This window comes from Alphaproteobacteria bacterium, from assembly GCA_039980135.1.
GTDB lineage: Bacteria > Pseudomonadota > Alphaproteobacteria > UBA6615 > UBA6615 > UBA8079.
Window position 1 is genome coordinate 1 of record JBDXCV010000014.1, and the last position, 57671, is coordinate 57671.

Annotated in this window: 52 protein-coding genes and 1 riboswitch (1 of these 53 running past the window's edge); of the genes, 22 read left to right on the top strand and 30 right to left on the bottom strand. The window is 60.5% G+C overall.

Features of this window, described 5'->3' with window-relative positions; all coding sequences use genetic code 11:
- Nucleotides 1-4336 (bottom strand): Ig-like domain-containing protein (locus ABJ363_17595; protein ID MEP4380802.1); only part of this gene is annotated, 4336 nt, incomplete at its 3' end.
- Nucleotides 4337-4847: 511 nt separating this feature from the next.
- On the opposite strand from ABJ363_17595, the gene ABJ363_17600 reads away from it, so the two are divergent.
- Together ABJ363_17600 and ABJ363_17605 are read left to right on the top strand one after the other, a co-directional pair.
- Nucleotides 4848-5765 carry a DMT family transporter gene (locus tag ABJ363_17600; protein ID MEP4380803.1) on the top strand — a complete coding sequence of 306 codons (918 nt, stop codon included), beginning with the start codon at nucleotides 4848-4850 and terminating at the stop codon, nucleotides 5763-5765.
- Between the two features lie 123 nt (nucleotides 5766-5888).
- Entirely contained in the window at nucleotides 5889-6203 is a 315-nt protein-coding gene (locus tag ABJ363_17605) for a hypothetical protein (protein MEP4380804.1), read from the top strand.
- 14 nt (nucleotides 6204-6217) lie between these two features.
- Here ABJ363_17605 and ABJ363_17610 read toward each other — a convergent pair whose 3' ends face one another.
- Nucleotides 6218-6703: a DUF192 domain-containing protein gene (locus tag ABJ363_17610; protein ID MEP4380805.1), complete on the bottom strand. Its 486-nt coding sequence runs from the start codon at nucleotides 6701-6703 to the stop codon at nucleotides 6218-6220.
- 4 nt (nucleotides 6704-6707) lie between these two features.
- Nucleotides 6708-7886 (bottom strand): acetoin utilization protein AcuC, encoded by a 1179-nt coding sequence (locus ABJ363_17615; protein MEP4380806.1) that lies wholly within the window; start codon nucleotides 7884-7886, stop codon nucleotides 6708-6710.
- A 77-nt stretch (nucleotides 7887-7963) separates the two neighbouring features.
- Nucleotides 7964-8071, top strand: a riboswitch (TPP riboswitch).
- On the opposite strand from ABJ363_17615, the gene ABJ363_17620 reads away from it, so the two are divergent.
- The 3 genes from ABJ363_17620 to ABJ363_17630 all read left to right on the top strand — a co-directional run bounded on the left by ABJ363_17620 (nucleotide 8062) and on the right by ABJ363_17630 (nucleotide 10564).
- The gene (locus ABJ363_17620) at nucleotides 8062-8847 is read left to right on the top strand and encodes an ABC transporter ATP-binding protein (protein ID MEP4380807.1); all 786 of its coding nucleotides are present in this window, start codon (nucleotides 8062-8064) and stop codon (nucleotides 8845-8847) included. (Overlaps the previous riboswitch by 10 nt.)
- Nucleotides 8844-9608, top strand: coding sequence for an ABC transporter permease (locus ABJ363_17625; GenBank protein ID MEP4380808.1), 765 nt, complete (start codon nucleotides 8844-8846; stop codon nucleotides 9606-9608). The genes ABJ363_17620 and ABJ363_17625 overlap by 4 nt, the downstream gene beginning before the upstream one ends.
- A gap of 17 nt (nucleotides 9609-9625) precedes the next feature.
- Nucleotides 9626-10564, top strand: coding sequence for an ABC transporter substrate-binding protein (locus ABJ363_17630; GenBank protein MEP4380809.1), 939 nt, complete (start codon nucleotides 9626-9628; stop codon nucleotides 10562-10564).
- Here ABJ363_17630 and ABJ363_17635 read toward each other — a convergent pair.
- From ABJ363_17635 to dctP, 12 genes are all read right to left on the bottom strand, one after another.
- Complete coding sequence (locus ABJ363_17635) at nucleotides 10561-12447, bottom strand: ABC transporter ATP-binding protein/permease (protein MEP4380810.1); 1887 nt, start codon at nucleotides 12445-12447, stop codon at nucleotides 10561-10563. The two genes, ABJ363_17630 and ABJ363_17635, sit on opposite strands and share 4 nt — an antisense overlap.
- 56 nt (nucleotides 12448-12503) lie before the next feature.
- Complete coding sequence (locus ABJ363_17640; GenBank protein ID MEP4380811.1) at nucleotides 12504-14201, bottom strand: Na(+)/H(+) antiporter subunit D; 1698 nt, start codon at nucleotides 14199-14201, stop codon at nucleotides 12504-12506.
- Nucleotides 14194-14481 carry a hypothetical protein gene (locus ABJ363_17645; protein ID MEP4380812.1) on the bottom strand — a complete coding sequence of 96 codons (288 nt, stop codon included), beginning with the start codon at nucleotides 14479-14481 and terminating at the stop codon, nucleotides 14194-14196. Before ABJ363_17645 ends, ABJ363_17640 begins: the two co-directional genes overlap by 8 nt.
- Complete coding sequence (locus tag ABJ363_17650) at nucleotides 14478-15986, bottom strand: monovalent cation/H+ antiporter subunit D family protein (GenBank protein MEP4380813.1); 1509 nt, start codon at nucleotides 15984-15986, stop codon at nucleotides 14478-14480. The genes ABJ363_17645 and ABJ363_17650 overlap by 4 nt, the downstream gene beginning before the upstream one ends.
- A gap of 10 nt (nucleotides 15987-15996) precedes the next feature.
- A complete protein-coding gene (locus tag ABJ363_17655) occupies nucleotides 15997-17478 on the bottom strand; it encodes a monovalent cation/H+ antiporter subunit D family protein (GenBank protein ID MEP4380814.1) in 1482 nt (493 codons plus the stop codon).
- On the bottom strand, nucleotides 17478-17831 hold the full coding sequence (locus ABJ363_17660) for a cation:proton antiporter subunit C (GenBank protein ID MEP4380815.1): 354 nt from the start codon (nucleotides 17829-17831) through the stop codon (nucleotides 17478-17480). The genes ABJ363_17655 and ABJ363_17660 overlap by 1 nt, the downstream gene beginning before the upstream one ends.
- Nucleotides 17828-18274 carry a Na(+)/H(+) antiporter subunit B gene (locus tag ABJ363_17665; protein MEP4380816.1) on the bottom strand — a complete coding sequence of 149 codons (447 nt, stop codon included), beginning with the start codon at nucleotides 18272-18274 and terminating at the stop codon, nucleotides 17828-17830. The genes ABJ363_17660 and ABJ363_17665 overlap by 4 nt, the downstream gene beginning before the upstream one ends.
- Entirely contained in the window at nucleotides 18264-18797 is a 534-nt protein-coding gene (locus tag ABJ363_17670) for a DUF4040 domain-containing protein (GenBank protein ID MEP4380817.1), read from the bottom strand. Before ABJ363_17670 ends, ABJ363_17665 begins: the two co-directional genes overlap by 11 nt.
- A 23-nt stretch (nucleotides 18798-18820) precedes the next feature.
- A complete protein-coding gene (gene mnhG, locus ABJ363_17675; protein MEP4380818.1) occupies nucleotides 18821-19174 on the bottom strand; it encodes a monovalent cation/H(+) antiporter subunit G in 354 nt (117 codons plus the stop codon).
- Nucleotides 19175-19177: 3 nt separating this feature from the next.
- Entirely contained in the window at nucleotides 19178-19456 is a 279-nt protein-coding gene (locus ABJ363_17680; GenBank protein MEP4380819.1) for a monovalent cation/H+ antiporter complex subunit F, read from the bottom strand.
- Complete coding sequence (locus tag ABJ363_17685; protein ID MEP4380820.1) at nucleotides 19453-19938, bottom strand: Na+/H+ antiporter subunit E; 486 nt, start codon at nucleotides 19936-19938, stop codon at nucleotides 19453-19455. The genes ABJ363_17680 and ABJ363_17685 overlap by 4 nt, the downstream gene beginning before the upstream one ends.
- Before the next feature lie 254 nt (nucleotides 19939-20192).
- Nucleotides 20193-21278 carry a TRAP transporter substrate-binding protein DctP gene (dctP, locus tag ABJ363_17690; protein ID MEP4380821.1) on the bottom strand — a complete coding sequence of 362 codons (1086 nt, stop codon included), beginning with the start codon at nucleotides 21276-21278 and terminating at the stop codon, nucleotides 20193-20195.
- A 193-nt stretch (nucleotides 21279-21471) separates the two neighbouring features.
- On the opposite strand from dctP, the gene ABJ363_17695 reads away from it, so the two are divergent.
- On the top strand, nucleotides 21472-22377 hold the full coding sequence (locus ABJ363_17695) for a LysR family transcriptional regulator (protein MEP4380822.1): 906 nt from the start codon (nucleotides 21472-21474) through the stop codon (nucleotides 22375-22377).
- 15 nt (nucleotides 22378-22392) lie between these two features.
- On the opposite strand, the gene acdA is transcribed toward ABJ363_17695, so the two are convergent.
- Both acdA and ABJ363_17705 read right to left on the bottom strand, forming a co-directional pair.
- Nucleotides 22393-23595: a 3-sulfinopropanoyl-CoA desulfinase gene (gene acdA / locus ABJ363_17700; GenBank protein MEP4380823.1), complete on the bottom strand. Its 1203-nt coding sequence runs from the start codon at nucleotides 23593-23595 to the stop codon at nucleotides 22393-22395.
- A gap of 9 nt (nucleotides 23596-23604) precedes the next feature.
- Nucleotides 23605-24831, bottom strand: a complete 1227-nt coding sequence (locus ABJ363_17705) for a CaiB/BaiF CoA-transferase family protein (GenBank protein ID MEP4380824.1) — start codon at nucleotides 24829-24831, stop codon at nucleotides 23605-23607.
- Between the two features lie 428 nt (nucleotides 24832-25259).
- Between ABJ363_17705 and ABJ363_17710 the strand changes: the two genes are divergently transcribed.
- The 12 genes from ABJ363_17710 to ABJ363_17765 all read left to right on the top strand — a co-directional run bounded on the left by ABJ363_17710 (nucleotide 25260) and on the right by ABJ363_17765 (nucleotide 38306).
- Nucleotides 25260-26864 (top strand): thiamine pyrophosphate-binding protein, encoded by a 1605-nt coding sequence (locus ABJ363_17710; GenBank protein ID MEP4380825.1) that lies wholly within the window; start codon nucleotides 25260-25262, stop codon nucleotides 26862-26864.
- Between the two features lie 46 nt (nucleotides 26865-26910).
- Nucleotides 26911-28176: an acyl-CoA dehydrogenase family protein gene (locus ABJ363_17715; GenBank protein ID MEP4380826.1), complete on the top strand. Its 1266-nt coding sequence runs from the start codon at nucleotides 26911-26913 to the stop codon at nucleotides 28174-28176.
- A 208-nt stretch (nucleotides 28177-28384) separates the two neighbouring features.
- On the top strand, nucleotides 28385-28990 hold the full coding sequence (locus ABJ363_17720; protein ID MEP4380827.1) for a carbon monoxide dehydrogenase subunit G: 606 nt from the start codon (nucleotides 28385-28387) through the stop codon (nucleotides 28988-28990).
- A 161-nt stretch (nucleotides 28991-29151) separates the two neighbouring features.
- On the top strand, nucleotides 29152-29619 hold the full coding sequence (locus ABJ363_17725) for a (2Fe-2S)-binding protein (GenBank protein MEP4380828.1): 468 nt from the start codon (nucleotides 29152-29154) through the stop codon (nucleotides 29617-29619).
- A 4-nt stretch (nucleotides 29620-29623) separates the two neighbouring features.
- Complete coding sequence (locus ABJ363_17730) at nucleotides 29624-32002, top strand: xanthine dehydrogenase family protein molybdopterin-binding subunit (GenBank protein MEP4380829.1); 2379 nt, start codon at nucleotides 29624-29626, stop codon at nucleotides 32000-32002.
- A 22-nt stretch (nucleotides 32003-32024) separates the two neighbouring features.
- The gene (locus ABJ363_17735; protein ID MEP4380830.1) at nucleotides 32025-32822 is read left to right on the top strand and encodes a xanthine dehydrogenase family protein subunit M; all 798 of its coding nucleotides are present in this window, start codon (nucleotides 32025-32027) and stop codon (nucleotides 32820-32822) included.
- Between the two features lie 134 nt (nucleotides 32823-32956).
- A complete protein-coding gene (locus ABJ363_17740; protein ID MEP4380831.1) occupies nucleotides 32957-33910 on the top strand; it encodes a MoxR family ATPase in 954 nt (317 codons plus the stop codon).
- Nucleotides 33911-33968: 58 nt separating this feature from the next.
- Nucleotides 33969-35225: a VWA domain-containing protein gene (locus tag ABJ363_17745; protein ID MEP4380832.1), complete on the top strand. Its 1257-nt coding sequence runs from the start codon at nucleotides 33969-33971 to the stop codon at nucleotides 35223-35225.
- Entirely contained in the window at nucleotides 35222-35569 is a 348-nt protein-coding gene (locus ABJ363_17750) for an XdhC family protein (GenBank protein ID MEP4380833.1), read from the top strand. Before ABJ363_17745 ends, ABJ363_17750 begins: the two co-directional genes overlap by 4 nt.
- A gap of 6 nt (nucleotides 35570-35575) precedes the next feature.
- Nucleotides 35576-36268, top strand: a complete 693-nt coding sequence (locus tag ABJ363_17755) for an XdhC family protein (GenBank protein MEP4380834.1) — start codon at nucleotides 35576-35578, stop codon at nucleotides 36266-36268.
- The gene (locus tag ABJ363_17760; protein MEP4380835.1) at nucleotides 36265-37914 is read left to right on the top strand and encodes a molybdopterin-binding/glycosyltransferase family 2 protein; all 1650 of its coding nucleotides are present in this window, start codon (nucleotides 36265-36267) and stop codon (nucleotides 37912-37914) included. The genes ABJ363_17755 and ABJ363_17760 overlap by 4 nt, the downstream gene beginning before the upstream one ends.
- Complete coding sequence (locus tag ABJ363_17765) at nucleotides 37911-38306, top strand: tetratricopeptide repeat protein (protein MEP4380836.1); 396 nt, start codon at nucleotides 37911-37913, stop codon at nucleotides 38304-38306. Before ABJ363_17760 ends, ABJ363_17765 begins: the two co-directional genes overlap by 4 nt.
- 24 nt (nucleotides 38307-38330) lie before the next feature.
- Here ABJ363_17765 and ABJ363_17770 read toward each other — a convergent pair whose 3' ends face one another.
- Nucleotides 38331-38714, bottom strand: coding sequence for a flagellar basal body rod C-terminal domain-containing protein (locus tag ABJ363_17770; protein MEP4380837.1), 384 nt, complete (start codon nucleotides 38712-38714; stop codon nucleotides 38331-38333).
- Between the two features lie 66 nt (nucleotides 38715-38780).
- Here ABJ363_17770 and ABJ363_17775 point away from each other — a divergent pair, with 66 nt between their 5' ends.
- Nucleotides 38781-39353 (top strand): tetratricopeptide repeat protein, encoded by a 573-nt coding sequence (locus ABJ363_17775; GenBank protein MEP4380838.1) that lies wholly within the window; start codon nucleotides 38781-38783, stop codon nucleotides 39351-39353.
- Nucleotides 39354-39490: 137 nt separating this feature from the next.
- On the opposite strand, the gene ABJ363_17780 is transcribed toward ABJ363_17775, so the two are convergent.
- Nucleotides 39491-40072: a tetratricopeptide repeat protein gene (locus tag ABJ363_17780; protein MEP4380839.1), complete on the bottom strand. Its 582-nt coding sequence runs from the start codon at nucleotides 40070-40072 to the stop codon at nucleotides 39491-39493.
- Nucleotides 40073-40129: 57 nt separating this feature from the next.
- Between ABJ363_17780 and ABJ363_17785 the strand changes: the two genes are divergently transcribed.
- A complete protein-coding gene (locus ABJ363_17785; protein MEP4380840.1) occupies nucleotides 40130-41905 on the top strand; it encodes an adenylate/guanylate cyclase domain-containing protein in 1776 nt (591 codons plus the stop codon).
- On the opposite strand, the gene ABJ363_17790 is transcribed toward ABJ363_17785, so the two are convergent.
- From ABJ363_17790 to ABJ363_17820, 7 genes are all read right to left on the bottom strand, one after another.
- On the bottom strand, nucleotides 41902-42723 hold the full coding sequence (locus ABJ363_17790; GenBank protein MEP4380841.1) for a SapC family protein: 822 nt from the start codon (nucleotides 42721-42723) through the stop codon (nucleotides 41902-41904). The two genes, ABJ363_17785 and ABJ363_17790, sit on opposite strands and share 4 nt — an antisense overlap.
- Nucleotides 42724-42890: 167 nt before the next feature.
- Nucleotides 42891-43949, bottom strand: a complete 1059-nt coding sequence (locus ABJ363_17795; GenBank protein ID MEP4380842.1) for a DUF4340 domain-containing protein — start codon at nucleotides 43947-43949, stop codon at nucleotides 42891-42893.
- A gap of 10 nt (nucleotides 43950-43959) precedes the next feature.
- A complete protein-coding gene (locus ABJ363_17800; protein ID MEP4380843.1) occupies nucleotides 43960-45894 on the bottom strand; it encodes a Gldg family protein in 1935 nt (644 codons plus the stop codon).
- Between the two features lie 4 nt (nucleotides 45895-45898).
- Nucleotides 45899-46633 carry an ABC transporter permease gene (locus ABJ363_17805; protein MEP4380844.1) on the bottom strand — a complete coding sequence of 245 codons (735 nt, stop codon included), beginning with the start codon at nucleotides 46631-46633 and terminating at the stop codon, nucleotides 45899-45901.
- On the bottom strand, nucleotides 46626-47609 hold the full coding sequence (locus tag ABJ363_17810; GenBank protein ID MEP4380845.1) for an ABC transporter ATP-binding protein: 984 nt from the start codon (nucleotides 47607-47609) through the stop codon (nucleotides 46626-46628). The genes ABJ363_17805 and ABJ363_17810 overlap by 8 nt, the downstream gene beginning before the upstream one ends.
- A 344-nt stretch (nucleotides 47610-47953) precedes the next feature.
- Nucleotides 47954-48688, bottom strand: coding sequence for a hypothetical protein (locus tag ABJ363_17815; GenBank protein MEP4380846.1), 735 nt, complete (start codon nucleotides 48686-48688; stop codon nucleotides 47954-47956).
- Nucleotides 48689-48705: 17 nt separating this feature from the next.
- Nucleotides 48706-49629, bottom strand: a complete 924-nt coding sequence (locus tag ABJ363_17820) for a sulfite exporter TauE/SafE family protein (GenBank protein ID MEP4380847.1) — start codon at nucleotides 49627-49629, stop codon at nucleotides 48706-48708.
- A 220-nt stretch (nucleotides 49630-49849) separates the two neighbouring features.
- Here ABJ363_17820 and ABJ363_17825 point away from each other — a divergent pair, with 220 nt between their 5' ends.
- Nucleotides 49850-50758 (top strand): SDR family NAD(P)-dependent oxidoreductase, encoded by a 909-nt coding sequence (locus tag ABJ363_17825; GenBank protein ID MEP4380848.1) that lies wholly within the window; start codon nucleotides 49850-49852, stop codon nucleotides 50756-50758.
- Here the strand turns inward: ABJ363_17825 and ABJ363_17830 are convergent.
- The 3 genes from ABJ363_17830 to ABJ363_17840 are packed head-to-tail and all read right to left on the bottom strand — an operon-like array spanning nucleotide 50755 to nucleotide 54059.
- A complete protein-coding gene (locus ABJ363_17830; GenBank protein ID MEP4380849.1) occupies nucleotides 50755-51708 on the bottom strand; it encodes an alpha/beta hydrolase in 954 nt (317 codons plus the stop codon). The genes ABJ363_17825 and ABJ363_17830 overlap by 4 nt on opposite strands.
- Before the next feature lie 10 nt (nucleotides 51709-51718).
- Nucleotides 51719-52519: an SDR family oxidoreductase gene (locus ABJ363_17835; GenBank protein MEP4380850.1), complete on the bottom strand. Its 801-nt coding sequence runs from the start codon at nucleotides 52517-52519 to the stop codon at nucleotides 51719-51721.
- Entirely contained in the window at nucleotides 52512-54059 is a 1548-nt protein-coding gene (locus ABJ363_17840) for an AMP-binding protein (GenBank protein ID MEP4380851.1), read from the bottom strand. The genes ABJ363_17835 and ABJ363_17840 overlap by 8 nt, the downstream gene beginning before the upstream one ends.
- A 75-nt stretch (nucleotides 54060-54134) precedes the next feature.
- Between ABJ363_17840 and ABJ363_17845 the strand changes: the two genes are divergently transcribed.
- Nucleotides 54135-54842 (top strand): glutathione S-transferase family protein, encoded by a 708-nt coding sequence (locus ABJ363_17845; protein MEP4380852.1) that lies wholly within the window; start codon nucleotides 54135-54137, stop codon nucleotides 54840-54842.
- A 19-nt stretch (nucleotides 54843-54861) separates the two neighbouring features.
- Here the strand turns inward: ABJ363_17845 and ABJ363_17850 are convergent, their stop codons facing one another.
- Nucleotides 54862-57671, bottom strand: the 3' portion of a protein-coding gene (locus ABJ363_17850) for an Ig-like domain-containing protein (GenBank protein MEP4380853.1). 14056 nt of this gene lie beyond the right edge of the window; only the last 2810 of its 16866 coding nucleotides appear in the window; its start codon lies off the right edge, out of view — the gene reads right to left on this strand; it ends in the stop codon at nucleotides 54862-54864.

Consider the following 57671-nt stretch of genomic DNA (forward strand, 5'->3'; position numbering starts at 1 on the left):
CAACGAGGCTATCGTTGACGGTAAAGGTCCAGTCGATCGAACCCGTGCCGTCACCCGTCGCCGGATCGCTGATGACCGTGGCAAACGAACCGATGTAGCCCGCACCGTTGTCAACGCTCGACACCGTGTGCGTATCGCTCAGATCGCTGTCGGAGAAGGCGACCGAACCCGTGTCGGTCAGATCATCGACATTCTCACCGGCCGCGCCATCCGAAATCTCGGTCACGGCGCCCGCGTTGTCGGCGATGCCGATAACCGGCGCGTCATTCGTACCCGTGATGGTGATCGTGACCGTCGCCTGGTCCGTGTCGCCGTCCGTATCTTCGAGCTCGTACACGAAGGTGACGGTGGTGGTCTCGCCTTCGGCAAGATACTCGAAGTCACCGTTCGGATCGAAGGTGATGGTGTTGTCAGGATTGACCGTGGCCGTGCCGGACGGCGGGCCGGTAACAATCGTGACCGAACCCACGCCATCGGGCGCGTCGTCATTGTCGAGAACACCGATGATCACGCCCGGGCCGTCTTCACCAACCGAGCCGGAATCGTCAATAGCATCAACGAGTTCGTCGTCGTTGATGATCTTGCCATCAACAAAGATTTCCAACGTTTCCCAATCTTCGACATTGAGGTCGAGAGCGGTAAACGTCGCATCGGCGCCGCTATTGGTCGACGCATCGGAATTGGCATCGATGAACGCCTGGAGCGCCTGGAGTTCGGCCTGGATCGTTGCATCGGCGAACTGCTCGGATGTCACATAGACCTGGAGCGTGTCCGTACCCTTGCCGCCGTCATAGATGTCGAGTCCGCCATACTCACCCACGACGAACTTGCCGGTGTCATTGCCGACATTGCCGTAGACGAAGTCGGCACCGAGGTTACCATCGAGAATATCGTCGCCGGCACCACCGTCGAGGTAATCGTTGAACGAGATATCGACGCTACCGGCGCCTGTTCCCGTGCCCGAACCATGATGTGATCCGTGATGGGAGCCACTGGCCGAACCCGAACCGCGATGGGAACCACGACCCGAACCGCTGGCCGAACCGTGGCCGTGGCTGCCCGAACCCGAGCCGCTGCCGCGACCATTCCGGCCCGATGCCGAGCCGCTGCCCGAACCGCGATGCCCGGAACCCGAACCGCTGCCATGTCCATGATGGCCCGACGCAGACCCGCTGCCGGAACCGTGGCCGTGATGCCCGGAACCCGAGCCGGAACCATGACCGTGATGGCCCGAACCGGAACCGTGACCCGATGCAGAGCCCGCGCCGCTGCCCGACGCGTCGGCGCCGTCGTATTCGATACCGCTGCGGAAGAAGTTACCCTGAACGGTAACGTTCAGATTAACGTCGTTATGGTCGCCGTCACCGCCATTGACGATGTCTTCCCAGTTCTGGTTGCCCTCGACGGCAACATCTTCTTCATGGTCGAAGCCACCCGGATTCAGGTTCTCGTTCGAGAAGAAGACACCCGCGCCCTGGCCTGCCAGCGGCGATCCGTCGGAAATGACCGTCCAGTCGCCACCGCTCTCGGCAAAGGTGACATCATCGCCGTCGGCGAGACCCGGATTGAGGTTCTCGCCATTCGGGATAATGAAGAAGCCGAGTTTCGTAGCACCGTCAAGCGCGTCGCTGTCCAGCGAGATCGTAACTTCGTCGCCCACACCGGGGCCGGAGTTCTTGACGTCCGCGAAGATGATTTCGCCCGAGACCGGGTTGCCGTCCGCGCCGGCCAGGTAGTAGCCGAAGCTGTTGTCGTAACCCGCCAGCGAACTCAGAAAATCCGCGGTGATCGTGATGTCACACGCACCGGAGATGTCGAAACAGCCGTCGTTATTCGCAATATCCTCAAGCACGAACGAAGCCGGCGCATCGCCGTCGATGATGTCGTTGCCCGACTGGCCATACAGCTCATCGTCGCCAACACCGCCGACGATCGTATCGTCGCCGCCCTGGCCGTACGCGACATCGTCACCCTCGCCGCCGTCAATGACGTCATCGCCACCTTCCACATCGGGTGCCGCCTTGACCTGCTCGGTCTGCTGATAGGAGACATCAAGCCAGCCATGGCCTTCCGTCGAGTACTCGGTGAGGAAGCCTTCGCTGTCATAGGCAGTTTCGATATCGGAGTTCGGATGCAGCCACATGCCGAGCTGCTCACCGAATTCGAGTCCGGTCCAGCCGCCCGCTTCCGGATACATCGGGTCATGACCGTTGATCGCCGACGCATCGATCGTGAAGTGGAACGTGTGCACATCACCCGATGCGTCCGTCTCGTAGGAAATATCCTGGACCCAGCTCGGATCGGCCAACGAAGACGCGATCGGATCGGGCGCCTGGGTGCCGGACGCCGAAGAGCCGTCAAAGTAGCTCGTCTGCGCATTCACACCGTTATAAGCATACGCCGTGAGGACAGGCTCCGAACCGCTCGCGTCGAAGTACAGCAGAGCGAGCTCACCGCCGAGGCCCTTGGGGTTCGCGCCGTCATTAAGAGCGAGCGAGAAGCCATTGGATTCATTGCCATTTGTGTCGCTGACAACCATCGTGAAGGAGACGGTTTGCGAAGCGGTATCGATGCTCGTATCAACCGATTCGATCTTGCCGCCGGCGGACGAGCTGTTCGTGTCGCCATGTTCCCAGTGCCAGTCGTGCCCGACACAGTCGAGATCTCCATTGTCGCCAATGATCAGATCATCGCCGGCACCGCCGTCGATATTGTCGTCGCCATATTCGCCGCCATCAACGGTCGTGTATTCGATCGATTTGACGTAATAGTCGCTGCTGTCGCCCGCGCCCGGAGGTGTGCCGTCGGCATACTCACGGCCGGAGAAACGAATCTCGCTGAACTCTCCGATACCGGAGATGGTGAAGCTGCCGACATTGCCGCCGCCCGTGATCTCGGGCCCGAATTCGCCGGACCCCACCAGATTGCCGCCGGCGTCATATGCCTGCCACGCGCCCTGCTCGCCGCCATTCTCGGTTGCGTACATCCGCGAAACCGTGACCGTCGCTTCGGTCGCCGGGCTATCGAAGGTGGCGACCAGCGCTTCGGACGTTCCATCGGACGAATGATTGATCTGGTTGCCGACCGGGCTGCCGCCGGCGACGCCGACGCCGTCACCATCATAGGTAACCGTGGCTTCGTCGCCGTCAAAATCATATGCCGTCAAGGTGACGCCCGCATCATCCCAGTCCTGCGCCCCACCGGTCGCAAAGAATGTCTCCGAAGTGCCCCCGTCGGCATTGTCACCGATCAGCAGATCTTCGCCGTCATTGCCCGAAATCGTGTCGTCATCGGCGCCGCCGGCGATCTTGTCGTCGAGGCCGCGGCCCGTGATGGTATCATCGCCCGCGCCAGCATTGAACATGACATCGGTATCGTAGCCGGCCTGGTTCGCCTCACCCTGGCTGGATGCCATGGTGACCGTATCGTCGCTGCCAAGCGCGTCATACTGGGTGCCGTCTTCATAGGTGCCCGCCTGGACATCATCAAAATCAACCGTGTCGGACTGCTCGGTGAACAGCGGATCGAGCTCGAGGCTGACTTCGTCGCCATCGACGAGAACCGTCAGGTCTTCCCAGTCCTGCACACGAATGCCTAGATTGCTGAACGTCTGTTTGGCGCCGCTGTCCGTCGAAATGTCGGCATTGGCCGCGATGAACGCGTCCAGCGCCTGGAGATCCGCGAAGATATCCGGATCGGCGAACTGGGCCGATGTCAACGAGATGACCAGCGTGTCCGAACCGGTGCCGCCGTCATACCAGTCGACGCGACCACCATTCTCGCCGCCGACAAACAGCCCGACATCGTCGCCGCTATCGCCATCGACATGGTCGCGACCGACGCCGCCGTCGAGGAAATCGTTGCCCGAACCGCCCTTGAGCGTGTCATCACCCAGCTGGCCGAGGACGGTATCGTTGCCCGAACCGCCATTCAGGTAATCGTTGAACGAAACATGTCCGCTGCCGCTGCCGCCATGGCCCGAGCCATGATGGGAGCCGTGACCGGAGCCGCTGCCCGAACCGCTGCCATTGCGCCGGCCCGAGCCCGAACCGCCCGCATATACATTCGGCCCGTCGCCCATCAGGACGTCGTCGCCGCTGCCACCATACAGCTGATCAGCGCCCGCGCCGCCGATCAGCGTGTCGTTGCCGGCACCGCCCTTGAGCTTGTCGTTCCCTGCACCGCCGTCGATCCAGTCGTTGCCGGCGCCTCCATCGACGTAGTCATTGCCGTCGCCGGCATTGACAGTATCGTCGCCCTTCTTCGCCCGGATATCGTCATTCCGGCGCGTTCCGTTGATGGAGTCGTTTCCGTTGGAGCCGTTAATGCGTGCCATGTCCCATCGCCTTTTCGCGTGGTCGTTGCGGGGTTACTGAGCTGGATTGTCCCCGGGGAACGCCCCCAAAAACACCGGCCTGTATGCGCGTATAGACGCAAAAACCGTACCAGTTCACTTGCTACCTGTTGAACAGCCGGGCAAACGCACACGCCCAACCATCCATTTGAGCCATCGGTCCGGTAGCCTCCCCCGCCCCCGGGCACTAAGCTGCTCAAAAAAGCATGCATATTCTAATCATACACTGGGATGATTCAAACTATTTTCCCAAATTAATTATATAAAATTATCAATAACCTAGCAGAATTTGGACAACATTCCTGACGCACATAACCACCTCCATGCGTAGACAGCGGAGCAGACACGACTACCGTGCAGACTGTCTTCTTTGGCACCGGGGCGAATGAATGTTAGTTAATGGAAAGGTGCTCAAAAAACGCCGCTCTATCCCGCGACTGTTTCGCAAATTGTTAGTCGCATATTGAGAATATTTACCTTGAATCCGAACAAAATGCGCATTCCATCCGTCGTCACGGGCGTGCTCTTCGCGAGCCTTTCGACGATGATCGGCGGTGTAACCGTCGTGCTCACCCGGCTGATCATTTCCCAGTCGGATTCACTCACATTCGCGTCCGTCCGCTACGGGTTGGCCGCCATCTTCCTATTTGCGGTCCTGCTGATAACGGCCCGCATTCCGCATATTTCCAGGCGGGACTTCCTCGGGCTCGCCCTGTTCGGCATCATCATGTTCTCGGGCTTCCCGTTTTTCATGACCCGGGCGCTCGAGGACACCACCGCAGCCCGCGGTGCGCTTATGTTTGCCATACTTCCGCTCGTTACGATTCTGATCGGCACCCTCTTCCGGATCGAACGGCTGACATTGCGCAAACTCGTCGGGATCGCGATCGCCATAACCGGCACTTCGATCGTCCTGGGAGAAAGTGCAGCCGACGCGGCGCCGCAGGCCATCCGAGGCGATGCCTTCATGTTCCTGGCCATACTGTGTGCAGCTGTTTTCAATGTGTTTTCAACGCGATACTTCGCACGCTACGGCAGCCTCGCCGTTGTCTCGATCGCTATGGTCATCGGCAGCGCGGTCCTGTTTGCATTGGCCGTTGCGTTCGGACATCCCTTCTCGGGATCCCTCGATTTCGATCTCCGGGGCTGGTTCATCATGTTTCTGCTGGCCATACCCGGCGCCGCGTTCATGAACTTCCTGTGGGGGCGCTCCCTACAACTGATCACCCCAACCCAGGCCACCATCACGGTTGGCCTCAATCCTGTTACCGCCCTGCTTCTGGGTGCCTGGATTCTCTCCGAACCGATCACCTTTCGCATCGTCATCGGCGTGGCCCTTTTGATCACCGCGATTGTCGTGACCACTACCGAACCGCGCAACTCACCGGCCGTGCCGACATCATCCGGATAAAACCGGGGATCATTCTCCCTAACCGTTAATACATTGTAAATTCAGTAAGTTTTAATCACATCTCTCTAGCGTCAGAGGTGCGATGTCGGATTATCCGGCATTCCTGACCGTAAGGAGACTGACATGTTTGGGACAAAGAGCCTGTTCGCTGGGCTGGTCCTGTCGGTCGTTGCAGGAAGCAACATTGCAGAAGCAGCCCAGCCAAATCGTTCGTGCACCGATCGCGCGAGCGCCCTCACCCATTTAGCCAAGAAGTATAGCGAGGCGCCGGTCGCCATCGGGCTCGCGAACAACGGCGGTGTGGTGGAAGTGCTTACCGATTCCGCAGGAACAACCTGGTCGATCATCATCACCATGCCGGACGGCCTGGCTTGTATCGTCGCCGCGGGGGAACATTGGGAACCGCTGCAGCCGATCAAGGCTGGATCGCGAATTTAACGGATTCCCGGCCCCTACTGGCCCGGCAGTCCGTCATGGACAACTCTGTCGCCGACGTTGATGCCGAGGCGTCGGGCGGTCCCGGCGTTGAGCTCCAGCACCGCGCGCGCACGCTTGCGCGACGAGATCGTCGTTCGCGACAGTGGAATGGTGTTTTCGGCGATCCGAACGATACGGCCATCAGAAGCGATGAAAAGCATATCCAGCGGAAGGTAGGTATTCGCCATCCACATGGACAGAACACGGTCGCGGCGATAGATAAACAGCATCCCAGCATCCGGCGCCATTTCGTTGCGAAACATCAGCCCCCGGGCCCGCTGTTCATCATTTGTTGCGATCTCAATTTCGAAATTGTGCACGGCTTCGACCGTCTCGATTTTGAGGGTCGAACGGTCGAACGCCACATCGTCCTGCGCGAGTGCGGGAGCGTACAAAAAGAGAACGAATAGTAGCGGTATTACCGTATTACCTGCCCGGTATATATTATTTATTTTCAACATCGTATTACCCGTTCGTCGACTTTCTCAATTGCATGTTGTAGGCCCTCTCCACAAGCGCGCGAACCGGCGCCCGAACGGCGCCCTGTCCGGGCAAATCGGCAATACTTTCGAACCAGTGCGCCGGCGGATTTCGTCCCCCCGCGCGATTCCATTCAAGCCCGGCCAAAACCAAACGCGATGCCCCATCGAGCACGTCGGGAATCTCAAATCCGTTCAATACCGCCCACACACCGGACCAACACCGCGCGACACTCCAGGGATTGTACCCCCCGCCCCCGGTTACGAGCATCCGCGGCGCGAGGCTTGCCACCCTTGAGACGGCCCGCCAGATCGCCCGGTTGCTCAATTCCATCCGGCTTAGCGGGTCGTCCGCCAACGCATCGGCGCCGCATTGCAGGACCACGACCTCGGCGCCGTAACGTTGTCCGATCGGCATGACAATCTCCTCGATGATCAAATCGAACTCGGAATCGCGTAAGCCGCGCGGCACCGGAATATTGCAGGCGGTGCCGCCCGCATCGTCATCCAGGCCGCCGGTGAAAGGCCAGCGGCGTTCCTCATGGATCGAAAGCGTAAACACGCCCGGGTCACCGGCAAACGCGTCCTGTACGCCGTCTCCATGGTGGGCGTCGAAATCGAGGTACAGAATTCGCGTGAATCCGAGATCCTTCAAACGCAGCAACCCCAGGGCCAGGTCGTTGAAATAGCAGAAACCGCTCGCCCGATCCGGGCGGCCGTGATGGGTTCCGCCTGCCGGACTGTATACGATCCCGGAATCGACCGAGCCGAGCAACTCCGCCCCCGCCAGCACCGCGCCTGCCGACGTCGCGGGACGGCTGTACATGGTGTCGTGGATCGGATTCTCGAGGCGACCCAGATTGTAGCGTTCGCGGTCCGCAGCCGACAATTCGAGCAAACGCTCACCCCGGCGCAACGCATGCAGGTAATCCGGGTCGTGGAATCGCACAATTTCGGCGGGGCTCGCCGCAGCACTCTCGATATAGGCGTTGTCGGGCAACCAGCCCATGGCCCGGCACAGGTCGATGGTCGCGGGCACCCGGGCTACGGAAAGCGGGTGTTTCGGGCCGAAATTGGACCGCCTGTAGATATCGTTGCCGATGAACAGCGGTCGGGCGAGCCTGCGAATTGGGGCTGGTGTGCGGGCGCGCGCAGTTTGGTTCATGGAATTTTCCTACCGTGGCGAGACGTTCTTGGCAATCGGGAGCGTTGACCTTTCGCACCCGCACACTTCATATTGAACATCACCACACGGGGAGCCATTGCGGCTGAGAGGTCTCGCATTGTGCGGGACGACCCTTGGAACCTGATCCGGTTAGCACCGGCGGAGGGACGTGGACGTGACTCCAACCGACCTGAACGATCCAGCGACCGCGGAAATGCTGGGGCTCAATGTTCGCAACGCCCGGCTCTCCTGGGGCGACACCGTTTTTCTGGACGGGTTTTCATTCTCCGCACCGGCGGGTTCGTGGACATGCCTGCTGGGCGAAAGCGGCGTCGGCAAATCCACCCTGCTCCGCGTCATCGCCGGGCTCATCGAGCCTGCCGCCCCGACCGAGATCCGGGCGCATGACGGCTCGCGGCTTGAAAACCGGGTTGCGTACATGGCACAGCAGGATTTGCTGCTGCCCTGGCTGAGTGCGGCCGAAAACGTGGCACTGGGCGCGCGCCTTCGCGGCGAACGCGCTAATCGCGCGCGCACTCTCGATATTCTGGACCGTGCGGGTGTCGCGGGGCGGGCGAATGCGCTGCCTTCGGAATTGTCCGGCGGCGAGCGCCAGCGTGTCGCCCTGGCACGGACCCTGATGGAGGAACGGCCGATCGTGCTCATGGACGAGCCGTTCTCTGCGCTGGATGCCATCACGCGCACGCGTCTGCAGGACCTCGCCGTGGAGCTGCTCGTCAACCGCACGGTGTTGATGGTGACCCATGACCCGTTCGAGGCCCTGCGACTGGCCGACGGCATTTTCGTCCTGACCGGCGGCATGCAACCCGCCGACGCGTCCATCGTCCCCCCCGGATTGGCGCCACGTGACCCGACGGACCCCGCATTGCGGGATTCACACCACCGGATCATGCAACGCCTGACCGGCAACACGGCCCAGACCACCGGAGACGTGGCTTGAACTATCTTCGCCCGGCCATCGTTTTCATCGGGATACTGGCGATATGGCAGGCCGCCGTCAGCGGCTTTGCGATTGCACCGTTCATCCTTCCCGGGCCACTCGCCGTGATAGACGTGGCCGTGGAACGCGCCGATACGATCGCCGGCCATGCGCTTGTGACCCTGAGCGAAATACTCCTGGGTCTCCTGTTCGGCACGCTTCTGGGAACGACCAGCGCGCTCGTCATGGCCTATTTCCGCCGTGCGCGCGCCTGGGTATTGCCCATACTTGTGGTGTCCCAGGCCGTCCCGGTATTCGCGCTCGCGCCGGTGCTGGTCTTGTGGTTCGGCTACGGGATCACCCCCAAGGTCGCGATGGCGACCCTCATCATCTATTTCCCGGTCACCGCTGCCTTCTATGACGGGTTGCGGCGGACCGAGCCTGGCTGGGTCGATCTGGCCCGGACGATGGGTGCATCCAAGGCCGCCATCCTGCGGCAAATCCGAATCCCCGCAGCGCTACCCGCCTTCGCATCGGGCCTGCGTGTTGCCGCTGCCGTGGCCCCTATCGGTGCGGTGGTCGGCGAATGGGTCGGCTCGTCGGCCGGGCTCGGCTATTACATGCTGCTGATGAACGGGCGGGTCCAGACGGACGCCATGTTCGCCGCCCTTCTCGTCCTCGCATTGCTTGCGGTCACGATCTACTTCCTCATCGATGCGGCACTTCGCCGACTGATCTCCTGGCAAGCCGACGTTGACCCCACGACTTCGAATCAACATTAGAAACAGGGCTTATGCATATGAAAAATCTCATATTATCATTCTTCCTCATCCTATTTCTCAACATGGGTCAGGCGGCGGCGGCCGACAAGATCACGGTGATGCTCGACTGGTTCGTCAATCCGGACCACGGGCCGCTATTTGTTGCGCTCGAGCGCGGCGAGTTCGAGAAACGGGGTATCGAGGTTGAACTGATCGCGCCCGCCGATCCGAACGACCCGCCCAAGCTCGTCGCGGCGGGCCGTGCCGACCTTGCGATCTCCTACCAGCCCCAGCTCCACCTGCAGGTCGCTCAGGGTCTGCCGCTGGCGCGGATCGGCACCCTCGTCGCAACGCCGCTCGCCTCGCTGGTCGTGCTGGCGGATGGGCCAATCACCTCGATCGCGGACCTGAAAGGCCGCAAGGTCGGATTCTCCGTGGGCGGTTTCGAAGACGCGCTGCTCGGCGCAATGCTGGCCAAACACGGGCTCAACCTCGACGATGTGGAACTCGTGAATGTCAATTTCTCGCTTTCGCCGTCCCTGATGAGCGGTCAGGTCGACGCCGTCATCGGCGCCTACCGGAACTTCGAGCTCAACCAGATGGATATCAACGGCCGGCCGGGCCGCGCGTTTTTCCTCGAGGAAGAAGGCGTCCCCGCCTATGACGAGCTGATTATCGTCGCCAAGAACGACCGCCTGTCGGAGCCGGCTTTCGCGGCGTTCCTGGATGCCATCGAGGCAGCCACCCAGTTCATGATCAACCGGCCTGACGAGGCCTGGGAGCTGTTCATCAAGGACCGCAAGGATCTGGACGACGAGCTGAACCGCCGGGCCTGGCGCGATACGCTGCCCCGCTTCGCGCTACGCCCGGCCGCCCTGGACCGGGGCCGCTATGATCGTTTCGCCGAATTCCTGAAGGGTCGCGGCCTCATCGAGACCATCCCGCCGGTAGAAACCTACGCCGTAGAGCTGCGCTAGGTCTGTTCGGCCGGTGCGGGAATGAAGACGCCGTCGGCCATATCCGACGCGGTTTCTTCTTCCCGCAGGGCCGCGGCCTGCTGGCGACGCCAGAGTTCGGCGTAGGCGCCATCCTGGGCCAGCAATTCATCGTGACGACCGCGTTCGATGATGGTGCCGTCGTCGAGTACGATGATCTCGTCCGCGTTCACCACGGTTGAAAGCCTGTGGGCGATGACGAGTGCGGTCCGATCAGCCGAAACTTGTTCCAAAGCGGCCTGGATTCCCCGTTCGGTATGGGTATCGAGCGCTGACGTAGCCTCGTCGAACAGCAGTATTTTCGGGCTTTTAAGGATCGTGCGGGCGATGGCGACGCGCTGTTTCTCGCCGCCCGAGAGCTTGAGTCCGCGTTCGCCGACCCGCGTGTTGTAGCCGTCGGGCAGGCTCATGACGAAATCATGGACCTGGGCGAGCCGCGCGGCCTCCTCCACTTCGGCCGGGCTGGCCGTCGGGCGGCCATACTGGATGTTGTAGAAGACGGAATCGTTGAACAGCACCGTGTCCTGAGGGACGATCCCGATCGCCGCACGCAGACTCTGCTGGGTCACGGTCCGGATATCCTGCCCGTCGATGCTGATTGACCCCGCTTCCACATCGTAGAAGCGGAACAACAGGCGCGAGATGGTCGATTTTCCCGCGCCCGACGCGCCCACAATGGCGACAGTGCTGCCCGCCGGCACATCAAAACTCACATCCTTCAGGACCGCGCGTCGCGGGTCATAACGGAACGAGACATGATCGAAACGGACTACCCCGTCGCCGACGGCAAGCGGCTGCGCATCGGCCGAGTCCTCGACCTCGCGATTCTCTTCGAGTAGCCCGAACATCTGTTCCATGTCGACCAGGGATTGTTTGATTTCCCGGTAGACAAACCCAAGAAAATTAAGGGGTTGGAACAATTGCATCATGTAAAGGTTAACGGCCGTGAAAGCGCCGATCGTCATCGTGCCGTCGGCCACCTGAAAGCCCGACAGGACGAGGAGGATCGTCATGCCAAGCGCCATGATGAGGCCCTGCCCGACATTGAGCAGGGACAATGTGGTCAGGCTTTTGACCGCTGCCTTCTCGTAACGCTGCATCGAGACGTCGTAGCGCTGCGCCTCATGCGCCTCGTTGCCGAAATATTTGACCGTTTCGAAGTTCAGCAGACTGTCGATCGCCTTGGTATTGGCCTCGCTGTCGCTGTCGTTCATGGCGCGACGGTATTTCAGGCGCCACTCGGTGAAGGACAGCGTAAAGATGATGTAGATCACCACCGTCACGAAGGTGATCAGGCTGAATATGAAGCCGAACAGCGACCACAGAATGCCGCACACCAATCCGATTTCGACCAGGGTCGGCAGGATGTTGAACAGCATGAAGCGGAGCAGGAAATCGATGCCCTTGATCCCGCGCTCGATGGCGCGGCTGAGGCCGCCGGTCTGGCGGTCCATATGAAATCGCAGCGCGAGCGCGTGCAGATGCTTGAAGACCCGCAGCGCGATAGACCGAATGGCCCGTTGACCGACTTTGGCGAACACGAAGTCACGCAGTTCCGCGAATGCCTGTTGGCCGACCCTGAGCAGGCCGTACCCGATCAGGAGCGACACCGGGACTGCAATGGCCGCACCCGTCGCATCGGCCTCCAGCGCGTCCACAGCCTTGCCGAAGACCGCCGGCACGGCAACGGTGGCCACCTTGGCCGCCACGAGAAGCACCATGGCGATGGCCACGCGGACCCGCATCTCGACCTGGCCTTTCGGCCACATATAGGGCGCCAACGCACGGATCGCGCGCAATTCCGCGCCCGAACGCCGTGCGGGGGTCTCGATTACCGGTTCGGAAGTACGTCTGTGGGCTGCCATGAGGCGATGATTTAGGCCTAGATCACCGCGAAAACCAGATCGGCGGCGCTTTTGACCTAGAAAATATCGACGAAGTACAGGAACAGATAGGCAAACAGCAGTAACGCGACCCACAGAACCATGCTGCCCGTAGGCCAGGTCCGCGCCAAAACACCCTGTGGGCCGTGGTGGCGGTAAAGCTGCTCCAGGAATCGCTGGGCACGACGGTTTACAGCCCCATAGAAGCGGGCCTGGATCAACCCGCCAGCCTGCGTGAGCCGGCGCAGGATGTCGCGCGCCAGACGCCGGTAGAGCCAATCCGTATCCAGGTTGGTACAGCGCAGCTCAGGCGGATATAGCCCCGTACGCATCAACACCGTGAAGGCCAGCGCCGAGAAGAACAGCAACTGCACCTGTGAGAGCACGTGGGAATCCGTGTAGGGAATGAAATCCACCTCAAACGGCAAAATTGCATACAGCGCGGAAGGCCACACACCGATGCCGATGCAGAGAATTGATGCAAACCCCATGGCGATCAGCATGTTGAGCGGTGCTTCCTTCGGCCGCTTGCCGGAATCATGGGCAAAAAACGCGAAGAACGGGATCTTGATTCCCGAATGATGAAACACGCCGGCGGACGCAAACAAAAGGACCAGCCAGGTGAAGTAATATCCTTCGTGGGCGGCGGCGGACAAAATCATCGATTTGCTGACAAAACCGCTGAACAACGGAAACGCCGAAATCGACGCGCCACCGATAATGCAGAACACCGTGGTGAAGGGCATCGTCTTGTAGAGCCCACCCAGTTCTGTGGCCAGCGTGGTCCCGACGCGATGCAGCACCGCGCCCATCGACATGAACAGGAGCGATTTGTAGATAATGTGCGTGAAGGCGTGTGCGGCCGCACCGTTCAGCGCCAGCTCGGTGCCGATCCCCACCCCGACCACCATGAAACCCAGCTGGTTGTTCAGGCTGTAGGCCAGCACCTTGCGCAGGTCGTTCTCGATCACCGCAAAGAAGATCGGGAACGCGGTCATGGTGACACCGATCCAGATCAGCTCTTCAGTGCCGGCGTATCCGCGCGCCAACGCATAGATTGCAAGCTTGGTGGTAAAGGCCGACAGCAGCACCGTGCCGGTCGGTGTTGCCTGGGGATAGGCGTCCTGCAGCCAGTTGTGGAGCAGCGGGAACGCCGCCTTGATCCCGAAGGCCAGCAGGATCAGCACGCCGCCGGCTTCGTCGATGCCGATATGTCCGAACTCGATCGAGCCGGTCTCGTGCCAGCGCACGATCAACCCGGCAAGCAGGAGAACACCCGAGCCGACCTGAATGATCAGGTAGCGCATGCTCGCCGCGAGCGCCTCGGGAGTGCGCCGCGCCAGGATCAGGAAAACCGAGGCGATGGCCGTCAGCTCCCAGTAAACGAACAGCGACACCAGATCGCCGACAAAGACAGCGCCGATCGCCGCACCGGCGTAGATCAGCCCGGAGACATGCTCCTCCACCGCGCGGACATGGAGTGAATAGATAACACCGAGAAAAATGGCGATGATGAACACGTAGCCGAACACCCGTGACAGGGCGTCGACGCGCAGGAGTTCCAGTTCCTGCCCGAAGGCCGTGATCGGGTAGTGATTGCCGTCCGGCAGGCTGTAGAGCAGCGCGAAAGCCGCGACAGGCAGGGCCAGCATCCAGATTCCGCGCAGCCAGCCGCGCAGGAACGGCACCGGCAAGGCGCCGAGGATCAGCAGAAGGCCTGGCGGGAACTCAATCATCGTAATAATCCTCGGGCCGCTTCACGATGCGACGCAGGATTTCCTTGGCCACGATCACCAACAGGACGCTACCGACAAAGCCGTACGCACCGTAGAATCCGAACGTCTCGTCAAAGCCGGCTTCGCCATGCCGGTGAATCACGAAATCAAGCAGGACCGCGATCGCGCAAACGATATATAGCGTCCAGGCAACCTTGGTAACGTTGGCCTTGCTGTCGAGCCACCTTGGGGCCTCGTCGGGCGTCGCCATGGGGACCTCAGTTTCCGGACGATCGGTCATCGCGGCACCTCCAGCATGCCCTGAAGCAGCCCTTCGACCGCATCAGGTGCGAAGAACAGAATGAAACAGGCGAACGCCGTGAACATCAGCGGCACCACGCACAACATGGGCGCTTCAGATATCCGCGCCCAAAAGCCGTCGGATTCCGCAGCGGGTGCGTGACCATGCCCATGTTCGTCCGCGTCCGGCGGCCGGAAGAAGGCCCGCACAACGATCGGCATCAGATACGCAACATTGAGCACGGAACTGATCATCAGCGCGGCGACGACGAACCAGTAGTCGCCGTCCATGCCGCCCAGCGCGATGTAGAGCTTGGACCAGGCCCCGCCCAGCGGCGGCAGTCCGATGATCGACAACGCCCCGATGAAGAACGCCCCCATCGTGAACGGCATCGCACGGCCAATCCCGTTGAGCTGACTGATCTCAGTCTTGTGGGTCGCAGTGTGAATCGCACCGGCGACGAAGAACAGCGTGATCTTGCCGAAGGCGTGCATCAGGATGTGCATGCCCGCACCGACCAACGCCAGCGGGGTCGCGATTGCCGCGCCAAGCACGATGTAGCCGAGCTGGCTGACTGTCGAATAGGCGAGCCGCGCTTTCAGATTATCTTTGGTAAGCGCGATCACCGAGGCGGCAAGAAGTGAGAAAGTCGCCAGATAAATCAGCCACTCCGACGCGCCGGTCGCCAGCAGATGGTCGGATCCGAAGATGTAGACCGAGACCTTGAGGATCGTGAACACGCCCGCTTTCACGACGGCCACCGCATGCAGCAATGCGCTCACCGGCGTCGGTGCCACCATGGCGTTGGGCAACCATTTATGGACCGGCATCAATGCCGCCTTGCCAATGCCAAAGGCAAACAGCGCGAGCAGCAATCCGGTCGTTAGGCCGCTTGCCTTGCCGGCGAGGATTCCGCCGGGCGTAAAGTCGAGGGTTCCCGCAATTGCGAGCGTCCAGACCAGAGCCGGAATGAAGAATACAATCGACGTGCCCAGCAGGATTATCAGATAGATTCGCGCACCGCGACGCGCCTTTGCATCGCCGTGATGGGCCACCAGCGGATAGGTGCTCAGGGTCAGAATTTCGTAGAACAGGAACAATGTGAACAGGTTCGCGGAAAATGCGATTCCCAGTGCCGCCGCCAGGGCAACGGCGAACGCCACATAAAACTGGGTCTGCCGCGGTTCCTTGTTCCCGCGCATATAGCCGATCGAATAGAAGGAATTCACGATCCACAGAAATGATGCGATCAGCCCGAACAATATGCCTAGCGGTTCGATCCGGAACGCAACCTCGAGGCCCGGCGTCACCGCGAAACCGAAAAGGTCCGGACGCCCGCCCGCGAGGACCACCGGCAGCAACTGCAATACATTCACGAACAGCATCCCCGCGATCACGAGGGTGACGGCTTCGCGCAAATTCGGGTTGCGGCGCGTCAGCACGATGAGCAATGCCCCCACCGTGGGGATCAGCAACGCGAGCAGAATGTGATCAGCGGATTCCAACGTCCAAGCCTCAGTAGATTCCGGCCAAAAGGTCAGCCGCTGCGCGCTGCGCAAGGCCAACCGACCATTGGGTATCGAGCCCGAAGTAAATTGTCGCCGCGACCAGTACATAGGCCGGAATCAGCATCGACAGCGGCGCCTCACTGACATTCGCTACCTTCGCGCTGGGTTCGCGGAAGTACGCGACTTCCACGATCCGGCCCACGTAGAGCATGGTGATCAGCGATGCGATCAGGATCAGCGCGACCAGCCACCACTGATCCTTTTCCAGTGCGGCCAGCACGATCCACCATTTCGAGATGAAGCCCGAAGTGCCCGGCGTACCGATAAGGCCCAGCCCGAGGATCACGATTCCCGCCATCGTGAACGGCATCTTGCGACCGATGCCGGCCATGTCTTCCAGCTTCACAGAGGCAAGCTTGAACATGACCGCACCGAGCAGCATGAATATCCCCGCCTTCATGATCGCGTGGTTGATCAGATGGGTCGCGGCGGCCGTCAGGCCTGCTTCGCTCACAAAACTGATTCCCAGAGTAATGAACCCGATCTGAGCCACACTCGAATAGGCGAACATGCGCTTCACATCATCCTGGAATATCGCAACCGTGGAGGCGGCAAACATCGCCACGACCGACAACACCAGGAACATCTCGGGGAGCGGAGTCGTGGCGAAAAATCCGCCGCCACCGAACACCGTGTAGAAGAATCGCAGGAGCAGATAGATCGCCACTTTCGTCGCTGTACCGGCGAGAAATGCGCTGGCCACCGCGGGCGCGTAGGCATAGGCGTTCGGCAACCACAGGTGCAGCGGGAACAAGGCCAGCTTCAGCGAGATTCCAACCGTCAGAAAAGCCAGCGCCACCAATACCGGACGCGTGTGGTTGATTTCGGGAATGCGCTGCGCCAGATCGGCCAGATTCAGCGTACCGGTCATCGCCCATAACAGACCGATGCCAATGACGATGAAGGTAGCCCCCACCGTACCCATGATCAGATACTGGTAGGCGGCCGTCAGGGCGCGGCGATCCCGGCCCATGGCAATCATCACGTAACTCGCGAGCGACGAAATCTCGAGAAATACGAAGATGTTGAACGCATCGCCCGTGATCGTTACGCCGAGCAACCCGGTCAGCGCCAGCAGATACATGGCGTAGAACCAGGCTTGGTCCGTATCGTTGAAGCGTGCCGCCGTGCCGGCGCGCGCGAACGGGATGATCGCGGCCCCAACACCCGAGACAACCAGAAGCACGAACACGTTGATCAGATCGACGCGATACTCGATGCCGATCGGCGGCGCCCAGCCGCCCATAGCATATGAGACCACGCCTTCATTCAGGACTCTGAACAGCAAACCGATCGACGCAGCGAACGCCAGCCAGTTCGCGGCAACCGCGATCAGCCAACCGATGAATCCACGTCGGAACAGCGCACACAGCGGCGCGGCCAACAGCGGTATGACGACCTGGAGAGCGGGCAAATGCTGAGCCAGCATCAGTCGGCCTCCATCTCTTGGACTTCGTCGTCCTCAATCGTGCCATAGGCCTCGTGAATACGGACGACCAGCGCCAGTCCCAGCGCTATGGTCGCCACACCGACCACGATCGCGGTGAGGATCAGCACATGGGGTAATGGGTTTGAATAGAGATCGAACCCTGGCGCAATGATCGGCGCGGTGCCGCCGAGGACCTTGCCTGGCGAGATGAACAGCAAATAGACGGACGTCTGGAATATGCTCAGGCCCACCAGCTTTTTGACCATGTTGCCGTGGGCCACGATGATGTAGAGGCCGCCAATCAGCAGGAAGATCGTCACCCAGTAGTTCAGGTCTGCGAGGATTTGGTTCATCCCTCGCCTTCCTTTTCATCCGCCTCGTCGGCGCGACCGCCGAAGACATAGAAAATTGCCAGCATGGTCGACGCAACGGTGATGAAGACCCCCGCTTCCACGATCAGAATCCCCAGATGCTGGCCCTTCACCGGCTTGCTGCCGAGGGGTGAATAATCGAGGTAGTTTTCCCCGAGCAGGAGGCTGGCAACGCCGGTTCCGGCAAAGATCAGGACACCGAGCGGGATCATCGTGTTGACGATCGGCCGCGGCACGACCTTTTGAGCCTCATCGATGCCGAACACCATCCCGTACAGGATGATCGCCGCTGCCGCCGCCACGCCAGCCTGGAAACCACCGCCGGGTCCATAGTCGCCATGAAACTGGACATAGAGCGCAAAAATCAGGATCGCCGGCAGAAGCAACTTCACGACAACGCGGAGGATGACGGTATCACGCAACATCTTTAGAGCGCCCCTCATCCTTGACGATCATGTCGCGTCGACGGCGTCGCGACAGCAGGATCAGCACCCCGATACCGGCAGTAAAGATCACCGTCACCTCGCCCAGCGTGTCGTAACCACGATAGCTGGCCAGGACGGCCGTCACGACGTTCGGGGACTTCGTCTCTTTCTCGGCGTTCTCGAGGTAATAAGGCGCGACATGCTGGTTTTGCGGATTGTCGGCGCGGCCGAACGGCGGCAAGTCGAGAGTGCCGTAGACCAGCGCGCCGCCCGTCAGCAGACACACCAGCAACGGGATGGCCGGCGCATGGCGCAGTGGCGCCTCGCGGGTCCGGGTCAGATGCAGCACGGCAAGCAGGAGCACGGTCGACATCCCTGCCCCGACCGCGGCTTCTGTCATCGCAACATCGACCGCGTCCAGGACCACCATGACAGTGGCCAGCAGGAAGCTGTAGGCGCCGCCCAGGATCACCACGGCGAACAAGTTATGCGCGCGGATGATGCCGATCACGACCACGACCATGAACAGCAGCAGAACCGTATCAATCAGGAGTTCGATGACGCATCCTCCCCTGCGATGTGACCGCCCGTTTCGTCATGATCGAGTTTGGGGCGTATGCCCGCATGCAACGCCGCCTGCGCCAGCGCATGTGTTGCGACCGGTGTCGTCAGCAGGATAAGCGCGGCGATGATGATGAGCTTGGCCGCGACGAGCGTGAATCCGGCCTGCAAGATCATCCCAACAATGAGAAACCCCATGCCCAGCGTGTCGACCACCGAAGCGCCATGAAGCCGCGTGAACATATCGGGCATCCGGATCAACCCGATCGTGCCGATCACGCAGAAAACCCCGCCCGCAATCAAAAATGCCCAGCTCAGTATGTCGATGACCTGTTCCATCACCTATTCCTCGGGGGCTGCCGGAACAGCCGACTCGCTCAGCTTGAAGTAGCGCAGAACGGCGATCGTGCCGACGAGGTTCAGCAGCGTGTAGAGAATGGCGATATCGAGGAATTCCGGTCGCCCGGTCACGAAACCAATCAGAGCCAACGCCAGAACGGCAAGCGTGCCGATGGTGTTTCCCGCCAGAACACGATCAAACATTGTCGGGCCCAGCAGTGCCCGCGTCAGGGCCAGGCCAAGACTGACCAGCACGGCGACCATGGCGACGAAGTACATCATTGCGCGCCTCTGCCGCCTTCAAACCGCGAAACTTTCCGGTCCATGCCGCCTTCGGCGACATCCTGCGCACCTTCGAGGGTAATCGCATGAACGGTGATTTCGTCGCCTTCGACCTCGACCGACACCGTCCCCGGCGTGAGCGTGATCGAGTTGGCGTAGGTCACCCGGCCGACGGCAGATTTCTGGCTCGCACGGACATTGATGAGGGTCGGACTGATCGGCAGGGACGGCGCCAGGATGATCTTCGAGACGTCGATACCGGACTTCACGATCTGCCACAGCAGCCAGGGCCAGTACCAAATCGCCCGGCCGACGAGATCGATCGGGTGCCCCTCGCGGTCGACCACAGCCATGCGCGAGCCGAGCATCACGACGAGGACAGAGCACACGGCACCAATCACCATCAGCAACGGCGTGTAGTGACCGGACAGAACCAGCCAGAAAACATAGGTAATGATGACTGCGCTTGCGAAGTACAGCACCTGACGCCCCTCAAACCTCCTGCAGAAGCACCCGGTGCTTCGCACCAGACAGGATCGGGTTACCCCCCGACTCCTGCGACAACCTCCCCTGTGACAGCGGTAATACTATTATGGTCTTGGCCGTGCAAGACACAAGCCGGAGTTCCAATCCGGGCATGCGCAAAATACCTGTCAGACGATTGTGACAGCGCAAAACGCCGAACGGGACGACCCCTTAGATCGTCCCGTCCAATCAATGCGATGCGGTAGCCTTGCTACTTGATTTCGTAGACGTAGACCGGTTTGGCTCCCTTTTCTTGGGACAGTTCGATCAGGCGACGGAACACCGCCTTACCAGGAACACCCTTGGCTTCAAATTCCCCGGCCTTGATGTTCACCCATGGCTCAATGGCACGCGCCATCTTGCCGCGCTCACCAGCATCAAGATCGCGCACAGTCACACCCTGCGCACTCAAATTTGCGAGCGCATTTGAGAACTTGGTAACAGATTCATCAATTACCGCTTGTTCGTAGACGGCCATCTCTTCCTTGATGATCGTCTTGACGTTGTCCGGCAGTCTCGCCCATGTCGTCTTATTGACCGAGACGGGAGAAGCGAGCACCGACCCCCAACCGACTGTGGTGAAATTCCGCCCCACTTCGCCAAGTTTGGCAGCCGCGTAGGTGCCCGGAAACAGCACGATGCCATTGTACACGCCCGATTGCAGAGCGTTATAGGCCTCGCTCAGATTGGTCTGGACCTTCGCCGTACCGGCATAGTCAAGCCAAGGCAGATTTGGGCCCGCTCCGCCGATTTTCACACCCTTGAGTTCCTGCATTTTTGTCCAGGGAAACTTCGTGCCCAATCCATAGTCGTCCCACGGACCGCCACCCAGATAGATCTGGTCGAAATCATCAAATGCTTTGTTGAAGAAGTCATACTCGTCCTGCACCTGACGTGTCGCCGGGCCCATGATTCTTGGGTCCCCGGAAAGGAACGGAATGAAGTAATTGATATTGTGCACCAACAGTTTTGTTGGCTCAAAACACGCGCACGTCACGCCGAAATCGGCGATTCCCTTCTGAACTGTCTCGAGAGTTTCACCCGGCTTGTTGATCGTGCCACCATATCCTTCGATGAACTCGATTGTATGTTCGGTCTCAGCCGCCACCCGTTGGGCCACACGCGGCACAAATGTCTTGTTCATCTGATTGACCGGCGAGAGCGGCGCAGCTGGAAGCCCCGCTGAAACCCGAAGCACGAAATTCTCTGCGTGGACAGTCGGTGTCCCGATCACCATGCCCGCACTAAGCACCGCCGCAACAATTGCACCACGTAACAATGTATCTGTACTAGTCATTAGCCCCTCCCGTTCGGTTGCCTTGAACAGCCGGACACGCAAATTGATGCACTGAAGAACACGCAGCCGACCCGACCCGGAATGACCAAAAGCCAGTGCCCTCCGGGCGATCGACTATATAAATTGATAAATTATCAGCATAATGAAATAATATTATCGTAAACATGAAGTCATTTTATGTAAGTTCGGGCCTATGAACCTTCGACAGCTTCGAACACTTGCCACGTTTCTCGAAAAGGGCAGCTTCGCTGCGGTCGGCGATGCGATCGGCCTCAGTCATTCAGCCATCAGCGTTCAGATGCAACGCCTCGAAGAAGAACTGGGCATCGAGCTCTTCGACCGCAGCACGCGGCCTCCATCGTTCACTTCCATCGGCATTGAAATTGCCGCGCAGGCGCAAAATGCATTGGAGGAGATCGAAAACATTCGCATGATTGCGGGGGGCAAGAGGGTCGTTGGTTCCGTCTCGATCGGCTTCGTCCCCTCCACCCATCAAACATTGCTGCCGGTAGTGCTGAATGCGCTGCGCGAGGCGTATCCGCAACTCCGCGTGGTCGTAAAGTCCGGATTTTCTGGGGATCTGGCGGCATCCGTGATCCAGAGAGAACTCGATTTTGCGATCCTGACATCCGCCGTGACGGAACTCCACGATCTGGAAATCACCGAGATCGCTTCCGAAACCCTATACGCAATCGGACCTGCAAATCACAAAGGCATGGAACGTGATGCCGAACTTCTGCGTTCGATGCCTTTCATATCCTTCAGCAAGGCCACATGGCTCGGCCAGCAAATCGCCACGAAACTCCAACAACGAGGCATCCTCGTGAATGAAGTGATGGATATCGAATCTGTCGACGTCATCGAGAAACTGGTCATTGAGGGATTTGGCGTTTCAGTCGTCCCGCAGCGCCTTCTTGCCGAGCCGCTGTCCGAAGAGCTTGTGCGCGTCCCGTTCTGCCAACCTGTCGCGACGCGAGAACTGGTATTGATCCGACACGCGCGCGGACGTGCATCGAGTCTCGAAGCTTCGGTCCGGGACGTATGCCTCAGCCTGGGCGCGATGGAAAACCGTGAGATACCCGCATCACCCGACACGTAGTACATACGCGGCTGGTCACTCAGCGGCGAGTTGCTCCAGCTTTTCATACCCGTCGCGGGTTTGCGGGGTCTTGATCCCGAGAATCGCGCCGGCTACCTGCGTTCGCAGAATTTCTGCAGTGCCGCCGCCGATCGTGAACATCCGCGCGTCGCGCACCATGCGCTCCAGAGGGCGATTGCGCGAATATCCTGCCGCACCATGAATCTGCAACGCCTCATTGGTAACCTTGATCGCCGTTTCAGATGCCAAAATCTTGGCCTGGGCGGCCTCACGCATATCTGGGAATCCGGAACCGCCACCGGCGGCGGCCTTGTGGATGAGCGCCCGCGCGGACTCTAGACCGATGGACATGTCCGCAACCTTCCATTGCAGTCCCTGAAACTCCGCGATCGGTCGACCGAACTGGATCCGCTCGCCCATATACGCCACGGCGTGCTCATAGGCACCCTGCGCAATTCCGAGGGCTACAGTTGCCGCCCCCACACGTTGACCATTGTACGCGTTCATCAGGCCAGCAAAACCCCGCTTGAGGCCCTCCGGCGGAATGAGAGCCATCTCGACGGGAACGTCCAAATTCTCGAAAATGACCTCTGTTTCAGGAATCCCCCGAAGCCCCATGGCAGGTTCGCGCGCGCCAATTCGCAAGCCCTTCGATTCGCCGCGGACCGCGATAAATCCAGCAATGCCAAGTGGCGCCCCATCCTCGATAACGCGCGCGAAGATCAGATGGAACTTCGAAACACCGCCGCCGGTGATCCAGTGTTTCTTGCCATTGAGGATGTAGCGATTACCCTTTTTAACGGCGGTTGTGGTCATCTCCGTCGCGGCGCTTCCAGCCACTGGCTCGGTGATGCAGATCGCAGGCTTGTCGCCGGCGAGAACCAGCTTGGCGGCGAGTTGTTTCTGGACCTCGGTCCCAAATTTCATGACGGCGCCAATTGCCCCCATATTGGCTTCCACCACGATGCGCCCAGTCACCCCACAGACTCGAGACATTTCTTCGATAACAAGGACAGCGTCCAGATACGAGAGACCGCGCCCACCGTATGCTTCGGGAATGGTCATGCCCATGAAGCCCGCAGCCGTCAGTTTCTCGACGTTCCCCCATGGATAAGCTTCCGTGAGGTCCACCTCGGCCGCCATTGGCGCGATTTCCGCCTCTGCCAGCTCTCGTGCCGATAGCCGAAGTTCTTCCTGTCGATCGCTCAGCGCGTTCATCTGCACCACCTATGGATTTGCGTATTTATTCTGATCATCGAGACACTCTTGCAAGATTTCGTCGGTGTGCTCGCCGCAATATGGCGGGCCAAGTCGGTATGCTACGGGCGTCCGGCTGAACTTGACAGGGTTGCCGATGAGGTCCACATGGCCCGACGCTGCAAGCGAATGCGGCATCTGTACTCGCATATCCCGGGCACTAACCTGCTCGCTTTCAAAAACTTCAGGCACCGCGTTAATCGCACCCCCTGGAATACCGAACTCCTCCAGACGCTCCACCAACCAGGAACGTTCCAGCGGTGCGATTAGCCGGCTCAGTACCGGCACCAAAACCTCACGGTTCATCACTCGTGCGGAATTTGTCTGAAATCTCGGATCGTTGGCCAAATCGGGACGCGCAAGCATCTGGCAAAGCCGCCGAAACTGTTCGTCATTACCAGCTGCGACCACGACGTGACCGTCGTGAGCACGGAAGACCTGGTATGGGACGATGTTGGGATGCTGGTTGCCGCGACGCGCCGGCGCTTCACCGGATACGAGGAAGTTCGTCCCCTCGTTGATGAGCCATGAAATCTGGGTGTCGATCAGCGCGATATCGATATGCTGACCCTCGCCCGTGGTGGCGCGGTGTTGTGCGGCCGCCAAGATCGCAGTCACAGCGTACAACCCACACACGACATCGGCGATTCCAACTGCGACTTTCATGGGTTGGCCGTCCGGCTCACCGGTCAGGCTCATGATTCCGCCAAATGCCTGCGCAAGCAGGTCATAGCCCGGTCGATGAGCGTTTGGGCCCGTTTGCCCGAAACCAGTAATAGAGCAATAAATCAGGCTCGGATTTTCGGCCGATAATGTGTCGTAGCCCAGCCCGTACTTTTCCAGACCACCAACCTTGAAATTCTCAATAAACACGTCGGAACTACGCACTAGTTGCCGCACCGTCGCGGCCCCTTCCGGATCTGATATGTCAATCGCAATTGATCGTTTATTCCGGTTGGCCGCGAGGTAGTAGGCACTTTCGTCCGTGGCTTTTCCGTCTTTTCCGACGACGTAGGGTGGTCCCCACGATCGCGTATCGTCACCGCCACCCGCGCGTTCGACCTTAATGACATCCGCGCCATAATCGCCGAGCAGTTGGGTGCAAAACGGACCGGCGAGGATTCGCGACATATCAAGAATCCGCATACCTGCAAGAGGACCTGCGGCCTCGTGCGAAGACTCAGTTTTAGAATCCATGACCCAGCATGACCGTGTTGTTGTTCGGCTGTCTCGCGCGGGACTATATAACTTGAGTATTTGTGACTTAAAGCGAAAACAAATAAGGCAACTGTTTAAAAATATTAATGTTTCTCACCGAATCCTCTGGCCCCTGAAACGAACGCACCGTCGATTGTATACTCCAACGGCGCAGTCGGGTGGCGTGGGACAGGCTTAATTCAGGACCAATATTTCACAATATTAATTAAACTTTTCCCCGAAATCATTTCAATTTAATTAGAAAGAGTAATGTTTTATCGTCGTATCCGAATTCAATGACGATGATAACGGAATGATATTCGCTGGCATTTGGTGTCATCACATCACGTAATGCCCTTCCTACAAGAGAGGTTATCGTAACAATGTCTCACATTTCTCAATCCTTCCTGATTCGGGCCTGAATTCGCGTGGCGAGTGTTGCGCAGGTCATCGCGAAACGCCTTCACGAGGCAGGAGTGAGACATGCTTTCGGCATTCCTGGCGGCGAAGTTCTCTCGCTCGTAGACGCTTTGGTCGAAATCGGAATTCGGTTCGTTTTGGTTAAACACGAGAACTGTGGTGGGTTCATGGCGGAAGGGGTGCACCACAGCAACGGGGCGCCAGCACTGCTGGTTACGACTGTGGGACCTGGATTGGCGAATGCCGTAAATGTGGTGGCCAATGCACAGCAGGACCGTGTTCCCCTAATTCTTCTGACCGGCTGCATTGATCCGCCCGCAGCACATACCTACACGCATCAATGGCTCGACCAGAATGCGCTTCTCAAGCCTATCACCAAGGCAAGTTTCGTCGCGGACGCAGACTCCATCCACGTGGTTGTCGATAAAGCTCTTGCTATCGCGCTCGACGATCCTCCCGGACCCGTGCATATCGACGTGCCCGTGAGTGTAGGAAACAGCGATGCACCAAAGCGCGAACCAGTAAGGCGATCGCGACCCGTGCGTGGCGCCGCTTATGGTGGGCCTCTCGACGTCGCAAGAGAGTGGCTTGACGCGGCAAAACGGCCGGTCGTGATCTCGGGGATTGAGGCGATCAACAACGGAGCTGCGGCCGACATCCAGAAGTTCATCCGGCAGTTCAATATACCGTTAATCACCACCTACAAGGCGAAGGGCATCCTTCCGGAGGATGATCCACTTGCGCTTGGTGGCGCCGGGTTGTCGCCGGTCGCCGATGCGATACTTCTGCCGATCGTCAACGCCAGCGACTGCGTCATTCTTGCCGGATACGACCCGATTGAAATGCGTGGCGGATGGCGCGACCCATGGTCAACTGACGCACACGTGATTGAATTGAGTGCAGTTCCCAATACGCACTACGTACATCGCGCACGCCTCAGCCTTCTCGGCGATGTCGGTGGTAGTTTGCGGGCACTTGGTCGCGGGTTGGCTGGAAATTCCACTTGGAATACCGATGACATTGAGGAGCACCGCAATGCTCTCCGGGCCGTATTCCGCCCAGATGAAGATTGGGGGCCCGCCGCAATCGTCGATACCGCGCGTCGCGTCTTGCCGCGAGAAACGATCGCCACCGTTGATTCCGGTGCGCACCGGATATTGCTGAGTCAGGTCTGGGAAGCGTACGGGCCGCGCGAACTCCTCCAGTCGAATGGTTTCTGCACGATGGGATGCGCCCTTCCTCTTGCGATGGGTGCAAAAATTGCCGACCCAAATCGCCCTGTAGTAGCGTTCACCGGAGATGGGGGACTCGATATGGTCTTGGGTGAACTGACTACAGCGCGGGACATGGAACTACCTGTCATCGTTATTGTCTTCGCCGACCGCTCCCTCGCGCTCATAGAGATGAAACAGCGTGGGACCGGATATCAAAACGCTGCCGTCGATTTTCCCCCAACCGACTACACCGTGCTGGCGCGCGCGCTTGGCGGCGATGGCTACAATTGTCGCAACCGGGATGATCTCGAATCTGCGCTCAACCAAGCGCTACAGACCAAGCATTTCAGCATCGTGGCTTGCGAGTTTCCGCGGGCGGCATACGACGGACGAATCTAGTGGATCGGCGTTTCATGCCGGGGCCCCGCGACGGAAGGAAAATCCCATGACCCAAGAAGCCCCGAAGAAGTTCGATGAGATTTCTGCCGAGACATCCCGGGAGTGGATTGCTCGGGCGCGGTCGTTGAAACCGATGATCGAGGCCGCAGCCCCTGAGATCGAGAAGAACCAGATCGTTCCAGACCATCTACTCGACGCACTGCACGAGGCACAAATATTCCGCACCGTTCTGCCGCGTTCAGTGGGCGGGGCCGAGCTGAATCCCGCCACACATGCGCAGGTGGTGGCGGCGATCGCAGAGGGTGACGCAAGCGTCGCCTGGTGCGTCGCCCAGAATGCAATGGCCATGATGGCGTCCGCATACGTAGAGCCGCATGTCGCGCAGGACGTCTTCGGGGATTCGCGGGCAGTGTTTACCTTTGGATTTACTCGGGGCGATCCTCCCTGCCTCGCGATCCCCGTGAAGGATGGCTGGCGGATCAGCGGGACCTGGACCTTTGCGAGCGGTAATCGGATCGCGACCTGGCTCGGCGGACACTGCCGGCTTTGCGACGACGACGGAACGCCCCTGAAGAATCCCGACGGCCGCTTCGTCGAGCGCACCATGATCTTCCCGCGTGCAGCGGCAACATTTGACACCGGACAATGGGAGGTCATGGGGCTGTGCGGAACCGGGAGCGATACGTATTCTGTCTCTGATCTGTTCGTCCCCAACGACTACACCGTGCTGCCCCGGGTCTCCGCGCGCGACCACAATCGGCCCGAAGACGAAGTGATTGAACCTGAAACCGAACGGCGCGAACAGGGAGTCCTGTACCGGCACTCAACCCAGTTAATCGCGACAAGCGGGCTTTGCTCGGTCGCGATCGGTGCTGCACAAGCTGCATTGGACGCATTCATACTGGTGGCGAGGGAAAAAACACCATCCAATGCTGGTTCCCTGCGAGACGATGCATGGATCCAGGCACGCATTGCACAGGCCGACGCCAAGATCAGTTCCTCAAAAGCCTGGTTCATCCAGCTGCTGGACCAGGCATGGGACGAGTGCGTGAGCGATGGTCAGGTAAGTTTCCCGTTGCGCGTCCGCCTGCGGCAGGCGGGAACGTATATGATCGATTCCGCGATGGAGGCAGTCGATATCGTTTTCCGGGAAGCCGGGGCGACTGCAATTTTCCGTAACAATCCCTTCGAACGACGGTTCCGCGATGTTCACACCGTCTCGATACAGGTGCAGGGGAGCATTGCGCGGATGCAATCGGTCGGACAGCACCATCTGGGCATAACTCCGCAGCAATTAATCCTGATTCCATAGATTCGGTCACGGAGCTTCGCTAGGCATGCCCGCTCTGACGATCCTTGCCTTTGATCGCTTGCCGGGACTGCGGCCATGACGCTCATTGGGCGGCGCATGCTGCGCGATGCGCGCACGCATATAGGGTAATCGCGACGCATCGCTTGTCCCGCAGACGGGCAAGGACTATTTTCTGTGAAATTCATCCAAGCCGATAAGGATCAGCACCATGGAAATGTCCGGCGAGTACAAAATCAATGCACCGCGCGAGAAGGTCTGGGCCGGGTTGAACGATCCCGAGATCCTGAAACAGTCGATCCCCGGCTGCGAGGAGATTGAGCAGACGTCGGACACGTCATTCACCGCCCAGGTCACCGCGAAAGTCGGGCCGGTAAAGGCCAAGTTTTCCGGTGCCGTGCAATTGACTGACATCGACGCGCCCAACGGCTACCGCATTTCGGGCGAAGGCAAGGGTGGGGCCGCCGGGTTCGCCAAGGGCGGTGCCAACGTGCAGCTCGAAGACGATGGCGACGGCACCCTGCTCAAATACGAAGTCGACGCCCAGGTCGGCGGCAAGCTGGCGCAGCTCGGCGCACGTCTGATCGACGGCACGGCCAAGAAGATGGCCTCGCAATTCTTCGAGAATTTCGCCGAAGCGGTGTCGGACGGCGACGGCGGCGCGGCGGAAACTCCCGCGGCAGCGGCACCGGCAGCAACAACCGCACCGGCGACGCCGAGCAGCGGGCAAGTCACGGCGATGTCACAGATCGGGGTCGGAACCTGGGTCGGTGGGCTCGTCGTTGCGGCGATCGTTCTCTATGCGCTGTTCGGCTAGGCATCAACGCACGTTTCTTCATATTTTCTGCGGTAATCGGTGTGCTGCGCCTTGACGCAACGCGCCCTGCGGATGAAACTCTGATCGCGTAATAATTCGACCGGCATGCGGGGCACCGCGTGACGGTTATAAGGGGGCAACCCGAAACAGGGAGGAGCGTTATGCCCACCGTATCAATGACGGTGAACGGAAAGTCCGTATCGGCTGAAGTCGAGCCGCGGACATTACTCGTTCAGTATCTTCGCGAAAGTCTGGGAATGACCGGTACGCATGTCGGTTGTGACACCAGCCAGTGCGGCGCTTGCGTCGTCCATGTGAATGGCGAATCCCTGAAATCCTGCACGATGCTCGCCGCCCAGGCCGAGGGGGCCGACGTGACCACGATCGAAGGTCTCGCAAATGGCGACGAACTGCATCCGATGCAGGAAGCCTTCCGCGAGAATCACGGCCTGCAGTGCGGTTTCTGCACACCGGGCATGGTGATGAGCGCTCTCGACCTGGTTCAGAAGAACTCGGATCCAAGCGAACAGGAAGTCCGCGAATGGCTTGAGGGCAACCTCTGCCGCTGCACCGGCTACCACAATATCGTTAAGTCCATCCTTGCCGGTGCCCAAGCACTGAAGGGGTAGCGCGATGTCCGGCACGGGGATCGGGGCATCCGTCAAGCGGGTCGAGGACCAGCGTTTCCTCACCGGCAATGGCAACTATACCGACGACATCAATCGTCCGGGCCAGAGCCATGCGTGGATTCTGCGCTCACCCCATGCCCATGCAACGATCAAGTCGGTCGATACGTCGAAGGCCGAGAAGGCCGACGGTGTCATCGCGGTGCTGACCGGCGCCGACATGGCGGCGGACGGAATCGGCGGCCTTCCCTGCGGCTGGCAAATTCACAACAAGGACGGCTCACCCATGCTCGAGCCGGGACACCCGCCCCTGGCGTTCGTGAAAGTGCGTTATGTCGGTGACCAGGTGGCGATTGTCATCGCCGACACGCGCGATGCCGCGCGCGACGCCGCCGAACTCATCGATGTGGACTACGGGGTGTTGCCTGCCGTCATCGATATGGACTCCGCCCTTGCCGGCGGCACGCTCGTGCATGACGATGTGCCGAACAATCGCTGTTTCGATTGGGAAATCGGCGAGAAAGATGCCGTCGAAGATGCGTTCGCCAAGGCAGACCATGTCGTGTCGATCGATCTGGTCAACAACCGGCTGATTCCCAACGCGATGGAGCCCCGCGCGGCGATCTCGGATTTCGACCGATCGAGCAGCCAGTACACGCTCTTCACCACGTCCCAGAACCCGCATGTCATTCGCCTGTTGATGGGCGCCTTTGTGCTGCAGATTCCCGAGCACAAGCTTCGGGTTGTTGCCCCCGATGTCGGAGGCGGTTTCGGTTCCAAGATTTTTCACTATGCCGAGGAAGCAATCCTCACCTGGGCGGCGGCAAAGGTGCATCGGCCGATCAAGTGGACGGCCGAGCGATCCGAATCCTTCGCGACCGACGCCCATGGCCGCGACCACGAATCCCATGCGGAACTCGCCCTCGACAAGGCGGGCAAGTTCCTCGGCCTGCGGGTCGCGACAAAAGCCAATGTCGGCGCCTATCTCTCGACCTTCGGCTCGAGCGTCCCGACATATCTCTATGCGACGCTTCTGGCCGGGGTTTACACAACGCCGGCGATCTATGCCGAAGTGCAGACCGTGTTTACCAACACGGTCCCCGTGGATGCCTATCGCGGCGCCGGGCGGCCGGAATGCACGTACCTGCTCGAACGACTGGTCACCAAGGCCGCGCGCGAGCTCGGTATCGACCCGGTCGAACTGCGCAAAATGAATATGATCCAGCCAGACCAGTACCCGTACCAGACGCCAGTCGCACTGATGTATGACTGCGGCGACAGCCCGGCCACGTTTGAAAGTGCGCTCAAGGCGTCGGACTATGCCGGCTTCGAAAAGCGGCGCGCCAAGGCCGAGAAGTCTGGCAAACTGCGCGGGATCGGCATCTCGACCTACATCGAGGCTTGCGGAATCGCGCCGTCGGCCGTCGCCGGTGCACTCGGCGCCCGGGCCGGACTGTATGAATCAGCACAGGTCCGCGTCCACCCGACCGGTTCGGTGACGGTCTACACCGGCACCCACAGCCATGGTCAGGGCCATGAGACGACCTTCGCCCAACTCGTATCGGAATCCTTCGGCATTCCGATCGAGCACATCGAAATCAGCCATGGCGATACCGATCAGGTTCAGTTCGGCATGGGCACCTATGGTTCGCGCTCGCTGGCCGTGGGTGGCCCCGCGATCCTGAACGCCTGCAACAAGGTCATCGACAAGGCCAAGAAGATCGCGGCCCACATCATGGAAGCCGATGTTTCCGACATCGAATTCGCCGACGGGAAGTTCACCGTCGCGGGCACCGACAAGGAAATGGCGTTCGGCGAAATTTCACTCGCCGCCTATGTGCCGCACAATTATCCGATCGAGGAAATTGAACCGGGCCTCGACGAAAATGCGTTCTATGACCCGCTCAACTTCAGTTTCCCCGGCGGCGCGCATATCTGCGAGGTCGAAGTCGACCCCGAAACGGGCGATGTAGAGGTCGTCAGCTTCACCGCCGTCGACGATATCGGACGCGTGGTCAATCCGATGATCGTCGAGGGTCAGGTCCATGGCGGGCTTGCCCAGGGCGTGGGCCAGGCGACACTCGAAGGCTGCGTCTACGACGATGACGGTCAGCTTCTGACCGGGTCCTACATGGACTACACCATGCCCCGGGCCGACGATCTGCCCAGCTTCTCGGTCGCGACCCAGAGCGTGATGGGTGCGTCGAACCCGCTCGAAGTCAAAGGCGTCGGAGAAGTCGGCGCCATCGGCTCACCGCCTGCGGTGGTCAACGCCATTCTCGACGCGTTAACACCGCTTGGTGTCGAAGATATTTCAATGCCGGTCACGTCACTGAAGGTGTGGCAGGCCATCCAGGAATCCAGTGTCCGCCAGGCGGCGGAATAACGTCTGGTTAGGGAGATAGACGATGTATCAGTTCAATTATCAAAAGGCGGGATCCGCCGACGAAGCCGTGAGCGCCGTGACCGCTGCAGAGGACGGGCGCTTCCTTGCCGGGGGCATGACCCTCATCCCCACGCTCAAGCAGCGCCTGGCACAGCCTTCCGATCTGGTTGACCTGGCGGGCATCGGCGACCTCGTGGGGATCGAGGATGGCGGCGATTCCATTACCATCAAGGGCATGACCCGGCATGTCGACGTGGCCAATTCGGATGTCGTCAATTCCAAGATTCCGGCGCTCGCCAGTCTGGCCGACAATATCGGCGACCCGCAGGTCCGCAACCGCGGGACCATCGGCGGCTCGCTGGCAAACAACGATCCGGCGGCCGATTACCCGGCCGCAGTCCTGGGTCTGAATGCCACTGTGATCACCAACAAGCGCGAGATTGCGGCCGAAGACTATTTCGACGGCATGTTCACAACTGTGCTCGAAGACGGCGAACTGATCACCGCCGTGCGTTTCCCGGTTCCCGAGAAGGCGGCCTATACGAAATTCCCGAACCCCGCATCACGCTACGCCCTCGTGGGTGTCATGGTCGCGCAAACGGGCGGAGACACGCGGGTCGCGGTGACCGGCGCCGGACAGGATGGTGTGTTCCGCGCCGCCGATATTGAGAGCGCCTTGTCGAGCAACTGGAGCGCCGACGCGGCAAAGGGCGTGAAGATGTCCGATGCCGACCTCAACTCGGACATCCACGCATCTGCCGAGTATCGCGCCCATCTGATTTCGGTCATGGCGAGCCGCGCGGTGACCGCTGCGGGTTAGTCCCGACCGACAGACTGGATTTTGATACGGCCGGGGCTTCGCTCCGGCCGTAACTCTAGGTCCGGCTGGCAGACCTGCGCTATATCAAACCCAGGTCGTGCCGAGTGCAATAAACTGGAACATGCGCGTACCATATGGTTCGCGTCGAACATCGGAAGAAGTCCTTGATCACCATTCCCGAAAACGTCGAAGACACCCTCGAACTCCTGTCGTCGGGCGACTATGTCTCGGACAGGAGCCTGTCCACGGCGGTCTATCTGTCCCTGAAACTCGGGCGTCCGCTTTTCCTTGAAGGAGAAGCCGGAGTGGGAAAAACGGAGATCGCGAAGGTGTTGGCAGAGACCCTCGGCCGCCGTCTTGTGCGCCTGCAATGTTACGAAGGTCTCGATGTCGCGTCTGCCGTGTATGAATGGAACTATTCCGCGCAGATGATCGAAATTCGCATGGCCGAAGCCGAAGGGATCGGCGACCGCGACCGGCTCGGCGACGACATCTTTTCCGACAAGTTCCTGATTCACCGCCCTCTCCTGCAGGCGCTCGACCCATCCGCCGACGGTCCGCCCGTATTGCTCATCGACGAACTCGACCGCACCGACGAGGCCTTCGAGGCCTATCTGCTGGAGGTTCTGTCCGACTTCCAGATCACCATTCCGGAAATCGGCACCGTCCGCGCCGAAGAACCGCCGATCGTGATCATCACATCGAACCGGACCCGGGAAATCCACGATGCCCTCAAGCGCCGTTGTTTCTACTACTGGGTCGATTATCCCGACGCGGAACGCGAACTCGAAATCCTGAGCCTCAAGGCACCGCAGGCCGATGCGCGCCTGTCGCGTCAGGTCGTCGATTTCGTCCAGCGCCTGCGCGCGGTCGACCTGTTCAAGGTGCCCGGCATTGCGGAAACCATCGACTGGGCATCTGCCCTGCACCAGCTCGACATTATCGAACTGACCCCCGAAGCCATCGACGACACGCTCGGTGTCTTGCTGAAATACCAGGACGATATTGCGAAGATCCGCGGCAGCGAGGCCGCCAAGATCCTCGACGAGATCAAGAGCGAGGTCGCGCTCGCCCAGGCGGCGACCTAGGAACGTGTCCGAGAAAGCAATCCCGGATGAAGCGCGCCCGGCCCTGCAGGCCAAGGCGATGCTCGACGATCTGGCTGTGGCGGACGACACCGGCCCCGGAAAAATCGCCAACAACATCATGCATTTCGCCCGCGTATTGCGCATGGCGGGTTTGCCGGTCGGCCCCGGCAAGGTGATCGAAGGCATCAGAGCCGTCGAAACGGTCGGCCTCGACAATCGCGATGATTTCTATTGGGCGCTACACGCCGTCTTCGTGAACCGGCGCGATCAACGTGAAATATTCGACCAGGCCTTCCACATTTTCTGGCGTAACCCCAAGCTGCTGGAGCGCATGGCGTCGCTCGTCCTGCCCTCCTTCGTGGATCCTGACGCACAGCAGAATGCCGAGGAAATGAATCGACGCCTCGCCGAAGCCCTGAAACAGGATCAGGTGGAGATGCCCGGCGAGGGCGAAGGCGGCCAGGACGAGGAAGATCCGGAAATCACGATCGATGCCGTGATGACCTTCTCGGCGAATGAACTTCTCCAGAAAACCGACTTCGAGAAAATGTCGAGCGAAGAGCTTGAGGCCGCCAAGCGTGCAATCGCGCGCATGCGCCTGCCCATCATGGAGGTGCCGATCCGGCGGTTCCGACGTGATGCACGCGGCCGCCGCATCGATATGCGCGCGACCCTGCGGGCCGCCCTGCGCGGCGGCGGCGCCACAATTCCACTGCAATACCGCAAGCGCCAGCGCCGTCATCCGCCACTCGTCGTGCTGTGTGACATCTCAGGTTCGATGAGCCGTTATTCACGCATGATCCTGCATTTCATGCATGCGGTGACCAATGACCGAGACCGTGTCCACACATTCCTGTTTGGCACCCGCCTGACCAATGTCACCCGACAACTGCGCTACAAGGACGTCGATGAGGCGCTCGACAAGGTTGCCGAAGCCGTCGACGACTGGTCGGGTGGAACGCGCATCGGCCACGCGCTGCATGACTTCAACACCGACTGGTCGCGGCGCGTGCTCGGCCAGGGCGCGGTGGTCCTGCTGATCACGGACGGCCTCGACCGCGACGCGGCAGATGGTCTGGACAAGGAAATCGAACGGCTTCACATGTCGAGCCGCCGCTTGATCTGGCTTAATCCACTCCTACGTTATGAGCGATACGAGCCGAAATCACTTGGCGCGCGGGCGATGCTTCCCCACACCGACGAATTCCGTTCGATTCACAATCTCGAAAGCCTGGAACAGCTGGCAGAAGCCTTGTCCCGGGCCGATGGGCATGGGACCTTTCAAAGCAATTCCTGGCAGGAGGCAGCGCAATGAGTGAAGCAACAATCGATTTGCAGGCCCTGGACCATGACGACGTCGTCGAGAAGGCCGCCGACTGGCGCCAATCGGGCAAGAATGTCGCCATCGCCACCGTGGTGACCACCTGGGGGTCATCGCCGCGGCCGGTCGGCAGCCAACTGGCCGTCGACGAGGACGGCAACATGATCGGGTCCGTATCCGGCGGTTGCATCGAGGGCGCCGTCGTCCATGAAGCGCGTGAGGTGATGGCCGATGGCAAGCCGCGACTTCTCGATTTCGGTGTCTCGAACGAAATGGCCTGGGAAGTCGGCCTCGCCTGTGGCGGCAAGGTCGAGGTCTGGGTCGAACGGCTCGACTGACGATCCATGCGCCCCGAAACCCTGACATCATTATTGGCGGCGCGCGCCGCCAAGGAACAGGTCGCCCTCGTCTCGAACCTCGAAAGCGGCGCTCAGGCCCTGGTCTTTCGCGACCGAACCGAAGGCGCCCTCGAACTCGACGATGACGCTCTCGAAGCCGCGCGCGGTGCGCTGCGCGACGACAAGAGCGGGCGTCTGCGACGCGACGACGCCCCGCTGTTCGTCCAGGTCTTCAACCCGCCCAAACGGATGATCGTCGTCGGTGCGGTCCATATCGCCCAGCCGCTGGTCACCCTTGCCCAGACCGCCGGCTATGAAACAGTCATCGTCGATCCGCGCGGCGCTTTTGCCACCCGCGATCGGTTCCCCGGCGTGACCCTGAGCGAGGACTGGCCGGATGACGCACTCAATACGCTCGGTGTCGACAACCGCACGGCAGTGGTAACCCTCACCCACGACCCGAAACTCGATGATCCCGCTCTGCATGTCGCACTGCGTTCGGAAGCATTCTATATCGGCGCGCTCGGCAGCCGGAAAACCCATGCCGGGCGCATCGAGCGTTTGACCGAGGCAGGGTACACGGAAGACGAGATCGCGCGTATTCACGCGCCGGTCGGTCTGGCCATCAACGCCAAGAGCCCGGCCGAAATCGCGATCTCGATCATGGCGCAGATCACGCAGGTCCTGCACGGCACATGAAATTCGGCCCCGTCCCACTAACCCAGGCCGAGGGCGCGATGCTCGTTCATGGCCAGACCCTGGGCGGACAGCGATATCGCAAGGGACATGTCCTCGATGCTGACGACATTGCCCAGCTTACAGCGGCGGGTGAGACAGACGTCACGGCCGCAATATTCGAACCCGGTGACATCGACGAGAACACCGCCGCCAGACGTGTGGCCGAAGCCGCGACGGGCACCGGCATTCGCGCCGGCCTCGCCGGCACGGGCCGGGTCAATCTGTTCGCCCGCCACGCCGGACTGGCCATGCTCGACCCCGCTGCGGTGGAGCGGATCAACCGGGTCGATGAAGGCATTACCATCTCCACGCTCCGTCCTCTCGACCGGGTGGAATCGGAACAGATCGTTGCAACGATCAAGATCATTCCGTTCGCCGTCTCCGAGGCGGACCTGTCCCAGGCCGAAGCGGCAGCGCAGGCCGCAGGCGAAGACGGCCTCGTTTCCGTACGCGCCTACCGTCAGCGAAACGTCGGACTGATCCAGACCAACCTGCCCGGCCTCCCCGGCAAGGTCCTGGCGAAGACAGAAGAGGTCGTACGCAACCGTATCGAAGCCCTCGGGAGCACACTGGCCGCACCGGTGACGGTGCACCATGACCCGGTATCGATCGATGCCGCGCTGCACGGGTTGGTCGGCGGCGGGAGCGAACTCATCCTGATCGTGGGTGCGTCTGCCACCACCGACCGGCGCGACGTGATACCTGCGGCAATCACGGACGCGGGCGGCAGCATCGAACATTTCGGGATGCCGATGGACCCGGGAAACCTGACGGTCCTCGCACGAATGGGCGATGTTCCCATCCTCGCGCTGCCCGGCTCCGCCCGGTCTCCCCGGCTCGGCGGAAATGACCTTTTGCTCGAGCGGATCATGGCCGACATCCCGGTCGACGGGGCACACATCATGGCGCTCGGCGTCGGCGGGTTGCTCAAGGAAATTCCCTCCCGCCCCCTGCCGCGCACCCACGCAGCGCCGCGATCGCGACGCCAGAGCACTTCCTCGCCCCAGTTTGCCGCAATCATCCTCGCGGCGGGGCAATCGCGGCGCATGGGGGCCGTCAATAAACTGCTGATCGAGGTCGACGGCAAGCCGATGATACGCCACGCGGTGGACGCTGCACGCGAATCCGGCGCCGATCCGGTGATTGTCGTGACCGGCCATCAAGCCCACGAAGTGCAGACCACAGCCGGAAGCCGGGCGACAATCGTACACAACCCGGCCTTCGACGAAGGGTTGAGCAGTTCCCTACGGGCCGGACTTTCGGCCGTTCCCGACTCTTGCGACGGGGCGCTGATTGCCCTTGGTGACATGCCGAAAATCGGCGCACAACACCTGCATCAGCTTGTGGCGGCATATGATCCCGAAGAGGGACATCTCATTTGTGTGCCGACACGGAACGGAATACGCGGTAATCCTGTATTCTGGGATCGGCGGTTTTTCGAAGACATGTCCGCATTGGGTGGCGACGTCGGTGCCAAACATCTGATCGGTGACTATGACGAAGTCGTCATCGAGGTCCCGATGCCGGACGACGCCGTACTGACGGATGTTGATTCACCTGCCGCGCTGGAACGTCTCTCCGCAGACGGCACGAAGGTTAAGACATGAAGACCATCAAAACCCTGCTGATTCCACTTTCCATATTCGGATTCGCGCTGGTGATCGACGTCCCGACGGGACACGCGCAGAGCAAGCCGACATGTTCGGTGCGCGAAGGTGTCGAATTCCATCGACAGAGAAACTACGGAAAGGCATTCGAGTGTTGGGATCAGCATGCACGCCTGGGCAGCTCCGCCGCACAATTCAATATCGCCCGAATGTATATCCTCGGTGAGGGAGTCCCGCGCAACAAGGTCGAAGCCTACAAATGGCTGACGATCGCAGACCGGAGCGGACGTCCCGAAGCGCGCAAGGCGTTGACGAAGGTCCGAGAGGGCATGACTCCGGAACAGCTGGAAGATGCCCGCAAGCGGGTTCAGCGGTTTTACAACAGCAGATGATATCAATCGCTGGCGCGCGCTGGCCTAGACCTCGCGATCGACAAGCAGCCTCATCATTTCATTTGTCGTTTCCAGAACAGCGACATTCGCCTCGTAACTCCGCCGGGCGACCGCAACATCAACAAACTCCGCCGGCAGACTGATATTGGGCATTCCGAAGACGCCATCTGCGTTCGCCGAGGCGTCGGTAGGCGCATAGGCAGGCAAAACGGGCCGGCCGATCGGCTGAACAATGCCACGAACACCGCCGCGAGCATCTGTCGATTGATCCAGGCGCTGGGGTGAATACCCGTCATAGGGTTCTACACCGCCCGATGCGGGTGCATTCGCGATATTGTTTGCCGCCACGCCGAAGCGGAGTGCGCTTACGCGCAGGCCTGCGATGGCGGTCTGTATGGCGTCTATCATTGTGACGACCCTCTCCGCGCATAAAATGGCGACTTCGGCACTGCATACCAACCAGGATCAGCTTGGATGCTCTTAAAATTGAACCAATTCAATGACATGATCGATAGAGACGAAATCCGAAACCATCGGAAAACAACTGACACGAGCCTGTTGTTCGCACTGCGCCGCATGCTTTGTGCGGCGATACTTCTCACGTCTGCGGCGCCTGTGAGTGCAGCCGTCGCGGCAGGGACCGAAGTATCGCCGGGCGAGGAAATGGATTTTCAAGAAGGCCTGGAAGAATTCCGTTCCGACGATCATGCAGATGCATTTGCCCATTGGTATCCACTTGCGCAAGAAGGCATCCCCGAGGCCCAGTACAACATCGGACGCATGCTCGCGCTGGGTGAAGGCATCGAGCGCGACAATCTCGAGGCCTATGCATGGTTCATCCGGGCCGCGATGAACGGACGCGCCGAAGCCTTCGACGCGATGCAACAGCTGGATGACTTCCTGACTGAAGATGAAATCAATCTCGCGAAGGCCCGAGCCCGTGAAATCGAGCGAATCGAAATCGGCTATACGGGCGAAGAGCCGCTCCCGCCGACGCTCAATGACGGCAGCCCATCAGAGCCTTTCGCCGAGTGGCCGGGTAGCTAACGGGAACCCGCGACGGCATCCGCTATTGGATTCGGGCGCCGAGGCATATGCCCATCATCGAAACGTAAAACGCCCGCACCAATGAAGGTGCGGGCGTTTCGTATTCCAGAATGAACTCGCCGTGGAGACCGAAGGCCTCAACTGCCGTCCGAAGGCCAGGCAGCGCTGCTTGTCTGCGAGCCCGCCAGGGCTTTTCGCAACTGGTCGAGCTCCGAACAGCCGTTCGGGCAAAGTGTTTCGAGCTTCGCGAGCATGTCTTCTGCTTTCTCGCGGCGGTCCGTCTCGATGAACAATTCACCGTAATATTCGATGGCGCCCTTGTGCTCAGGGTTGAGCCGCAAAGCACGCTTGTAGTTGCGTTCCGCGCGGTTGAAATCCTTGGACTTGCGATAGCTGTAGCCGAGAAGATTGTATGCGTCGGCTTCGCGCGGGCTGGATTCGACGACCCCGTTCAAAACCTGGATTGCATCACGGTAATTTTCCTGCCGGATCAAACCCTCCGCGCTCGCCAACTGCGCGCGGACTTCGGCCGGGGTTAGGGCTGTCGTGGTGTCCGACCCGGCGCCGTATGCGCTGCCGGCGCCAAAAGCCATGAATAAAACCAGATATGCCGTCGCTAAACGTGCACGCATCGCGTTATCTCCGCTGGTTTGACGGGGCCCCTCGTTGTCCCCGTGTTCAAATAAACGAGCGCCGCCCCCGTTCACGTATTCCGGCACTCTGGGCCATGCTAACCTTCCCCCATAAATAGTGACAATTTGGCTCTGTTCAACATCATGTCATCTGCCAGCAACGTGAATCCTCTGCCGCCCGCGAAAAACCCTGTATTTCCGCGACTAAGGGTCAGCAAACGCGGGTTGCGCCTCGGCAGCGGTCTGATTTTGTTTGTCTTCGTGCTCACCCATCTGACGAATCACGCCCTCGGCCTGATCTCGCTTGAGGCCATGGAGGCGGGCCAGCACTATTTCCTGTTGCTCTGGCGTAATCCGGTCGGGACCACGGTCTTCCTCGGCGCGCTCCTCACCCACATGATGTTTGCACTGCATTCTCTCTACAGCCGTCGTCGCTTGAAGATGAGTATCGGCGAGGCGCTGCAGCTCGTTCTGGGCTTCGCCGCGCCCGTCCTGCTGGTCAGCCATATTCTGGGCACCCGCGCCGCCGTACAGAGTTTTGGTACCACCGATTCCTACACGTATGTCCTGCTGGCACTCTGGGTCGACAACCCCATGGGCGGGCTTCGCCAAACGGCAGCGACCCTCGTGGTCTGGATCCATGCCTGTATCGGTATCTACTACTGGCTCCGGCTCAAACCATGGTTCGCCCGCAGCATGGCCTGGTTGTATGGACTCGCGCTTCTTGTTCCCGTGCTCGGCCTTCTCGGTTTCGTTGCAGCCGGCCGCACCGTGGGACGGATAATCGCGGACGACCCGGGGTTTCGGCTCGATTTGCAGATCGATACCAATGCGCCGACCGAGGAACAGATCGAGTTTCTCTATCTCCTGGAAGAGCGGATACTCCTGGGCCTCGGGGCGCTGTTGTTGCTGACCCTGATCGCGCGCGGAATTCGCCTGTATGTCGAGCGACGGCGCGGCATCGTTCGCATTCGATATCCCGAGGGCCGGAATGTTTCCGTGGCCCCAGGGACGTCGATCCTCGAAGCCAGCCAGCTCAATGAAATTCCCCACGCATCGGTGTGCGGAGGGCGCGGTCGCTGTTCCACCTGCCGCGTCCGCGTGAACGGTCCGCTCGACGATCTGCCGCTGCCGGACGAACATGAACTCAAGGTTCTGCGACGCGTCGGCGCGGCACCAGACGTGCGCCTGGCCTGTCAGACCCGCCCGACCCAGGACCTGTCCGTCACGCCATTGCTACCCCCCAATGCGAGCCCGCGCGACGGTTTTGCCAAGTCGGCGGCCATGCAGGGGCAAGAGCAGGAAATCGCTATTCTGTTTGCCGACATCCGTGGCTTCACGTCCTTCTCCGAACAGAAACTTCCCTACGACGTGGTGTTTGTCCTCAACCGGTACTTCCGTTCCATGGGCGAAGCCATCGAACAGGCTGGCGGGCGCGTGGACAAGTTCATCGGTGACGGCATCATGGCCCTGTTCGGCGTGGACGCCAGCGCCGCCGACGGCGCCACATCAGCCCTTCTCGCCGCGCAGGGCATGGCGGCCCAGCTGGATGAGCTCAACCGCCTGCTCGAGGCGGATTTGCCCGCACCGTTGCGGATCGGGATCGGAATCCATGTCGGCCCGGCGATCGTCGGCGAGATGGGTTACGGTCCCGCCATCTCCGTGACCGCCATCGGCGACACCGTCAATACGGCGAGCCGGCTCGAAGCCAAGACGAAGGACTTCGGGGCACAACTGATTGTTTCGGAACAATTATCTGACGTCAGCGGCCTCGACACAGGCGGTCTGCGGAGCGAAGAGATCGAGGTTCGCGGCCGGCAGGAACCGATGTCCATCTACATTTTTGACGACGCGCGGGAACTCGACGGGCGGTTCGGCGACAGCCGGAAACAGCGCGAGACGCAGTCGGCCTCGGCCTAGTCTTCCATCGCCCGGTCAGCGGCGCGCTGAAGGACGGAAGGCCAGTTCGAGAGCGACACCAGATGGCTGTAGACGACCGGCAGCCAGTTCTTCCGGCGCCAATCCAGGAACACGTCATCGGGCAATTTGTCGAATTTTTCACGGTCGATGACCTTGTAGCCCTGCATCTGAATCTTGCGGTCATCGGCCAGCCGGATTTCCGTGGAGTTGTCCGTCAGCAATTCATGCTCGTTCAGGGCCGCAACGAACTGGCGTGTGGCCTCGTATTGCCCGTGATAGGCACGGCAGAATTCGAGCGCTCGGTCGGTAAGTTCAGATGGCTTGCCATCATCGTTGAAAAGCTGGCGGTCACCGCCTTCGGTCAGGGCGCCCGATTCCTCATCGACGCAGAGAATAAACTGCTCCTGCTCCGCATTCTCCATGAGAATAAACGGGTAGCGTCGGACATAGGCGGGAACATAGAAGCCACGGGCCCACGTATTGTCCGCACCGATAAACGCGTTGGTCCCCGTTCGCAGACCGCTGACAACCACCGGTAACGACGGTTCCGCCGTCGAAAACACGATCGGGTAGTGGCGCGCCGCGACGGCAAATTCGACGATGTTGACCGGAATGGCATTCGCATCGGTCGCGAAGGCGACATCCATGTCCTCGATCAGGCCGGACTTGGCGTGCCGCGTCGCTTCGACCGGACGCGGAGCCTTGTAGAACAATGGAAACCGGGGAGCCTCGGCGGCTTCCGGCTTTGCGTCCGGTGTTGCTTCGGCAGCTTTCGCCTTGGATGAAGGCTCTTTTTTGTCTTTCGGCTTTCGGGCCATCGATCAACTCCAACGCCAACAGTTCAATCTGTGCGGCACGTTATGCTGAACGCACAACGCAATGCAACTATACGAAGATACGCAAGAATTTACGCGCCCGCAGACTATTGTACCCCACACCGGCGGCAGGACATCTGGTGGCTCCCCGTAAACAAATGCGGGTGGCGTCACGAACTGTCGTCGTCTTTCGCTACAAGAATGTCATCCAGGGAACGGGTCAGATTCTCAAACGTGGCACTCGGTATCCAGTAGACCCACTTACCCACACGGACGTTGATCTCCTCAACTGCCGTGCGCGCCGCCACGGCCGCTTCCGATTCGTCGGCGGGATCGCCGGTATAGGCTGCATCGAACGTCGCCCACTTCTTCCGGTCCAACTCGGCCAGCCGCACGTTCACCGTGAGACCGGCGAATGTGCTCATGCTCGCCGTCGCCGCATCGTCCGGCAATGCCAATTCTGTGCGAAGCCGGACATCCTCAAGCTCAAGCGAGGCCAGCGCCCGGCTCACGGATGTCGCTTTTTCGTCGTCCAGTTCGCGCCCTTCCGGTGCACCGCTGATCGTGAAACCTTCGTCACTTGGCGCGCCGCGAGAGAGCTCGTAGGCGTCGTCGCCGGTTCCGAGCGAAATACGCGCGACCTGATTTGCCGGAATTGCCACGATCTTGCGCTGGAGCCAGGGGATCAGTCGCGTCTGGACGTTGGTGACACCGCTGACCAGCCATACATTGTTGGTGCCGGGCTCGCGAATATAGGTGCCCGATGCCCGCCCCTCAAAAAAACGTGCGCTTGGGCGACCGACAATCGTCTCGGCGAGGACCTCGCCTTGTGCGTTCTGAACTTTGACATGGACCGAGTCCGACAATTCGGTGTCGATATCCTGCACCTCGAGCCGATAGAAACGCTCGGGATTCGAGGTCTTCCGCTCGACATAACGCATATCGGACAGCCCGACGATCAGGCGTCGGACATCGCCTTCGTCAATCAGGTAATCGTTGCGATCCGGGGTGACCCAGCCCTCCCCGCTTTGTTCCATCGTAAAAGCACCAAAGCGGCTGTCGATTTCGATCCGTGTTGCCGATTCCGGGGCCTCGCGGAGTTTGGCAAAGACCGGTTCCCGTTTGATCAGATCGAAAGATGCCGTCTCTCGACCCAGTCCGACGACAATCGTCAGAACCACCGTTGCGGCCGTGAGAACCAGCCAGCCCAAAAATACGCGCGGACTCATATCTCGCCCCCTAGTGCAGCACGGTGCGGTGATACCGCGACCGGCGAATTCTTCGAACAATCGCCAGCAAAATCGCCAACACGGCAATCACCAGCGGAGCCGCCCATATATTGAACACCCGTACCCGCCGCTCCAGCGATTCGACGTCTTCACGCAAGGATCGCTGCACGTTGCGCAGCTCCTGGCGGGAATCAAGCATTTCCAGACGGAAATTATCGATCTCCGACTGTTGCTGCGAGGTGAGTATGGCGCCCGTCGTCTGTTCCTCGCGTTGCAGACGTTCAATTGTCTCACCCATCTCCGCGATCCGCGCGAGCAATTCCTGCTCCTTGTTGCGGAACTTGTTGTCCGCCTCGCTGCGCATCTCTTCGATCACCTCGAACGGCCGAATAGAGAAGCCACGCCCGCGCAGCCCGACCAGCCCCTGACTACCGCGCAGATTATCGATCGCGTTGATGAAGAAATCCGCGTTGTTGGCGGTCGGGATTGCAACCTGCTCTCCCGCCACATCCTGGACCTGCGCCCAGTTCTGGTTCGCGAGCATGTCCACATCACCGACAAGGATGATGTTGGCGTCAGTGTCCGCTTCGCTCTTGTGCGCCGCGCGCAAGGCCTCTGCCGCGGCATCATCCTCCAGCGCCTCAAGAACATTCTCGGGCGGACCATCCGGGTATGCGGATTTGACCTTGCCGATAACCCGGGCGGCGAGATTGTAGACGGTATCCTGCGGCTCGAAGCGATCGAGCAGCGCGATCGGATTGGGCTGTTGCGATACTTCAAACGCGCTCATCAAATCGGATGTGGGGGTTGTGTAGATCAGCGGCTCCAGCCTGGTCTCCGCCCCCTCAGCCGACATGAACGCGCCTGCGGTGCTTACGACGATGCGCTGCAACTGCGCCGACACCGCGTCGGTTTTCGAGAAACGGTCCCCCTGAAGGGTCAGCCAGGCCACATAGTCGACGGCAACCTGTTGTCCCGTTTCGGGATTTGGGAAACCCACGCGAACGGCATCGTCGAGATTGGCAACGAATTCGCCTCGCGCGACGGTCACCCCCCACGCATTGAGCAGCGGCTCGATTGCCGCCTGCCCCACACCCGGCGGCGGAAGCTGGCCCGCCGTCGGCCCCAGCATCGCCATGGTTTCCGCGAAGGGGTCGGCAAACGCCAGCACCTGGCCGCCGTTCACCGTGAACTGATCCATCGCATAGAGCAGTTCGTCCTTGATCGTGTGAGCCCCCGCGATGACCAGGACCTCTGTATCCTCGGGCAGCGCGGTCGCGTCCTTGTCGAGGAATTTCACGTCGAAGAACTGGCGCAGGCCGTCGAGGATGAGCCATGGCGTGAAGTTATCGAATTGCGTGCCCTGGAACGGCAAATCCGTCAGCAACGCAACGACCGGCTTCTCGGGTTCGGCCAAATTGGAGATGAGCCGGGTCAGGTCATATTCGAGGAACGGGCTGCGCTCCGGCGCCAGATAGCCGATGGCGTCCTGATCATCGGTCGAATTTGCGCCGGACACGCCGAAATAGGCGCGCGCGCCAGACTGATCGAACGGCAATCCCTGGAGACCATCACTGACCGCGAGATCCTCCTCCGTCGAGAAGGGCTGCGGGTCGAACTCCTCAATGCGGATCATGCCGTTCGACAACCGCTCATATTCGTCGAGCAGTTCGCGAACCCGGTCCGCATGGCGCGCAATGTTCGGGCCGATCTCGTCGAACCGCTGGGAGTAATAGAACCGAAGGTCAATCGGCTCCTCCAGCGTCGAGAGGACATCCCGTGTGCCGCTGGACAGCGTGAACAGGCGATCCTCGGTCAGGTCCAGGCGTGTGCTCGTCAGCACCGTGTTCGACAGGGCGTTGAGGGTGAGAAAAAAGACGATGGCGAGGCCGATCGTGGCCCAGGCCAGGACCTGTCGGTCTGCGTTGCGAATGCGATCCCACATCAGATCAAACTCCCTTCTTGGCTTCGACAATCGCGGTGTTAACAAACAGGGCAATGCCGATAACGGAGAAGAAAAAGACCAGATCGCGAATATCGATGACGCCCTGGGAGACTTCATTGAAGTTGGTCAGAAAGCTGAGTTCCGAAACCGATTCAACGAATGTCTGTGGCGTCCAGGCCCGGAAGAAAGACTGAATAATCTCGACCCCGCTCATCATGAAGACGAAGCAGAGGGCGGATGCGAGAACAAATGCGATCACCTGGTTCTTGGTCAGCGCGGAAACACATGCGCTCAGGGCAAGGAACCCGCCGGCCATCAACCAACTCCCGATATAGGCCGCCAGAATGACGCCGTTGTCGGGCTGGCCGAGCATGTTGACCGTGATCCACATCGGAAAGGTCAGCGCCAACGCGATCCCGGCGAAAACCCAGGCCGCGAGGAACTTGCCAATCACGATCTGACCCGTGGTGACCGGTAGCGTCAGCAAAAACTCGATGGTGCCGGATTTCCGTTCCTCGGCCCACAGCCGCATGCCGACCGCCGGAATCAGAAAGAGGTATAGATACGGATGGTAGATGAAAAAGACCTGCAGGTCCGCCTGCCCGCGTTCCAGCCACTGACCGAAGAAAAATGTAAGGCCACCGGCAAGCGCCAGGAAAATCACGATGAACACATAGGCCAGCGGCGATGTGAAATAGGCCGATAATTCACGCCGCGCGACAATCCAGACATTAAGCATGGGACGCCTCCGGTTTCGCACCGGGATCCTGCTGCAGGCCCTCAACGGCAAAGGTCAGATCGCGGAACACATCCTCGAGACGCCCGCGTTCGACATAGATTTCATCCACTTGAATACCCTTTTCATCGATCGCTGTATGGACGGCGCCGAGAATCTCTGAGCTGTCCGTCGAGAGCGCCAGCAATTCGACCATCGACGCCGTCTCGACCGTCGTGCGCACTTCATGAACACCGCCCAGAGCGTTGAGCATCTGGATGCAAGCCTCGGCCTGTGCGACCGGGAGCCGTATGCCGACAGCGTTGTGCAGCCGCGAGCGCGATTGCAGCGAGAGCGGATCGGCGTCGGCAACCATCTTGCCCTTGGCAATCACGATGGCGCGCGAACAAACCGCCTCCACCTCTTCGAGGATATGGGTCGAAATGATCACGGCCTTCTTGCCCGACATCTCCTTGAGAAGCTCGCGCACCTCATGCTTCTGGTTCGGATCGAGCCCGTCTGTCGGCTCGTCGAGAATCAGCAAATCAGGTTCGTGCACGATCGCCTGCGCCAGGCCGACGCGGCGCTTGTAACCCTTGGAGAGGGTCTCGATCGGCTGGTAGAGCACGTTGCCGATATGCAGCTTTTCCACCGCATAATCGATGCCGCGTCTGGTGTCTTCCTTTGACAGACGACGCACCTGGCACACGAAATTCAGCAGTGCGATCGGGGTCATGTCGCCGTACAGCGGCGCGCCTTCGGGCAAGTAGCCGATCCGTCGCTTGATCTCCAGCGGGTGGCGCGTCACGTCGAGGCCACCGACCTCCACCGCGCCGGACGTCGGCGTCAGGAACCCGGTCACGATCTTCATCGTCGTGGATTTCCCCGAACCGTTGGGGCCGATGAATCCGAGTACTTCACCTTGATCGACCGAAAACGAGACGTCGTCGACCGCAGTGATGGGACCGTATTTCTTCGTCAGGCCCCGAATATCGAGCAATGTCGTCACGTCGTTTCTACCCTCCACAACAGACAACCGAATGGCTGCCTTCAGATATCCGGAACGATATGTTGTCGACGAGGTTGATTTGGCCCGAGGGCCGATGGACTCGCCGTTGTCGTTCCATGTCCGGCATTCTTGTTGTTTGCAGGAAAGTTCCAGGTTCCCTGCGTGCCGATTGCCGATCGATTTAGGCAATTGGCCCGAACGTTTCAAGCCGGAAACCAACTGTCGCTTCAAAACAGGATCAACCGATAGGCATACGCTTCTTGTAAACGGGGCGGACCATACGCGAATTCCGCATAAAATACCGCCGACAAACACATGATCTTGAACGTTTTGTTTTAAGGATAAGGACAGGCTTCGCCGGTGACCTGAATGAAGGCTTGGGGGCCGGCAACCAGGCTGAATCGATACTCCGTGTCACCCACTGCGACAGCATGATGGAGCGGCAGCAATCCTGCCGCCTGAAATGTCTCCCCGCCCAGATGGCCGAAGATGGCTGTGACCGGCTTGCCCGGGTCAAACCAGCCGACCGGCTGTCCCGCCGCGTTGCGGGCCGCCTCACCATTGGCCGAAATGGTGATCGCGCCATTGGCGAAAGACACGGAACCGTTCGCACCGCTCTGGATTTCGTTGTTCACGATGAATCGCTTGGTACTGCCCAACGGCTCACATTCGACATCATCGCGCGTCAGACCCACAACCGCTGTCAGCCGTTCGGTACTGATTCCCTCGGCGATGCGCTCGCGCGCGGCGGCAAGGATCTCCGCCTCCTGCGCGTTGGGAACATCCGCCTCATAGCGCTGCCGCCATTCATCAACACGGTCGCGTTCCGAATGGAGCGCCGCTGTGAGCCCCGCAATCTCCGAACGCAGTGTGGCGCTTTCCGTGGTGACGTCGGAAAGCCGCCCTTCCAGCACCCGAACTTCCTGATTGGCAACTTCGGTTCCGATATTCTTCGCCCACAGACCGACGCCCAGCCCGACGGCCAGCACCAGCCCCCAACGAAAGACAAAGCCGAAAACCTGGCGCCGCCGGCGAAGGCGGTTCCGGTTATCTGAAAGACCAAGTGACATTGCGACAATTCTACCTGCTAAGCACCGAACACACCGAGTGTTCGCAGCGCGATGAAGCCCATGGCCAGCCCGATGATCGCGAACAGGATCGCGATGGTTTTCTCCATCGTCCGCTGGGCAATCTTGCCCTGCAGACGCGGACCGATCTGGCCGCCGATAATAACGCCCGGGATGGTGTAGGCGACGAGGTTCCAGGGGACGACGTTTGCGCCGCCCGCTGCAACCAATGCCGCAACCTGGGTAAATGACGCAGCTGCGATGACAACAATGACCGTAAACACAGACGTCGCCGCGGCGACCGGCACGGGTACATGATTGCGTTTCACCAGCTGCGGCATGATGACCTCGCCAATCCCGACCCCAAGCAGACCGGTCAAGAACGCGCCGACACCCGTGGTCGCGGCGCCATCGACACCCTGTTTCGGTTTCTTGAAATTATAGACCTGGCCATCCGCCGCGGTGACGCTGACAGGCTCGCGCCCCGTGCCCTCGAACTTGTCCTCGCCCTCGGTGACCATTTCCTGTGGCGGGTGATGGCGGAAGATGATCGGCGCCAGCGCGAGCATCAACAACGCGTAGGCGGCCTTGAGAAGGCCTTCCTGATCCTTCAACGAAGCCAACATCAGGGCCCCGACGATGGATACCGGCACTGCCACCATGAGAAACGGAAACGCGCTCCGGAAATGGATTAGCTTTTTGCGGTAGTAGCCAACGAACCCCGATGAGAAGCCGAACACCTCGGTCATCAGGGCGGTACCGATCGCCGCGGCAGTGCCCGCCAGAACATATTCAGCGCCAAGAAGCGGGAAAATGATCAGGAAGATCGGTGCGAACAGGGCCGCGCCGCCGATACCGCTGAGCATCGCCGTGGTCGCGACCGCCATCGATATCGGAAACATGAACCAGTATCGGGTCCAGTCGAGGTCCGCGAGAAATTCCATCAGGTCATCCCTTGTTGGGAAATACTTGTGAGCACCCGCAATTCGGGCGGCGCAAGCTAGCGTGCCAGCTTGCAGAAATCCACGCGCAATTCGGTGATCATGAACCCCGAAATTCAATCGAGGTGCTTGACTAGACACACTGAATCGAAACCAATCTGTATAGATTTACCGCGCCGCTGAAAAAGCTACAGCGACACCGGATGGGACGGAGGGGGAACTCATGGCAATCAAGTTTGACGGCCGGGTGGCCGTGGTCACTGGAGCCGGAAACGGGCTCGGGAAGAGCTACGCTCTGGCGCTCGCGGCGCGCGGTGCCCGAGTCGTGGTCAACGACATCGGCGGTGCCATCGACGGCAGCGGCCTATCCGGCACGCCTGCGGACACGGTGGTAGAGGAAATTCGCGCTGCCGGCGGCGAGGCCGTGGCAAACTACAACAGTGTCGCAGACCCTGAATCCGCAGCCAATATTGTGCAGACGGCAATCGACGCGTTCGGTCAGGTTGATATCGTCATCAACAACGCCGGGATCGTCCGCGACAAGACATTCCATAAAATGAGTATCGAGGATTACGAGTTCGTCGTGCGGGTGCATTACCTGGGCTCGGTTTACGTGACCCACGCCGCCTACCCCTATATGCGCGAGGCGAATTACGGTCGCATCCTCATGGTCTCCTCGAATTCCGGAATCTACGGTAATTTTGGACAGACCAACTATTCGGCCGCCAAGTTGGCCGTCGTCGGCTTCATGAACACGCTGAAACTCGAGGGCGCGCGAAGCAATATCGTGATCAATGCCCTGGCCCCACTGGCCGCGACCCGGATCGCCGAGCCATCCGGCATCTTCAACACCTATGACCCGGAACTGGTCACGACCGACGCCGTTGCGGCGATGGTCACCTACCTGGTCAGCGAGGACTGCATCGATTCCGGGAACATCGTCGCGGCGACGGCGGGCTACTATTCCCGCATCCAGATCGTCGAGAGCGAGGGCGTGCGGGTCGATCCGCGCACCGAAATGACGCCGGACAAAATCGCCGAGTTATGGCCGCAGATTCATGAGATGCGCAATCCGCACCCCTATGAAGACGCGCTGTCAAACCTGACGGCGGTCATGGCCAAAGAGGACTAGTCCCGGCGCAATTCGCGTTTGAGGATCGCACCGGCTTCGGCAATCGAGGCGCGGGAGCGCTGATAGAGGCGCTGCCACATCCAGATGAAATGGGTCATGCCCTTTTCCACCTTCAGCTGGTAGGGCACGCCGGCCGCAGCCAGATTGGCGGCCAGTGCCCGGCTGTCATCGATCAGCGGATCGAGATCACCGACCATTACCCAGGTATAGGGAAGCCCGGCGAGATCGGCATGCGCCGGCGCGATGCGCGGGTCTGTCGGGTCGGCGTCATGTCCTTCGAGATAACCGTCCCATATCCACTGCATCTGGGCGACGGTCAGACCATAGGTCCCGTCGCCGATTTCGCGCCAGGACGGCGTGTCCACATCCAGCAGATAGACCCCGTAGACCAGCGCCAGCGCACGTACCGCGCCGGTGTGCTTGAGTTGCACCCCGGCATGGAGCGCCAGGGTGGCACCCGCTGAATCCCCGCAAAACCCGATCCGCGACGGGTCGAGTCCGTGCGCCGCGCCGTGCTCCATAACCCACTCGGCGACGGCCATAGTCTCGTCGACCGGAACCGGGAAACGATGTTCAGGCCACAATCGGTAATCGACGCTGGCCACCGCGCACCCGCTCTCCATGGCCAGGCGGCGGCATATCTGATCATAGGCGGTGACATCGCCTGTCCACCAGCCGCCACCGTGAATGAAGACTGTCACCGGTACGGGGCGTTCGCCGGTCGGGAAATAGAGCCGCAGCAGAAACGGACCATGGGGGCCTTCGATCGCGACATCGCGGAGCTCATCAACGGCCACTTCGCCATCGGGTTGATTGAGATAGGCGTAATAGCGGGCGCGCGCAGCGCGGCCCTCTTCGACACCCACGACCGCCGGATCGGGCAGGTTCGCGCCGGCCTCTTTCAATTCATCGAAAACGGCCTGCAGGCCCGGATCGACCGGTGACGGCATACGACCTCTCCTATCCAATCCCCAGCGTGATCCCGCCATCGACCAGGAGGGTCGCGCCGGTCACGTAGCGGGCCTCGTCGGATGCCAGGTACACCGCGGCATAGGCCACATCCCAGGCGTCGCCGACCCGGTTCAGGGGGACCTGCGCCTCGCGTTTCTCCCAGAGTTCATCCACGTCATCATCGCCATACGCGCCCTGCAGGGAATGGGACACCATGGGTGTTTGCATCAGGCCGGGCAGGATCGCGTTACAACGGATGTTTTCAGACGCGTATTGCCGGGCGATGACCCGTGTCATATGGGTCATCGCCGCCTTCGTCGTCGAATAGGAGATATAGGGGACGTTGAGCCAGCGCTCACCGGCGATCGACGACACGTTGACGATGGCACCCTCGCCCCGTTCCTGCATCTTCGGGATCGCATGCTTGCTGGTCAGGAACGCGCTCTTCAGGTTGACGTCATGCACCCGGTCCCAGCTTTCCTCGCTGGCATCGACGGGGCCGCCGACTTCCGCGATCCCCACATTGTTGTGCAGGATATCGAGCTGGCTGAATTCATCGCAAGCGGCGGCGACCATGGCCTCGACCTGAGCGCTGTCGGTGACATCGACGGCAAACACGCTGGCGACGCCGCCCTCTGTCGCGATGATGTCTGCGGTATCCTGCGCGGCGTCGGGGTTGATATCGGCACACACTACCTTCGCGCCCTCACGGGCATAGAGCACCGCCGTGGCCTTGCCATTGCCCCAGCCCGCGCCGATTGATCCCGCACCGGTCACGATCGCAACCTTGTCTTTCAGGCGGTCAGGCATCGTTGTTCTCCCCGCCGTCTTCGGATTCCAGCATGTTGCGCAGCTCCCGCTTGACGATCTTGCCGTAGTTGTTCTTCGGCAGGGCGGCGGCGACCCGGTAGCTTTTGGGACGCTTGAAACGCGCGATATTGTCCAGGCACAGCTGATCCAGCGCGGCCGTGTCGACCTCTATACCCGCGTTGGGCGTAATGAAAGCGATGACTTCCTCACCCCATTCCGCGTGGGGCCGCCCGACCACCGCGCATTCCAGCACGTCCGGGTGGCGCAGCAACACCTCTTCGATCTCCCGGGGATAGATGTTGGAACCGCCGGAGATGATCATGTCCTTCGAACGGTCCTTGAGGGTCAGATAGCCGTCGCCATCGAAGGCACCCATGTCGCCGGTATGCAACCAGCCGCCGCGCAGGGATTCGGCACTCGCGTCAGGCCGGTTCCAGTAGCCGCGCATGACCACCGCACCGCGGACCAGGATTTCGCCCACCTCGCCGACCGGCAGCGTGTTGTCTTCTCCATCAACGACCTTCACATCAACCACCGACTGGGCGTAGCCCACCGACGCCAGTCGTTCCTCGTGGTGCGGGTGGTCCGTATCAACATGGTCTTCGCGCGGCAACACGGTGATGCACATGGGGCTCTCGCCCTGACCATAGATTTGCACGAACTTTGGCCCGAACCGGTCCAGCGCCTGCTTCAGGTCGGCGACATACATCGGCCCGCCGCCATAGGTAACGGTGCGGAGATTCCCCGCGCCGCCGCCGCCAGGATGCCCCACAAGCCGCTTCACCATGGTTGGTGCGGCGAACAAGGAAACCTCTTCATGTTGTTGAAATAGCTCAAATATTTCGTCCGGTTCGAAGCCGCCTGATTCGGGCACCACCTGCCGCGCGCCGACCGCCAGATGGGGAATGCCGTAGAAACCCGAGCCATGGGACATGGGTGCCGGATGGAACGCCGCGCCGTTGACCGGCACCCGGTCCACATCGACAAAATAGGTCAGCGTCATTTCCCACAGGTTGCGGTGGGTCAGCATCGCGCCCTTGGGGTTGCCCGTTGTGCCGGAGGTGTAGAACAGCCAGGCGAGGTCGTCGTCGCCGCGGTCCACCATCTCCATGGGATCGGCGTTGAGGTAACCGGCATATTCCTTCTCACCGACCACCACGATCCGGGCCTTGCTGCCCGCGATCTTCAGGCCCTTCGCGGCCTTTTCGGCCAGATCCGGTGTCACGATCAGTGCACCCGCACCCGCATCGTCAAGGATGTAGGCCAGTTCCTTCTCGTGCAGCTTGTTGTTGATCGGCAATGCCGTCAGCCCGGCATGCAGCGCGCCGTGGAACGCCTCGAGATATTCAGGCGTGTTGGTCATGAACAGCCCGACCCTGTCATCGGTCCTGAGGCCGAGGTCGCCGTGCATGGCACCCGCCAGCCCTGCGGCTCGCCGGGCCAGGGTCCCGTAGTCGCAGTAATCCGCCGCCCCGTGGGAGATCGCCACCCGGTCGGGAAACGATCGCGCCGCGCGCACCAACAACTGATTGAGATTCATGGAAAACAGGCCCTCCCCGCGCCTAGAATGGCGCAGGCGGCATATCCGGACAAGACATCAGGGAAGAGAGCGAAGATGGCCTATGAACTCTATTACTGGCCGACGATCCAGGGGCGCGGTGAATTCGTCCGCCTGCTGCTCGAAGACATCGGCGCGGATTATGTCGACGTGATCCGCAAGCCCGATACCGAAGGCGGTGGACGCGACGCTCTGCTCGCGCTTCTGTCGGAAACGGGGCATTTTTCACCGCCAATTCTGAAGAACGGCGACACCGTTGTCTCACAGACGCCGCTTATCATGGACTATCTCGGCGCAAAACACGGGTTCGCCCCCGAGGATGAAGCCGGCAGGCGCGAGGCATTGCGCCTGTCGATGCTTCTGGCGGATTTTCTTGTCGAGGCCCACGATGTGCACCATCCGCTGGCCAAGGAGTTCTACTACGAGGACCAACGCGACGAGGCCCTGCGCCGCGCGCCCAGCTTCCGCGACGTGCGCATCCCCAAATTCTATGGCTATTTCGAGCGAACCATTGCCGCGAACGGTGGCCAGCTGGTGGCGGGCGGCCTGTCGCACGCGGATTTCTCGCTGTTCCAGATCGTCGAGGGCATGCGCTACGCCTTCCCGAAGGCGTCAGCCCGGCTGGAGCCGGGCTATCCGGGCCTGGTCGCCCTGCACGCAGAGATCGCCGACCGGCGCAACATCAAGGCCTATGCGGCGTCGGGCCGACGCATCCCGTTCAACGAACACGGCATCTTTCGCCACTATCCCGAGTTGGATGCCTGATTCCCGTCTTGCAGCCCGCCTAGAAGAGGAAGTCGTCGTCGTGGAGGTCGGCCTTCTGGACCCCGATTAGGGTGACGCTGTCGTCCGTGTCCAGGTCGATCACCGTGTCCACACCGCTGTCATTCGTCGATGCCAGCAGATCTGCGAGATCCGTGAAGCCAAATTCCGAAACATCCAACCGATCGTCTGAACCCGCACCCGCCGTGAAATCGGTAACCGTATCGTCCCCGTCACCATTGTCGAACTGGAACAAATCGTCGCCGCCGCCACCCGATATGGTGTCATCGAGGCTGCTGCCCTGCAGGACTTCATCCGCCGCCGTTCCGATCAGCGGATCTCCATCGGCCAGGATCGAGATGTTCACCGTCCCCGTGTCGAAGCCGCTGTTTCCGTCCGTAATCGTGTAGGTGAAGCTGTCCGTGCCCGTGAAGCCGGCCGTCGGAATGTAGAAATAGGTTTCATCCGCCCCGTTGAAGCCCAGGAAGCCATTCACCGGATTGGTCGACGCAATCGGTGACAGCGGGTCGTCGTTCGGATCCGTATCGTTGGCCGTAAGGTCCATGAACACGTTGACCGTGCTGGAGATGACGTAGTTATCAGTCACGGCCACCGGCGGTGCCGGCGGAGAGACGACATTGATATCGATAGTCGCCGTGCCGCCGCTCGCCAGGTCGTCGTCAAGCAGTTCGACAATGAACGAATCATCCGCAGCCGTCGCACCGGCATGATCGTAGGCAATATCACCGCTTAGAATGTCCGCCAGCGTGAAGCTCTGACCGTTCGACAGCGCCACGCCGCCGTTGGTCAAGCTGCCGCCCGCGGGTGCGCCATTCAGGACAAACGTCACGTCCACATCTGCATCGTCGGGATCGAAGGCGCTCAGGTCCAGCGTGCTCAACACGACGAGTCCGCTCTGGTTGACGGTGACCTGGTGATCGCCGCCAAACACCGGCGCGTCATTGACCGGGTTCACGGTGATGTTCACCGTGGCCGTGTCCTGACCGCCCACATCGTCGACAATCGTGTATTCGAAGCTGTCCGTGCCCGCGAAGTCCAGGTTCGCCGTGTAGGTGTACTCGTTGGTACCCGCGTCGAACGTCAGGAAGCCATGCAGCGGGTTTGTCGAGGCAATCGGCGTGAGCGGACGGCCTTCCGGATGGCTGTCGTTCGCGAGCACATCGATAACGATGGTTTCTTCCTCATCGATAACGATCGTATCGTCCTCGGCGTCAGGACCGTCGGTCGCGCCGACGATGGCGCCGCTGACCGTCGCGGTGTCGAACCCGCCGTTGCCGTCCGTGATCGTGTAGGTGATCGAATCGACGACGAATTCGCCGTCCTCCAGCGACTGCAGGGCCGCCGCACCGGTCGGGTCGTAGGTGATCGTGCCATCGCCGTTGAGCGTGATCGCCGCGCCGAATGCGCTGGTCGCCGAGACCGACGTGACCGTCAGGGTGTCACCTTCGATATCGAAGTCGTTGGCCAGCAGGTCCGCGGTATCGACGATCGAAATCTCGTCCTCGTCGGAAAGGATGTCGTCGCCAACCTCGACGATGTAGCCCATGCTGGCATTGCCCGGCGCATCGTTCCACAAGCCCGTGTCTGCGGCGATCATCAGCCAGTCTTCGTTGCCGCCTGCGCCGTTGTTCGGCTCCCCCGGGCCCCAGTTCTCATACGCACCGGTTGGACTGCCATTCCAGAAAACTGTCCCGGCTTCCGCACCTACGGACCACTGCCAGGTGCCCTCGCTGGCGATATCATCGCCGCCGATCCAGGCGATTTCTCCCGCCCCGATCAGGCCCTGGATAAAGTCGTTCTCCTCCTGGGAAGTAATGGTCGCCAGATGGCCACCCTCATCGAACGCGGCGAACGCCGCATCGGTCCAGAACAGCTCCGCGTCGGTCCATTTGTACCAGTGGCCGTTGTCCGGGTTGTAGGTGAAACCGGCCAGGTCGGAGAACGCGTCATCGACCGCGACAGGCGCATCGTTGACCGGCGTGATGCCAATATTGATCGTCGCTGTGCCACCCGATGAAGGCTCGTCGTCCGAGACCTGGACCGTGAAGCTGTCCGACGATGCCTCGCCGCCGTCATGAGTGTAGGACACGGTCCCCGCGATGATGTCCGCCAGCGTAAAGCTACTCGCAGACAGCACACCGTTCGACGGGCTGCCCGTCACCGTGAAGGTCACCGCGCTGTCAGCATCGTCCGGGTCGAACGCCCCGAGATCCGCCGTCGTCAGAACCGTCGGCGTCATGTCCTCCGACGCCGTGATCGTGTGATCGCCCGTGATCGCCGGCGCATCGTTCACATTCGTGATGCCGATATTGATCGTCGCCGTGCCGCCCGTCGCCGGGTCGTCGTCCGAGACCTGGACCGTGAAGCTGTCCGAAGATGTCTCACCACCGTCATGGGTGTAGGTCACGGTCCCCGCGATGATGTCCGCCAGCGTAAAGCTGCTCGCGGACAGCGCACCGTTCGCCGGGCTGCCCGTCACCGTGAACGTGACCGCGTTGTCCACGTCGTCCGGATCGAACGCCCCCAGATCCGCCGTCGTCAGGACCGTCGGCGTCATGTCCTCCGACGCCGTGATCGTGTGATCGCCCGTGATCACCGGCGCCTCGTTCACGTCGACCAGCGCTGCAATGACAAGCGTCGGCGGCGGGAAGAACTCCCCGTCAGAGACGCGCACGGAAATGCCCTCCGCGGGGAAGGTCTCGAAGTCGAGCAGCGTGTTGTCGACGACTGTGATCACACCGGTAGCTGGATCAATCTCGTACGATCCGTTGTCGTTACCCCCCACGATCGAATAGATCAGCGTGTCACCAT

What these genes read in the sequence shown, in the direction of transcription:
- acdA (MEP4380823.1), bottom strand. Translation starts at nt 23,595, where the DNA reads ATGAACGCGCTGAGCGATCGACAGGAAGAACTTCGGCTATCGGCACGA.
- ABJ363_17730 (MEP4380829.1), top strand. Translation starts at nt 29,624, where the DNA reads ATGTCCGGCACGGGGATCGGGGCATCCGTCAAGCGGGTCGAGGACCAG.
- ABJ363_17825 (MEP4380848.1), top strand. Translation starts at nt 49,850, where the DNA reads ATGGCAATCAAGTTTGACGGCCGGGTGGCCGTGGTCACTGGAGCCGGA.
- ABJ363_17715 (MEP4380826.1), top strand. Translation starts at nt 26,911, where the DNA reads ATGACCCAAGAAGCCCCGAAGAAGTTCGATGAGATTTCTGCCGAGACA.
- ABJ363_17635 (MEP4380810.1), bottom strand. Translation starts at nt 12,447, where the DNA reads ATGGCAGCCCACAGACGTACTTCCGAACCGGTAATCGAGACCCCCGCA.
- ABJ363_17795 (MEP4380842.1), bottom strand. Translation starts at nt 43,949, where the DNA reads ATGAGTCCGCGCGTATTTTTGGGCTGGCTGGTTCTCACGGCCGCAACG.
- ABJ363_17840 (MEP4380851.1), bottom strand. Translation starts at nt 54,059, where the DNA reads ATGAATCTCAATCAGTTGTTGGTGCGCGCGGCGCGATCGTTTCCCGAC.
- ABJ363_17820 (MEP4380847.1), bottom strand. Translation starts at nt 49,629, where the DNA reads ATGGAATTTCTCGCGGACCTCGACTGGACCCGATACTGGTTCATGTTT.
- ABJ363_17830 (MEP4380849.1), bottom strand. Translation starts at nt 51,708, where the DNA reads ATGCCGTCACCGGTCGATCCGGGCCTGCAGGCCGTTTTCGATGAATTG.
- ABJ363_17705 (MEP4380824.1), bottom strand. Translation starts at nt 24,831, where the DNA reads ATGGATTCTAAAACTGAGTCTTCGCACGAGGCCGCAGGTCCTCTTGCA.
- ABJ363_17755 (MEP4380834.1), top strand. Translation starts at nt 35,576, where the DNA reads ATGCGCCCCGAAACCCTGACATCATTATTGGCGGCGCGCGCCGCCAAG.
- ABJ363_17645 (MEP4380812.1), bottom strand. Translation starts at nt 14,481, where the DNA reads ATGACCGATCGTCCGGAAACTGAGGTCCCCATGGCGACGCCCGACGAG.
- ABJ363_17745 (MEP4380832.1), top strand. Translation starts at nt 33,969, where the DNA reads ATGCTCGACGATCTGGCTGTGGCGGACGACACCGGCCCCGGAAAAATC.
- ABJ363_17610 (MEP4380805.1), bottom strand. Translation starts at nt 6,703, where the DNA reads ATGTTGAAAATAAATAATATATACCGGGCAGGTAATACGGTAATACCG.
- ABJ363_17665 (MEP4380816.1), bottom strand. Translation starts at nt 18,274, where the DNA reads ATGTTGCGTGATACCGTCATCCTCCGCGTTGTCGTGAAGTTGCTTCTG.
- ABJ363_17695 (MEP4380822.1), top strand. Translation starts at nt 21,472, where the DNA reads ATGAACCTTCGACAGCTTCGAACACTTGCCACGTTTCTCGAAAAGGGC.
- ABJ363_17725 (MEP4380828.1), top strand. Translation starts at nt 29,152, where the DNA reads ATGCCCACCGTATCAATGACGGTGAACGGAAAGTCCGTATCGGCTGAA.
- ABJ363_17640 (MEP4380811.1), bottom strand. Translation starts at nt 14,201, where the DNA reads ATGATTGAGTTCCCGCCAGGCCTTCTGCTGATCCTCGGCGCCTTGCCG.
- ABJ363_17800 (MEP4380843.1), bottom strand. Translation starts at nt 45,894, where the DNA reads ATGTGGGATCGCATTCGCAACGCAGACCGACAGGTCCTGGCCTGGGCC.
- ABJ363_17770 (MEP4380837.1), bottom strand. Translation starts at nt 38,714, where the DNA reads ATGATAGACGCCATACAGACCGCCATCGCAGGCCTGCGCGTAAGCGCA.
- ABJ363_17600 (MEP4380803.1), top strand. Translation starts at nt 4,848, where the DNA reads ATGCGCATTCCATCCGTCGTCACGGGCGTGCTCTTCGCGAGCCTTTCG.
- ABJ363_17835 (MEP4380850.1), bottom strand. Translation starts at nt 52,519, where the DNA reads ATGCCTGACCGCCTGAAAGACAAGGTTGCGATCGTGACCGGTGCGGGA.
- ABJ363_17655 (MEP4380814.1), bottom strand. Translation starts at nt 17,478, where the DNA reads ATGCTGGCTCAGCATTTGCCCGCTCTCCAGGTCGTCATACCGCTGTTG.
- dctP (MEP4380821.1), bottom strand. Translation starts at nt 21,278, where the DNA reads ATGACTAGTACAGATACATTGTTACGTGGTGCAATTGTTGCGGCGGTG.
- ABJ363_17790 (MEP4380841.1), bottom strand. Translation starts at nt 42,723, where the DNA reads ATGGCCCGAAAGCCGAAAGACAAAAAAGAGCCTTCATCCAAGGCGAAA.
- mnhG (MEP4380818.1), bottom strand. Translation starts at nt 19,174, where the DNA reads ATGGAACAGGTCATCGACATACTGAGCTGGGCATTTTTGATTGCGGGC.
- ABJ363_17680 (MEP4380819.1), bottom strand. Translation starts at nt 19,456, where the DNA reads ATGATGTACTTCGTCGCCATGGTCGCCGTGCTGGTCAGTCTTGGCCTG.
- ABJ363_17735 (MEP4380830.1), top strand. Translation starts at nt 32,025, where the DNA reads ATGTATCAGTTCAATTATCAAAAGGCGGGATCCGCCGACGAAGCCGTG.
- ABJ363_17720 (MEP4380827.1), top strand. Translation starts at nt 28,385, where the DNA reads ATGGAAATGTCCGGCGAGTACAAAATCAATGCACCGCGCGAGAAGGTC.
- ABJ363_17750 (MEP4380833.1), top strand. Translation starts at nt 35,222, where the DNA reads ATGAGTGAAGCAACAATCGATTTGCAGGCCCTGGACCATGACGACGTC.
- ABJ363_17615 (MEP4380806.1), bottom strand. Translation starts at nt 7,886, where the DNA reads ATGAACCAAACTGCGCGCGCCCGCACACCAGCCCCAATTCGCAGGCTC.
- ABJ363_17805 (MEP4380844.1), bottom strand. Translation starts at nt 46,633, where the DNA reads ATGCTTAATGTCTGGATTGTCGCGCGGCGTGAATTATCGGCCTATTTC.
- ABJ363_17740 (MEP4380831.1), top strand. Translation starts at nt 32,957, where the DNA reads ATGGTTCGCGTCGAACATCGGAAGAAGTCCTTGATCACCATTCCCGAA.
- ABJ363_17760 (MEP4380835.1), top strand. Translation starts at nt 36,265, where the DNA reads ATGAAATTCGGCCCCGTCCCACTAACCCAGGCCGAGGGCGCGATGCTC.
- ABJ363_17605 (MEP4380804.1), top strand. Translation starts at nt 5,889, where the DNA reads ATGTTTGGGACAAAGAGCCTGTTCGCTGGGCTGGTCCTGTCGGTCGTT.
- ABJ363_17775 (MEP4380838.1), top strand. Translation starts at nt 38,781, where the DNA reads ATGCTCTTAAAATTGAACCAATTCAATGACATGATCGATAGAGACGAA.
- ABJ363_17785 (MEP4380840.1), top strand. Translation starts at nt 40,130, where the DNA reads ATGTCATCTGCCAGCAACGTGAATCCTCTGCCGCCCGCGAAAAACCCT.
- ABJ363_17660 (MEP4380815.1), bottom strand. Translation starts at nt 17,831, where the DNA reads ATGAACCAAATCCTCGCAGACCTGAACTACTGGGTGACGATCTTCCTG.
- ABJ363_17815 (MEP4380846.1), bottom strand. Translation starts at nt 48,688, where the DNA reads ATGTCACTTGGTCTTTCAGATAACCGGAACCGCCTTCGCCGGCGGCGC.
- ABJ363_17630 (MEP4380809.1), top strand. Translation starts at nt 9,626, where the DNA reads ATGAAAAATCTCATATTATCATTCTTCCTCATCCTATTTCTCAACATG.
- ABJ363_17765 (MEP4380836.1), top strand. Translation starts at nt 37,911, where the DNA reads ATGAAGACCATCAAAACCCTGCTGATTCCACTTTCCATATTCGGATTC.
- ABJ363_17845 (MEP4380852.1), top strand. Translation starts at nt 54,135, where the DNA reads ATGGCCTATGAACTCTATTACTGGCCGACGATCCAGGGGCGCGGTGAA.
- ABJ363_17670 (MEP4380817.1), bottom strand. Translation starts at nt 18,797, where the DNA reads ATGGTCGTGGTCGTGATCGGCATCATCCGCGCGCATAACTTGTTCGCC.